Source organism: Mesorhizobium sp. WSM4808 (assembly GCF_055811675.1).
The window spans coordinates 1-54,682 of record NZ_JBVVQX010000018.1 but is presented as its reverse complement, the minus strand read 5'-3'; the positions used below and the strand labels follow the sequence as shown (position 1 = coordinate 54,682).

The 54,682-nt window shown below is 61.8% G+C and carries 55 protein-coding genes and 1 pseudogene (1 of these 56 cut by a window edge); 18 read left to right on the top strand and 38 right to left on the bottom strand.

What is annotated here, in order from left to right:
• Both AC0L2U_RS27350 and AC0L2U_RS27345 read right to left on the bottom strand, forming a co-directional pair.
• Nucleotides 1-1,019 carry the 5' portion of an acetate/propionate family kinase gene (locus tag AC0L2U_RS27350; protein WP_127810344.1) on the bottom strand. It extends 160 nt beyond the left edge of the window, so only the first 1,019 of its 1,179 coding nucleotides appear in the window; it begins with the start codon at nucleotides 1,017-1,019; its stop codon lies off the left edge, out of view.
• Nucleotides 1,016-3,427, bottom strand: a complete 2,412-nt coding sequence (locus tag AC0L2U_RS27345; protein ID WP_473602901.1) for a phosphoketolase family protein — start codon at nucleotides 3,425-3,427, stop codon at nucleotides 1,016-1,018. The genes AC0L2U_RS27350 and AC0L2U_RS27345 overlap by 4 nt, the downstream gene beginning before the upstream one ends.
• 262 nt (nucleotides 3,428-3,689) lie before the next feature.
• On the opposite strand from AC0L2U_RS27345, the gene AC0L2U_RS27340 reads away from it, so the two are divergent.
• From AC0L2U_RS27340 to AC0L2U_RS27325, 4 genes are all read left to right on the top strand, one after another.
• Complete coding sequence (locus AC0L2U_RS27340) at nucleotides 3,690-5,681, top strand: protein-L-isoaspartate(D-aspartate) O-methyltransferase (RefSeq protein WP_127810342.1); 1,992 nt, start codon at nucleotides 3,690-3,692, stop codon at nucleotides 5,679-5,681.
• 101 nt (nucleotides 5,682-5,782) lie between these two features.
• Nucleotides 5,783-5,989 carry a hypothetical protein gene (locus AC0L2U_RS27335; protein WP_013531530.1) on the top strand — a complete coding sequence of 69 codons (207 nt, stop codon included), beginning with the start codon at nucleotides 5,783-5,785 and terminating at the stop codon, nucleotides 5,987-5,989.
• Between the two features lie 46 nt (nucleotides 5,990-6,035).
• Complete coding sequence (locus AC0L2U_RS27330) at nucleotides 6,036-6,506, top strand: YbhB/YbcL family Raf kinase inhibitor-like protein (RefSeq protein WP_127268875.1); 471 nt, start codon at nucleotides 6,036-6,038, stop codon at nucleotides 6,504-6,506.
• Nucleotides 6,507-6,590: 84 nt separating this feature from the next.
• Nucleotides 6,591-6,749: a hypothetical protein gene (locus AC0L2U_RS27325; RefSeq protein ID WP_127268877.1), complete on the top strand. Its 159-nt coding sequence runs from the start codon at nucleotides 6,591-6,593 to the stop codon at nucleotides 6,747-6,749.
• A 111-nt stretch (nucleotides 6,750-6,860) separates the two neighbouring features.
• On the opposite strand, the gene AC0L2U_RS27320 is transcribed toward AC0L2U_RS27325, so the two are convergent.
• Nucleotides 6,861-7,289, bottom strand: a complete 429-nt coding sequence (locus tag AC0L2U_RS27320; protein ID WP_127268879.1) for a hypothetical protein — start codon at nucleotides 7,287-7,289, stop codon at nucleotides 6,861-6,863.
• 191 nt (nucleotides 7,290-7,480) lie between these two features.
• Here AC0L2U_RS27320 and AC0L2U_RS27315 point away from each other — a divergent pair, with 191 nt between their 5' ends.
• Nucleotides 7,481-9,382 (top strand): multicopper oxidase domain-containing protein, encoded by a 1,902-nt coding sequence (locus AC0L2U_RS27315; RefSeq protein WP_127810341.1) that lies wholly within the window; start codon nucleotides 7,481-7,483, stop codon nucleotides 9,380-9,382.
• Nucleotides 9,383-9,438: 56 nt separating this feature from the next.
• On the opposite strand, the gene AC0L2U_RS27310 is transcribed toward AC0L2U_RS27315, so the two are convergent.
• The gene (locus AC0L2U_RS27310) at nucleotides 9,439-9,597 is read right to left on the bottom strand and encodes a hypothetical protein (RefSeq protein WP_081738677.1); all 159 of its coding nucleotides are present in this window, start codon (nucleotides 9,595-9,597) and stop codon (nucleotides 9,439-9,441) included.
• Between the two features lie 150 nt (nucleotides 9,598-9,747).
• Nucleotides 9,748-9,975 carry a hypothetical protein gene (locus AC0L2U_RS27305; protein WP_127322665.1) on the bottom strand — a complete coding sequence of 76 codons (228 nt, stop codon included), beginning with the start codon at nucleotides 9,973-9,975 and terminating at the stop codon, nucleotides 9,748-9,750.
• Between the two features lie 254 nt (nucleotides 9,976-10,229).
• Here AC0L2U_RS27305 and AC0L2U_RS27300 point away from each other — a divergent pair, with 254 nt between their 5' ends.
• The 3 genes from AC0L2U_RS27300 to AC0L2U_RS27290 all read left to right on the top strand — a co-directional run bounded on the left by AC0L2U_RS27300 (nucleotide 10,230) and on the right by AC0L2U_RS27290 (nucleotide 12,475).
• Nucleotides 10,230-10,625, top strand: a complete 396-nt coding sequence (locus AC0L2U_RS27300; RefSeq protein ID WP_127810340.1) for a hypothetical protein — start codon at nucleotides 10,230-10,232, stop codon at nucleotides 10,623-10,625.
• A gap of 52 nt (nucleotides 10,626-10,677) precedes the next feature.
• The gene (locus AC0L2U_RS27295; protein ID WP_127810339.1) at nucleotides 10,678-11,868 is read left to right on the top strand and encodes an NADH-quinone oxidoreductase subunit D; all 1,191 of its coding nucleotides are present in this window, start codon (nucleotides 10,678-10,680) and stop codon (nucleotides 11,866-11,868) included.
• Nucleotides 11,869-12,289: 421 nt separating this feature from the next.
• On the top strand, nucleotides 12,290-12,475 hold the full coding sequence (locus tag AC0L2U_RS27290; protein WP_127271064.1) for a hypothetical protein: 186 nt from the start codon (nucleotides 12,290-12,292) through the stop codon (nucleotides 12,473-12,475).
• A gap of 38 nt (nucleotides 12,476-12,513) precedes the next feature.
• Here AC0L2U_RS27290 and AC0L2U_RS27285 read toward each other — a convergent pair whose 3' ends face one another.
• Together AC0L2U_RS27285 and AC0L2U_RS27280 are read right to left on the bottom strand one after the other, a co-directional pair.
• Entirely contained in the window at nucleotides 12,514-13,263 is a 750-nt protein-coding gene (locus AC0L2U_RS27285; protein WP_127271062.1) for a metallophosphoesterase family protein, read from the bottom strand.
• Nucleotides 13,256-14,065 carry a nucleotidyltransferase family protein gene (locus AC0L2U_RS27280; protein ID WP_023812007.1) on the bottom strand — a complete coding sequence of 270 codons (810 nt, stop codon included), beginning with the start codon at nucleotides 14,063-14,065 and terminating at the stop codon, nucleotides 13,256-13,258. Before AC0L2U_RS27280 ends, AC0L2U_RS27285 begins: the two co-directional genes overlap by 8 nt.
• A 365-nt stretch (nucleotides 14,066-14,430) precedes the next feature.
• On the opposite strand from AC0L2U_RS27280, the gene AC0L2U_RS27275 reads away from it, so the two are divergent.
• Nucleotides 14,431-15,342: an agmatinase gene (locus AC0L2U_RS27275; protein ID WP_127396591.1), complete on the top strand. Its 912-nt coding sequence runs from the start codon at nucleotides 14,431-14,433 to the stop codon at nucleotides 15,340-15,342.
• Between the two features lie 2 nt (nucleotides 15,343-15,344).
• Here the strand turns inward: AC0L2U_RS27275 and AC0L2U_RS27270 are convergent, their stop codons facing one another.
• The 9 genes from AC0L2U_RS27270 to AC0L2U_RS27230 all read right to left on the bottom strand — a co-directional run bounded on the left by AC0L2U_RS27270 (nucleotide 15,345) and on the right by AC0L2U_RS27230 (nucleotide 23,248).
• Entirely contained in the window at nucleotides 15,345-16,001 is a 657-nt protein-coding gene (locus tag AC0L2U_RS27270; protein WP_127810338.1) for an imm11 family protein, read from the bottom strand.
• 64 nt (nucleotides 16,002-16,065) lie between these two features.
• Nucleotides 16,066-16,728 carry a glutathione S-transferase family protein gene (locus tag AC0L2U_RS27265; protein WP_473602899.1) on the bottom strand — a complete coding sequence of 221 codons (663 nt, stop codon included), beginning with the start codon at nucleotides 16,726-16,728 and terminating at the stop codon, nucleotides 16,066-16,068.
• A 40-nt stretch (nucleotides 16,729-16,768) separates the two neighbouring features.
• Nucleotides 16,769-17,641 carry an aldose 1-epimerase family protein gene (locus AC0L2U_RS27260; protein ID WP_128289432.1) on the bottom strand — a complete coding sequence of 291 codons (873 nt, stop codon included), beginning with the start codon at nucleotides 17,639-17,641 and terminating at the stop codon, nucleotides 16,769-16,771.
• A gap of 175 nt (nucleotides 17,642-17,816) precedes the next feature.
• Nucleotides 17,817-18,533 (bottom strand): Bax inhibitor-1/YccA family protein, encoded by a 717-nt coding sequence (locus tag AC0L2U_RS27255; protein WP_127810335.1) that lies wholly within the window; start codon nucleotides 18,531-18,533, stop codon nucleotides 17,817-17,819.
• A gap of 23 nt (nucleotides 18,534-18,556) precedes the next feature.
• Nucleotides 18,557-19,330 carry an anti-sigma factor family protein gene (locus AC0L2U_RS27250; protein WP_127810334.1) on the bottom strand — a complete coding sequence of 258 codons (774 nt, stop codon included), beginning with the start codon at nucleotides 19,328-19,330 and terminating at the stop codon, nucleotides 18,557-18,559.
• Nucleotides 19,327-19,872 carry a sigma-70 family RNA polymerase sigma factor gene (locus tag AC0L2U_RS27245; RefSeq protein WP_127321069.1) on the bottom strand — a complete coding sequence of 182 codons (546 nt, stop codon included), beginning with the start codon at nucleotides 19,870-19,872 and terminating at the stop codon, nucleotides 19,327-19,329. Before AC0L2U_RS27245 ends, AC0L2U_RS27250 begins: the two co-directional genes overlap by 4 nt.
• Before the next feature lie 220 nt (nucleotides 19,873-20,092).
• The gene (locus AC0L2U_RS27240) at nucleotides 20,093-20,626 is read right to left on the bottom strand and encodes a response regulator transcription factor (RefSeq protein WP_127321068.1); all 534 of its coding nucleotides are present in this window, start codon (nucleotides 20,624-20,626) and stop codon (nucleotides 20,093-20,095) included.
• A complete protein-coding gene (locus AC0L2U_RS27235; protein ID WP_473602898.1) occupies nucleotides 20,616-21,896 on the bottom strand; it encodes an ATP-binding protein in 1,281 nt (426 codons plus the stop codon). Before AC0L2U_RS27235 ends, AC0L2U_RS27240 begins: the two co-directional genes overlap by 11 nt.
• Nucleotides 21,897-21,934: 38 nt before the next feature.
• A complete protein-coding gene (locus AC0L2U_RS27230) occupies nucleotides 21,935-23,248 on the bottom strand; it encodes an MFS transporter (protein WP_127268838.1) in 1,314 nt (437 codons plus the stop codon).
• A 164-nt stretch (nucleotides 23,249-23,412) separates the two neighbouring features.
• Here AC0L2U_RS27230 and cyoA point away from each other — a divergent pair, with 164 nt between their 5' ends.
• The 7 genes from cyoA to mazG all read left to right on the top strand — a co-directional run bounded on the left by cyoA (nucleotide 23,413) and on the right by mazG (nucleotide 30,706).
• Entirely contained in the window at nucleotides 23,413-24,582 is a 1,170-nt protein-coding gene (gene cyoA / locus AC0L2U_RS27225; RefSeq protein WP_473602897.1) for a ubiquinol oxidase subunit II, read from the top strand.
• 15 nt (nucleotides 24,583-24,597) lie between these two features.
• Nucleotides 24,598-26,610, top strand: a complete 2,013-nt coding sequence (cyoB, locus tag AC0L2U_RS27220; protein ID WP_127810331.1) for a cytochrome o ubiquinol oxidase subunit I — start codon at nucleotides 24,598-24,600, stop codon at nucleotides 26,608-26,610.
• Between the two features lie 5 nt (nucleotides 26,611-26,615).
• Entirely contained in the window at nucleotides 26,616-27,242 is a 627-nt protein-coding gene (gene cyoC / locus AC0L2U_RS27215) for a cytochrome o ubiquinol oxidase subunit III (protein ID WP_127397268.1), read from the top strand.
• Nucleotides 27,239-27,619 carry a cytochrome o ubiquinol oxidase subunit IV gene (gene cyoD, locus AC0L2U_RS27210; RefSeq protein ID WP_292681732.1) on the top strand — a complete coding sequence of 127 codons (381 nt, stop codon included), beginning with the start codon at nucleotides 27,239-27,241 and terminating at the stop codon, nucleotides 27,617-27,619. Before cyoC ends, cyoD begins: the two co-directional genes overlap by 4 nt.
• Before the next feature lie 96 nt (nucleotides 27,620-27,715).
• Nucleotides 27,716-28,417, top strand: a complete 702-nt coding sequence (locus AC0L2U_RS27205; protein ID WP_127397270.1) for an SURF1 family protein — start codon at nucleotides 27,716-27,718, stop codon at nucleotides 28,415-28,417.
• A gap of 139 nt (nucleotides 28,418-28,556) precedes the next feature.
• Nucleotides 28,557-29,741, top strand: coding sequence for an amino acid aminotransferase (locus AC0L2U_RS27200; protein WP_292695833.1), 1,185 nt, complete (start codon nucleotides 28,557-28,559; stop codon nucleotides 29,739-29,741).
• 140 nt (nucleotides 29,742-29,881) lie between these two features.
• Entirely contained in the window at nucleotides 29,882-30,706 is an 825-nt protein-coding gene (gene mazG, locus AC0L2U_RS27195; RefSeq protein ID WP_292681726.1) for a nucleoside triphosphate pyrophosphohydrolase, read from the top strand.
• Nucleotides 30,707-30,712: 6 nt separating this feature from the next.
• On the opposite strand, the gene hflX is transcribed toward mazG, so the two are convergent.
• The 8 genes from hflX to dusB form a co-directional block, all read right to left on the bottom strand.
• Nucleotides 30,713-32,104 (bottom strand): GTPase HflX, encoded by a 1,392-nt coding sequence (gene hflX / locus AC0L2U_RS27190; protein WP_127272395.1) that lies wholly within the window; start codon nucleotides 32,102-32,104, stop codon nucleotides 30,713-30,715.
• On the bottom strand, nucleotides 32,105-32,350 hold the full coding sequence (gene hfq / locus AC0L2U_RS27185; protein ID WP_006202172.1) for an RNA chaperone Hfq: 246 nt from the start codon (nucleotides 32,348-32,350) through the stop codon (nucleotides 32,105-32,107). It abuts the gene before it with no gap.
• 145 nt (nucleotides 32,351-32,495) lie between these two features.
• Nucleotides 32,496-33,359, bottom strand: coding sequence for a D-amino-acid transaminase (locus AC0L2U_RS27180; RefSeq protein ID WP_473602896.1), 864 nt, complete (start codon nucleotides 33,357-33,359; stop codon nucleotides 32,496-32,498).
• A gap of 100 nt (nucleotides 33,360-33,459) precedes the next feature.
• Entirely contained in the window at nucleotides 33,460-34,821 is a 1,362-nt protein-coding gene (gene ntrX, locus AC0L2U_RS27175; protein WP_023812026.1) for a nitrogen assimilation response regulator NtrX, read from the bottom strand.
• The gene (locus tag AC0L2U_RS27170; protein ID WP_473602895.1) at nucleotides 34,811-37,096 is read right to left on the bottom strand and encodes a sensor histidine kinase NtrY-like; all 2,286 of its coding nucleotides are present in this window, start codon (nucleotides 37,094-37,096) and stop codon (nucleotides 34,811-34,813) included. Before AC0L2U_RS27170 ends, ntrX begins: the two co-directional genes overlap by 11 nt.
• A 129-nt stretch (nucleotides 37,097-37,225) precedes the next feature.
• Nucleotides 37,226-38,686, bottom strand: coding sequence for a nitrogen regulation protein NR(I) (ntrC, locus tag AC0L2U_RS27165; protein ID WP_292630976.1), 1,461 nt, complete (start codon nucleotides 38,684-38,686; stop codon nucleotides 37,226-37,228).
• A complete protein-coding gene (locus AC0L2U_RS27160; RefSeq protein WP_128364429.1) occupies nucleotides 38,683-39,825 on the bottom strand; it encodes a two-component system sensor histidine kinase NtrB in 1,143 nt (380 codons plus the stop codon). The genes ntrC and AC0L2U_RS27160 overlap by 4 nt, the downstream gene beginning before the upstream one ends.
• Nucleotides 39,822-40,850 carry a tRNA dihydrouridine synthase DusB gene (gene dusB / locus AC0L2U_RS27155; protein WP_127810324.1) on the bottom strand — a complete coding sequence of 343 codons (1,029 nt, stop codon included), beginning with the start codon at nucleotides 40,848-40,850 and terminating at the stop codon, nucleotides 39,822-39,824. Before dusB ends, AC0L2U_RS27160 begins: the two co-directional genes overlap by 4 nt.
• A 244-nt stretch (nucleotides 40,851-41,094) precedes the next feature.
• Here dusB and AC0L2U_RS27150 point away from each other — a divergent pair, with 244 nt between their 5' ends.
• Together AC0L2U_RS27150 and AC0L2U_RS27145 are read left to right on the top strand one after the other, a co-directional pair.
• A complete protein-coding gene (locus AC0L2U_RS27150) occupies nucleotides 41,095-42,324 on the top strand; it encodes a bifunctional 2-C-methyl-D-erythritol 4-phosphate cytidylyltransferase/2-C-methyl-D-erythritol 2,4-cyclodiphosphate synthase (protein ID WP_127810323.1) in 1,230 nt (409 codons plus the stop codon).
• Nucleotides 42,321-42,803 carry a CinA family protein gene (locus AC0L2U_RS27145; RefSeq protein WP_128289423.1) on the top strand — a complete coding sequence of 161 codons (483 nt, stop codon included), beginning with the start codon at nucleotides 42,321-42,323 and terminating at the stop codon, nucleotides 42,801-42,803. Before AC0L2U_RS27150 ends, AC0L2U_RS27145 begins: the two co-directional genes overlap by 4 nt.
• Before the next feature lie 104 nt (nucleotides 42,804-42,907).
• Here AC0L2U_RS27145 and AC0L2U_RS27140 read toward each other — a convergent pair whose 3' ends face one another.
• The 14 genes and pseudogenes from AC0L2U_RS27140 to AC0L2U_RS27075 all read right to left on the bottom strand — a co-directional run.
• Nucleotides 42,908-43,366, bottom strand: coding sequence for a type II toxin-antitoxin system RatA family toxin (locus tag AC0L2U_RS27140; protein WP_127810320.1), 459 nt, complete (start codon nucleotides 43,364-43,366; stop codon nucleotides 42,908-42,910).
• Between the two features lie 12 nt (nucleotides 43,367-43,378).
• Nucleotides 43,379-44,344 carry a lipoyl synthase gene (gene lipA, locus AC0L2U_RS27135; RefSeq protein WP_127329039.1) on the bottom strand — a complete coding sequence of 322 codons (966 nt, stop codon included), beginning with the start codon at nucleotides 44,342-44,344 and terminating at the stop codon, nucleotides 43,379-43,381.
• A 137-nt stretch (nucleotides 44,345-44,481) separates the two neighbouring features.
• On the bottom strand, nucleotides 44,482-44,739 hold the full coding sequence (locus AC0L2U_RS27130) for a GlsB/YeaQ/YmgE family stress response membrane protein (protein WP_127397206.1): 258 nt from the start codon (nucleotides 44,737-44,739) through the stop codon (nucleotides 44,482-44,484).
• An 89-nt stretch (nucleotides 44,740-44,828) separates the two neighbouring features.
• Nucleotides 44,829-46,274, bottom strand: a complete 1,446-nt coding sequence (gene lpdA, locus AC0L2U_RS27125) for a dihydrolipoyl dehydrogenase (protein WP_127397207.1) — start codon at nucleotides 46,272-46,274, stop codon at nucleotides 44,829-44,831.
• Between the two features lie 222 nt (nucleotides 46,275-46,496).
• A complete protein-coding gene (locus AC0L2U_RS27120; RefSeq protein WP_127810318.1) occupies nucleotides 46,497-47,132 on the bottom strand; it encodes an SGNH/GDSL hydrolase family protein in 636 nt (211 codons plus the stop codon).
• A complete protein-coding gene (locus AC0L2U_RS27115) occupies nucleotides 47,129-47,545 on the bottom strand; it encodes a hypothetical protein (protein ID WP_127810317.1) in 417 nt (138 codons plus the stop codon). The genes AC0L2U_RS27120 and AC0L2U_RS27115 overlap by 4 nt, the downstream gene beginning before the upstream one ends.
• Before the next feature lie 13 nt (nucleotides 47,546-47,558).
• On the bottom strand, nucleotides 47,559-48,923 hold the full coding sequence (locus tag AC0L2U_RS27110; RefSeq protein WP_473602893.1) for a pyruvate dehydrogenase complex dihydrolipoamide acetyltransferase: 1,365 nt from the start codon (nucleotides 48,921-48,923) through the stop codon (nucleotides 47,559-47,561).
• An 18-nt stretch (nucleotides 48,924-48,941) separates the two neighbouring features.
• Entirely contained in the window at nucleotides 48,942-50,342 is a 1,401-nt protein-coding gene (locus tag AC0L2U_RS27105) for a pyruvate dehydrogenase complex E1 component subunit beta (protein WP_127271464.1), read from the bottom strand.
• Between the two features lie 15 nt (nucleotides 50,343-50,357).
• Nucleotides 50,358-51,395 carry a pyruvate dehydrogenase (acetyl-transferring) E1 component subunit alpha gene (gene pdhA / locus AC0L2U_RS27100; protein ID WP_127272717.1) on the bottom strand — a complete coding sequence of 346 codons (1,038 nt, stop codon included), beginning with the start codon at nucleotides 51,393-51,395 and terminating at the stop codon, nucleotides 50,358-50,360.
• 193 nt (nucleotides 51,396-51,588) lie between these two features.
• Entirely contained in the window at nucleotides 51,589-51,912 is a 324-nt protein-coding gene (locus AC0L2U_RS27095) for an FtsB family cell division protein (protein WP_127270588.1), read from the bottom strand.
• Between the two features lie 161 nt (nucleotides 51,913-52,073).
• Nucleotides 52,074-53,348, bottom strand: coding sequence for a phosphopyruvate hydratase (gene eno / locus AC0L2U_RS27090; protein WP_127273626.1), 1,275 nt, complete (start codon nucleotides 53,346-53,348; stop codon nucleotides 52,074-52,076).
• A 374-nt stretch (nucleotides 53,349-53,722) separates the two neighbouring features.
• Nucleotides 53,723-54,088: a PRC-barrel domain-containing protein gene (locus AC0L2U_RS27085; RefSeq protein ID WP_127270592.1), complete on the bottom strand. Its 366-nt coding sequence runs from the start codon at nucleotides 54,086-54,088 to the stop codon at nucleotides 53,723-53,725.
• An 86-nt stretch (nucleotides 54,089-54,174) separates the two neighbouring features.
• Complete coding sequence (locus tag AC0L2U_RS27080) at nucleotides 54,175-54,378, bottom strand: dodecin family protein (RefSeq protein WP_013531476.1); 204 nt, start codon at nucleotides 54,376-54,378, stop codon at nucleotides 54,175-54,177.
• Between the two features lie 96 nt (nucleotides 54,379-54,474).
• Nucleotides 54,475-54,682: pseudogene (locus AC0L2U_RS27075) on the bottom strand (3-deoxy-8-phosphooctulonate synthase); the annotation flags it as partial.

The following is a 54,682-nucleotide window of genomic DNA, read 5'->3' as shown; positions in this document are numbered from 1 at the left end:
CATATGGCCTTGCGGATGGACGCGGACCGTTCGCCGATGCCGGCGGTGAACACGAGGCATTCAAGACCACCCATCGTGTTTGCAAGCGCTGCTGCTTCCTTCGCCGCGCGGAAGGCAAAAAGCGCCATCGCCTCTTGGGCGCGAGGATCGTTGCTCGCTTCCAGCGTCCTCATGTCGCCCGAAATACCGGATACGCCGAGCAGTCCCGACTTCTCGTAGAGCATCGTCTGCAGCTCCTCAGCCGCGATGCCTCTTTCCAGCAGGAAGTACAACAGCACGCCGGGATCGATGGCGCCGCACCGCGTGCCCATGACGAGGCCATCCAGGGCCGAAAACCCCATCGTCGTATCGATGCTCTTGCCCTGCTGCAAAGCACAAAGGCTGGCACCATTGCCGAGATGGGCGACGATGGTGCGTTTCGCCGCAAGAGTTGGCGATATCCCGCTGAGCCGCCCGGCGATGTATTCATAGGAGAGACCGTGAAACCCGTAGCGGCGCAAGCCTTGCCCTTCATATTGGCGCGGAAGGGCGAAGCGCCGCACCAGCGGATCGATCGTCTGGTGGAAAGCGGTGTCGAAACATCCGACCTGTGGCAGGTCCGGTTGCAAGGCGGCTATTGCACGGACCGGCGCAAGACTGCGAGGCTGATGCAGCGGAACGAGCGGCGTCAACCTGTCGATGGCGTCGATGATGTCCGGGGTCAGACGGACAGGTTCGATGAATTCGCTTCCGCCATGCACGATGCGATGGCCGGCGCAGAGCAGGTTCCTTTCGCCAATTTCGCCCTGCACCCAATTCAGCATCTCGCCTATGGCTGCGTCACGCGGCCCGTCGGTGGCGAGCTGCCGATCGCACTGCACCGTTCCGTCGGCCGCTTTTGCGCGGAGGGTGGGGGTGTCGCCCAGGTCCAACGTGCCGCGCGAAACGAGCTGCAGAGCCTGCAACGAGACAAGATCGTAAAGCGCGAACTTGATGCTGGACGAACCGGCATTCAATGCCAGGATCGATTGGCGCATCATTGGCGCGCCTTTGCCGCGCCTTTGTCGGGCCAGCTCCATTTCTGGATTTCGGGCATATCCTCGCCGTGCTCGCGGACATAAGCCCTGTGCTTCACCAACCGGCCGTGGAGTTCGCCGGCAAGCTCTTCGGCCCTTTCGGCCAGTCCCGGCACGCGTTCGATGGCGGCAAGCGCGAGGTGGTAGCGATCGAGTTCGTTGAGCACCACCATGTCGAACGGCGTCGTCGTGGTGCCCTCCTCGCGGAAGCCATGCACATGCATGTTGTCATGGTTGGCGCGACGGTAGGTCAGGCGATGAATAAGATAGGGATAGCCGTGATAGGCGAAGATTACAGGCCGTGTGTTCGTGAACAACGCATCGAAGTCTCCATCGGCGAGCCCGTGCGGATGCTCGGTGTTGGACTGCAGCGTCATCAGGTCGACGACGTTGACGACGCGGATTTTCAGGTCGGGGATCGCAGAGCGCAGAATGTCGGTCGCGGCCAGCGTTTCCAGGGCCGGCACGTCGCCGGCGCAGGCCATGACCACGTCGGGCTCCTCGCCCTGAGCAACCGTACCGGCCCATTCCCAGATGCCCGCCCCCGCCTTGCAATGCGCTTCGGCTTCTTCAATGGACAGCCATTGCGGTGCCGGCTGCTTGCCGGCGGTAATGACATTGATGCGGTTATAGGTTCTCAGGCAATGATCGGTGATCCACAGCAGGGTGTTGGCATCCGGCGGAAAATAGAGCCTTACCGTATCGGCCTTCTTGTTGGCGACCAGATCGGCAAAGCCCGGATCCTGATGGCTGAAACCATTGTGATCCTGCCGCCAGACATGCGAGGTCAAAAGGTAATTGAGCGAGGCGATCGGCTTGCGCCAGGCAAGCTCGCCGGAGGTCTTCAGCCATTTGGCATGCTGGTTGACCATCGAATCGACAATGTGGATGAAGGCTTCATAGCAGGAGAACAGGCCGTGGCGGCCGGTGAGCAGATAGCCTTCAAGCCAGCCCTGGCAGAGGTGCTCGCTGAGTACCTCCATGACACGTCCGTCACGGGAAAGATGGACGTCGTAGGGTTCAATGCGCTGCATCCAGAGCCGATCGGTAACTTCGAACACCTCGTCGAGGCGGTTGGATGACGTCTCGTCCGGCCCCATCAGGCGAAAATTCCGCGCCTCGGCATTGAGGCGGAACACCTCGCGAAGATAGCTTCCGCAAATCCGCGTCGCTTCAGCGATGACGCCTCCCGGACGAGGCACTTCCAGCGCCAGGCTTTTCCAGTCGGGAAGAACAAGATCGCGCTTCAACAGTCCGCCATTCGCGTACGGGCTTGCGCCCATGCGCTTTGTCCCTGTTGGGGCAAGTGCCGCGAGCTCCGGCAACAGGTGCCCGCTTTCATCGAACAGCTCTCCCGGTTCGTAGCTTCGCATCCAGTTTTCGAGGATCTTGCGGTGGCCCTCATTTCCGCGTGCGTTCGACACCGGCAATTGATGCGAGCGCCAGAAACCCTCAACCTTCTCGCCATCGACCTCCCTGGGACCTGTCCATCCCTTGGGGCTGCGCAGCACGATCATCGGCCATTGCGGGCGTTGACCATGCCATCCCGGAGCCCGTGCCTGTTCCTGAATGGACCGGATGCGATCGAGCACCGTGTCGAGTGTCGCGGCCATCGACTGGTGCATGGCAAGCGGCTCGTGGCCTTCGACGAAGAACGGTTCGTAGCCATGGCCGGCGAAAAGATTTCGCAACTCCTGATCGTCCATGCGGCCGAGGATTGTCGGATTGGCGATCTTGTAGCCGTTGAGATGCAGGATCGGCAGGACGGCGCCATCCGAGGCTGGGTTCAGGAACTTGTTGGAATGCCATGCCGCCGCGAGCGGACCGGTCTCGGCTTCACCGTCACCAACGACGCAGGCAACCACCAGATTCGGGTTGTCGAAGGCCGCACCAAAGGCGTGAACCAACGCATATCCCAATTCACCACCCTCATGGATGGAGCCTGGCGTCTCGGGCGCGGCATGGCTTGGCACGCCGCCGGGGAAGGAAAACTGCCGGAACAGTTTCCTGAGGCCGTCTTCGCCCTGCCCGATATCGGGATATATCTCGCTATAGGTGCCCTCGAGCCAGGTGTTGGCGACCATTGCGGGGCCGCCATGGCCCGGCCCGCAGATAAACAGAGCATCGAGGTCGCGTTCGCGGATAACGCGGTTCAGATGCACGTAGAGAAAGTTCAGCCCCGGCGTCGTGCCCCAATGGCCAAGCAGCCGCGGCTTGACGTGTTCGGCCTTCAACGGTTCGCGCAACAGCGGATTGTCGAGCAGATAGATCTGGCCGACCGAGATGTAATTCGCGGCGCGCCAGTAGCGGTCCATGAGGTCGATCCGTTCGTGGCCGATGGCCTGCGGCGTCGCGGCAGCCTTGTCGTTCATCGACATCTCCAGCTTCGGTTCGCTGGTGATAACTGGGGCATCTTTGCGCTTGAGCAACCCCCGACTGCCGCGTTCGGGTCGGCGTCACGACCCACGCGGCCGAGAGACCGGACGCCATCTCAGCCGGCTTTGCGGCCCTGTCCGCAAATAGGCGGGAACCTTGAAGTACTCCGGCGGTTAGAAACTGGAATCGCGAAGGCCAGGCTCAAGGCAGGTACCGCGAAGGATAGCCTCGAAGCGTTGCACCAAAGGGAGCTAAAAGATGCTCGATCTTCCTCGTGCCCGTGATCGAATGGTCAATATCCATGTCGGCCGGCGTGGCATTCATGACCGTGAGATTCTGCAGGCAATGCGCGAAGTTCCACGCGAGGCCTTCGTCGAACCCGGCTTCGAGGAATTTGCTTACGAAGACACGCCGCTGCCGATCGCCGATGGCCAGACCATATCGCAACCCTACATTGTCGCGTTCATGATCGAGATGGCGGATGTCAAACCGGGTGACCATGTGCTCGAAATTGGCACCGGCTCGGGATACGCGGCCGCGGTGATGAGCCGGATCGTCGAACAGGTCTACACGATAGAGCGTCATCCCGGTTTGGCCGAAACGGCGAAGCGGCGGTTTGAAAAACTCGGCTACCAAAACATCGAGGTTCGGACAGGCGATGGCACCAAGGGCTGGCCGCAGGCGGCGCCGTTCGACGCCATCGTGGTGACAGCCAGTGGTCCCGGCGCACCGCTCGCCCTTCAGGAGCAACTCGATGTCGGCGGCAGGCTCGTCATTCCGGTCGGCGACGACCCGGATTTGCAACGTCTGCTCAAAGTCACCCGGACAGGCGCCGCAACCTATAGCGAGGAGGATTTCGGCGGCGTGCGCTTCGTCCCTCTGATCGGCGAGCAGGGTTGGTCGGAAAACGGCACGGCCACCGACGTTGGTCGTCCGCTTCGACATCCCCATCCGATCAGCCTGCCTGATATGATCGCGGCCGCGGCCGAACCCCTGCCCGATTTCGACGATCCGGCCTTCGGCGCATTGTTCGATCGGTTTGCCGACCGGCGCATTGTTCTGCTTGGCGAGGCAAGCCATGGCACGTCCGAATTCTACAGGGCGCGCGCGGCGATCACCCGCAGGCTCATCGAACGCCACGGCTTCACCATCGTCGCGGTCGAGGCAGACTGGCCCGACGCAGCGGCGATCGACCGCTATGTTCGCCATCGTCGGCCGCGAACCGGCACTGGCGCGCCATTCCAGCGATTTCCGACCTGGATGTGGCGCAACACCGATGTCGCGGCCTTCACCGACTGGATGCGCCGTCACAACGAGAAGCTAGAGCCTTCGGCGCAAGCAGGGTTCCACGGCCTCGACATCTACAATATGAGCGGTTCCATCGGCGCGGTCCTCGACTATCTCGACCGGGTCGATCCCCAGGCAGCCAAGATCGCGCGCGAACGCTATGGCTGCCTGACGCCCTGGCAACACGATCCGTCCACCTACGGCCGCGCGGTGCTCACCGCCGGCTATCAAAAATGCGAGAAAGCGGTGCTGGAACAATGCCGGGACTTGCTCGCCAAACAGCTCGAATATGCAAAAAGGGACGGCACCGACTTTCTCGACGCCAGTCAGAATGCCCGGCTGATCGCGTCCGCCGAACACTATTACCGGATCATGTACTATGGCGGCGCGGAGTCCTGGAACCTGCGCGACACGCACATGTTCGAAACGTTGGAACATTTGCTGCATGCCGGCGGCCCCAACGCCAAGGCCGTGGTGTGGGCGCACAATTCCCATATCGGCGATGCCCGCTTTACCGAGATGGGCGTCGTCAGGGACGAACTGAACATCGGCCAGCTCTGCCGGCAGCGTTTCGGGGATGAGGCAGCGCTGATCGGTATGGGCACGCATTCCGGCACTGTAGCGGCCGCCAGCGACTGGGACGGCAAAATGGAGGTGAAGCAAATCCGCGCGTCGCACGCCGACAGCTACGAACGGCTTTGCCACGATTCCCTTGTGTCGCGGTTCCTGCTCGACCTCGGGCGCGACACAACGCTGCGTGAGCGGCTGCTGGAACGCAGGCTGGAGCGATTCATCGGGGTGATCTACCGGCCGGAAACCGAGCTGGGCAGCCACTATGCGGACGCTTCCCTGCCCCGGCAGTTCGACGCGTTCCTATGGTTCGACAAAACCGCGGCAGTGACGCCGCTTGGCCCGGAGCATGCAAGAACCGGCGTTCCCGACACCTACCCCTTCGGGCTTTAGCCGGCGCGCGGCGAACCAATGAAGAAGCTGAGGCGTGGAACCGGAACGAACTATCCGGTCTGCGATTTCAAAACTGCAATCCCCGTCGAAGGAGTTTTCTCATGACCGGAACCAAACATCCGAAATGGAAGAAACCGAGCGATGCCGACTTGGCGAACAATCCTGGTATCGGGACTTCCAAGGGAACGATCAAGGAAGGCGAAGAGTTCGAGCTTGAAGGCGAGAACACGGTCGAAGGTGACGTCGAAAACGACACGACCGCCGCTGGCGGGATCGATCCAAGACAAAAAATGCGGACCAACAAATAGCTGCCCTGCGCGTCGCTGCGATCAACTTCGCCGGAAGGAGTGAACCATGCCACTTGCCCTTAGCAGTGCCGCCTTTGCCGAAGGCGGACAAATTCCCGAAAGATACACACGAGACGGCAAAAACGTATCGCCGCCGCTGAAATGGTCTGGAGTGCCGGACGAAGCAAAGAGCCTCGTTCTCGTCGTTCAGGATCCTGACGCGCCGAGCGGAACGTTTGGTCATTGGGCGGTGTTCAACATCTCCCCGGACACGAGGGAACTTCCCGAGGCCGAAAGCGGCAAGCCGGGTCCGGGCGCCCTCAGGCAAGCAACGAATGATTTTGGCAACGCCTATTACGACGGCCCTGAACCGCCGGTCGGGCATGGCGTTCACCATTACCATTTCCGGCTGGCCGCGCTCGACACGCCGAGCCTTGCCATTCCAGCCAGCGTGGGCATCGAGCGCATCTGGCGGGAGGCGCAGAAACATTCGCTTGAGCAGGCTGAACTCATCGGAACCTACGAACGCAATTCGTAAGTTAATGACCAGGGGCGACCGAGGTGGCCTGCTGCACGGAACGGTTCTCCTCCTCGCCGGTTGTCTGGGAAAGGAGATGCCGCCATGTTTGGAGATATCATGTGGTTGGTCGTCGTTGCCGGCGGCCCATTGCTGCTGATCGTGCTGATGGCCTATGCCGTTATCGCACGCCGTCGGCGTGGACCCGCCGAACAACGGGAGAGCGACCGGGCGACCAACCGGCTGTACCAGGACAAGCGTTGATCCGCGTCGGCAAGACAATCCGATTGGCAAGACATCCAATCGGCAAGACATCCAATCGGCAAGACAGGGGATCGTATGCCGCACCGAAGCGACGACGATCCCCAACTACGGTCAGCGCATTATCCTTTGCCGCAACCACGCAAAGAACCTGCCGCTGATGGCTGAGCGGACCCGCGTCGCAGCCCAGCGCGCTTTCATGGTTGAGCCGACGTGGCAATCGCAGACGATGTCGTGCAGCTGCCAGTCGTTCAGCTCGAAAAAGCGCCTTGCCTCACCGTATGTGTCGTCCTTTAAACCCGATGCGCGCAGCACTGGATCCTCGAAGGCGACCGAAATTGCCGTTCCCTCGCCCCGCATCAATGAACGTGCTTCAGGGTGCAGATGTTCGGTGCCTGCAAACGCCCCAAGGCATCGCTCGGGATTACGCTCCAGCAGTTCAGCCCAGCGCTCTATGCGCTGATTTCGTGTCATGGCGGAATAAGCAGCCGACGATTCAATCTTGGCGACGGCATGCAGTTGGTCGAGTGTTTGATGTTTCATGGCCAGCTCCTGTTGAGGCAGCGAAGCGCCCACGCCTTCAAGGGAATTACCGCGCGTTAATGCTTCGACAAGAGCGCCAGGCTGGAGAATTCGACACAACCGGATTGGGCCGGCGGGATCATAAACACGCCGGCTGCGTTCATCGACGGGGGCGCTTGTGACAAGCCACTGATCCGCGACGGGATGCATCCATGTTCATCCAGCCAATCGACTATTTCCTTGCCGTCTGGTTCGCTCTTGCCGCCGCCTCGACGCTTTATGTCGGCTTCGATCAATACCGCAACAATCCCGAACCGGTGGTGATGAAATGGGGCTTCATCCTGGTGACCCTCTATATGGGCCCATTGGGGCTGCTGCTTTATGTGCTTGCAGACAAGGAGCCACGTCCAGGCGAGCATGAAGACTTCACCAGGCCGCTGTGGAAACAGGGGGTCGGCTCGACCATCCACTGCGTTGCCGGCGATGCGACCGGCATCATTCTCGCCGCAGTCATCACGGCAACGCTTGGCCTGCCGATGTGGCTCGACCTCATCGTCGAATATCTGGCGGGCTTTGCCTTCGGCCTGTTCATCTTCCAATCGCTGTTCATGAAATCGATGATGGGCGGCACCTACTGGGAGAACGTGCGCAAGAGCTTCCTGCCCGAGTTCATCTCGATGAATTTCATGATGGCCGGCATGGCGCCCGTCATGAGCTTTCTGATGATGGGACGCGACATGCGCGCCATGGAGCCGACCGAGCTTTTGTTCTGGGGCGTGATGTCGATCGGCGTCATCGCCGGCTTCACGCTCGCCTATCCGGCCAATGTCTGGCTGGTCGCGCGCGGGCTGAAGCACGGATTGATGACGCAGCGCCCGCAGGCGAACGAAACGAGCAGTGGAGAGCCGACCGCCCACCAACAGCACGCTACGCATCACCCCAACGCCGGCGACGATCGACGAAGCCGCAACACCTCCCGCAAGTCCAAACGCAGCGGCCATCAGATGGAGACGGACGCTACGACGCCGCAGATTGCGGCCCTCGGTATTGTGTCGGTGTTGGCGTTGGCGATCGGCATGGCCGCGCCGGCGAACTGGCTGAACCTGACGCTTTCGGCGCGTGACGTCGGCGGCGCGATCATGCCGCAAGGCATGATCATGGGTCGCGACACGCCGGCGGAATCCATGCGTGACATGGCTGCAACCGATCCGCGTCGCGTTACCTCGTCCTATGGTCTTGCCGCCAAGGGCGACCAGGAACTGCCATTCCGTCTAGAGAACGGCGTCAAGGTGTTCGAGCTCAGACCATCGGTGGTCCGCTGGCAGATCCTGCCCAACGTCGCGGTCGACGCCTATGCCTACAATGGCCAGATTCCCGGTCCGCGCATCCACATTCGCCAGGGCGATAAGGTTCGCATCGACGTCACCAATGACCTGCCCGAGGAAACCACGGTGCATTGGCACGGCATGATCCTGCCGAACCAGATGGATGGACCTGCCGAGATCACCCAGCCGCCGATCGAGCCTGGACAATCCTATTCCTATGCGTTCACCGCGACCCAGCACGGGACCTACTTCTATCATCCGCATGCCAAGCCGGACCGCACCCAGGCGCTGGGGCTTTATGGGGCGCTGATTATCGATCCCGCCAATCCTGCCGACGAGGTTCCGGCTGACCACGACTATGTCATCGAACTTCAGGAATGGCTGGTGCGCGATGGGCTGACTTATCCGTCGATGCCCATGGAAGGCGGCATGCCGAACTTCTTCACCATCAACGGCAAAGCCTATCCCGCAACCGACACCATTCCTATGAAGGTGGGCGAGACGCTGAAGGTGCGTTTCATCGGCACCAACAACGGCTTCGTCCATCCAATGCATATCCATGGCGGACCCTTCGAGGTCGTCGCCCGTGACGGTGAGACGCTTTCTCCCTCGGCGCGCTTCCTAGCTGATACCATCAATGTCGGACCGGGACAGCGCTATGACGTCGTGTGGAAGGCGCTGCGTCCCGGCAAGTGGCTCATTCACTGCCACATCCCGCATCACACGACGAACAACAATGTCGAGGAGAAGGGCGGCGGCGGGCTGATGGTGGTCATCGAGGTCGGCTAGATCTGCCAACCCCTTGCGAATTTGCCGATGTCATCCGGAGGCCGCGTCGTTGCGCGCTACTTCTTGATAATGGTTCCGTTGCGCAAGTCGAATGCCTCGGTACCGCGAGCCTGGCGGTAGAAATCGTCCTGCAATTCGCCCCACTCGCCGAGAAAGGCGCCGCAATTGCTGCAATGAATTGGCGTCGATTCCTTGGCGTTGTCGGGAATGTCCATTTGGATAGTCCCACAAGCCTTGCAATCGAGTTTGTCGTCCAGCCGTCGTCCCATTTCCAAATGATTGCGCATTTTCGGCCATGAGCCAATTGTCGATTTCGTACCAAATCGCTTCAACCACCGGTGAGTCCTCCAGCCATGGCTCATCGGTCAATCGCGAGAGTCAAAAAGGACGGCCAGCCCCAGTTCCCGTGCCAGCTCGACGATCGTCTCCATCAACTCATCGTCTGTATCCTGCAAATAAGGCGCGTCGCTGCGAGCGGCCTCTATCGCCGCTTTGACCGAAACGATGTCGCCGTATCGCGCACTTCGAAGCTCCTCTGCCAGAAACGCCTTGGCGGTACCGACAGGTCTTATTGCCCATCTGGCGATGCTCATGCGGCTCCCTCCCATGGTCACCTCTGCTTTATTTTGATCCTCTCCAAGGTGCAGATCAATCGATGGTACGATTCCGTACGCAACCGCTCAGCCGGTTGGGAGACAGCCATATGACGTCGTCTGGGCCATTTGTTCGTTCGGCGTTTCCCCAGGGGGGTCGACGCGAAATTGCCCAGTGTGACCAGCCCCGCGGGAACAATCGCTCGGCATGGGGGTTTCTTCAAAATCTCCCTCGAAGGATGCAAGGAGCGACCATGCGCATGTTGACGATAGCTGTCGCACTTTCCGGGGCGGTCATCATTCAGCCCGTCTACGCCCAAACTGTTGGACCGCAGCTTCCCCAGGTGACGCCACCGCTGGGCGAAGTGCAACCGGAGCAGGCGCTGCCAGATCCAGGCTCTGCTGATTTGAATTTCACCGGCGTTGCCATTGTCGCCGTCGAGGATCTGCCTGACGAAATCAAGGCGCAGGCGGATGCCGTGATCAATCAGACCAGCGCCGAAGATTTGCTACGCCTGCAAAACTCAGTCGATGCTTCGCCTCAAGCGACATCGGCCTTGAGGGCGAATGGGCTCAATTCCTCGCAGGTTGTCGCTGCAAACATAGATGGCGATGGCACCCTGACGCTGATCATTCAGACGACGACTTGAGGCGCCGAACCATTCGCATCACGCCTTGCCCCGACAGTCGCGGAGAGCAGCAATGGTCGAAGCCGCCGTTCGCAACTTCACCATCAATTTCGGGCCCCAGCATCCCTCGGCCCACGGTGTTCTTCGGCTGGTGCTCGAACTGGACGGCGAGATCGTCGAGCGTGCCGATCCGCATATTGGCTTACTGCATCGCGGCACCGAAAAACTCATAGAGCACAAGAACTATTTGCAAGCGCTGCCCTATTTCGACCGGCTCGACTATGTCGCGCCGATGAACCAGGAGCATGCGTTCTGCCTCGCTGCCGAAAGACTGCTCGAAATCACCGTTCCAAAGCGTGGACAACTCGTCCGTGTTCTCTTTTGCGAAATCGGCCGGCTTCTGTCGCATCTCCTCAACGTCACGACGCAGGCCATGGATATCGGCGCGCTGACGCCGCCGCTTTGGGGATTTGCGGAGCGGGAAAAGCTGATGGTTTTTTACGAGCGCGCCTCCGGCGCCCGCATGCATGCGAATTATTTCAGAATCGGCGGCGTGCACCAGGATATGCCTCCGAAGCTTCTCGACGACATCTGGGCTTTCTGCGATCCGTTCCTCAAAGTCTGTGACAACCTCGACGAATTGCTCACCGGCAGCCGTATCTTCAAGCAGCGCAATGTCGATGTGGGCGTGATCGGGCTGGAGGATGCCTGGGCCTGGGGATTTTCCGGCGTGATGGTGCGCGGATCGGGCGCCGCATGGGATTTGCGCAAGGCACAGCCATACGAATGTTACCCGGACATGGATTTCGACATTCCCGTCGGAAAGAACGGAGACTGCTATGACCGCTACCTGGTCCGCATGGAGGAGATGCGCCAGTCGGTGCGGATCATGAAGCAATGCCTGGAAAAACTGCGGTCACCCGAAGGCCAGGGGCCGGTCGCGCTTGCAAACCAGAAGATCACGCCGCCGCGGCGCGCCACGATGAAACGCTCGATGGAGGCGACCATCCAGCATTTCAAACTTTATACCGAGGGGCATCGCGTGCCGGCCGGAGAAGTCTACGCCGCGGTTGAAGCGCCAAAGGGAGAATTCGGTGTTTATCTGGTTTCCGACGGGGGCAATGTCCCTTACCGGTGCAAGATACGCGCGCCATCCTTCGCCCATCTGCAGGCGATGGATTTCCTGTCTCGAGGGCACATGATCGCCGACGTTGCCGCCATCATCGGATCGCTCGACATCGTGTTTGGCGAGATTGATCGTTAGCCGTCCGAAGGTGTGCTTTGCCCCGCGATGAAGGTGTGCTTTGCCCCGCGATAAAGAAACTCCCCTTCGTCCTACGCGTGGATGGGAGGCTCTTCATTCTCGTCGGGATTGGGCAGCGGGGTCTCGTCCGGGAGCCTTTCCGGTTCGGGTTCCTCGATCGGCTCGGGCTTCCATGTTGGAGGGGGCACGGGAACATCGCGATTTGGGTCTGGCTGTCTTGGCTGTGGCATCGAACTATCTCCGTTCAGTCGGAACAACTCGTGCGCCGTGGCATGGTTCCTGGCAGAATCCAGCGAGATCGTTACGCCCTCGGGACACGAGTATGTTGGTCCGCCCAGGTGAAGGCGCAAAAGTTGCAGATCGTTCGGAACCGGTCGGATTTTCGAGCCGTTGTCGTCGACAGGGATCAAGGAGAAGCGCGATGAAGGACAAGGAAGGAAATATCGACCATACATTGCCGCAGGTCGCCATCGACGATCAGCAGGTGCGACAACTGGCGGCCACGACCGATTTGCCGTCCAGGCAGGCTCGCGAACTGGTGCGCCGTCACGGCAACGACCCCCGGAAGCTGGAAGAGTTGGCGAAATCGATCAACGCCACCAATTGAGTCAAGGCCAATGGACACCACGGCGCATGCCGCTGGCGTCAGATTTCGAGCAAGGCGTAGGGGCGGCCGCTTGGCTTGGCGACATGCATGGCGACGTTGTAGACCTTGGCTCCGCCAGGTGTTTGACCTTCGTAAGAACCGCGATGTGCATGACCGTGCACGACAGCACTAACCTGGAATCGATCGATCGTCTCCGCCAGGCGTGAAGAGCCCAGAAATGGAAATATCTCCGGCGGTTCTCCCGCGACTGTGTCGGCAATTGGCGCGTAGTGGAGGATCACCAGTGTGCGCTTCGCCCGCACCTGGCGCATCGCATTTTCAAGTCGCATTGCCTCGTTCACGCTTTCCGCGACCATCGTCTTGATCGCCGGTTCACCGAATGAGCCGAGCATGCGTGAGCCGAAGCCGCCTATGAATCCCTTCACGCCGACAAAACCCACCTCCTCGATTTCAACTGCCTGCCCGTCGAGGAGATGAACATGCGCCTGGCGCAGGATCTTCGTGACGTCTTCCACCGCACCAGACTCGTAGTCATGATTGCCGAGCACCGCCACGACCGGGATCGAGCAGTTGCGCAGATCCTCGGCCAGCATCTCCGCTTCACGAGGCTTGCCGAGATTGGTCAGATCTCCCGTGAGAACGAGAATGTCGGCTTCGCTCGATATCTCGCCGAAGAGGTCGCGATACGAGGTTTGCGCATCTTCCCGCACATGGAGATCCCCGACCGCGGCAACTTTGAGCGCGCGTGCGCCCTCCTTGGGCGCGCTGCTCTTGACGGGATCAGCCATCACGGAATTCTCCCACACCACCGACGCCGGCGAAGCCCCATTCCTTGACGTCGATTTCGTAATCGGTTTGCGAAAGCAGCCGCCCACGGCAGATCTTCATCCTTGGAGACGGCAACTGCCGTTGCTTGGCGAGGCGGTCGAGCAATTCATCGAGCAGCCACGCCGGGATATGATCGCGCTCGCTCGGATAGATCCACCTGAAATTGATAAGCTGCATCAACAGAACCTCCCAGTGAACCTCCAGATAAGAAAGCAGCCGGTGCCAATCGATCTGATCGCCCGCCTTGAGAATCGTATGAGCGATATCGGCGCCATCGTGTCGCCCTCTGTCCTGGATAAAGCATTTGGACCAGATGAGTTCGGTCGGGCCGATGATCCGCACCCTGCTGCCCAACAGCTCTGTTTGGCGGGCGTGTTCCAGCCACAGGTCGCCAACAGGCACCGTGCCGTTAGCCGAGCCGAATATGACGTCGAAGAAATGCGTGCCCTTGAACACCTTGCCGAGCCACCGGTCATCCTCGATTTCGACGGCATATCCAAGCTGCTTGAAATGGGCCAGGATCCGCGCGTAGTCGCCTGCCTTGCAGAAGATATCGAGGTCCTTGGTCTGGCGGGTGACACCCGTATAAGCGCTTACCGCGTAGGTCCCGGCGACCAGAAAGGGTATGTCGGTGGCGGTAAGCTCACGGATTGCTTCCGTGTAAAATACCTCCGCCTCGGCATTTTTGAGCGTCGGCGCCGCTTTTGCATCGATCTTGGGAAGCGAGACCAGAACGTTTTCAGGCAATGGACCATTGGTCATGAAACGATGACTCCGAATCCGGCAACCGGCAGTCGCCCGCTGTGGTAACAACGTGAACCTCGCCTGGTTCCGCTATCAGGCGACCAGCCAAGGTTCATTCTCGTCACGTACTGGAAATTTCGGGATCGCGCCTGCCGACGCAAGCCGCCCCAACGTCCTCGCCGGCAGCGCAATGTCGCCTCGAAATCGGCGCATGCCACCGCCAATGCCCCGTTGGCCCAAATTTGAAACACCAGGTGGGTGATCGATCTCGATTGTTTTAGAGTTTATTGGGCTTACCCGATCGGCACAAAGCTGAAGCCGGGGCGCTTGACTTAACCGCACCCGATCGGCGTGCGCTAAGCATCATCAGGATCCATCAAGGCATGACCCCCTCGCCTCCCTTTCTCGGCTTTCCAGACCGTCTCGCAGATGGTCACATGCCCCGCGCGGTGATCTTCGGGGCCGGTCACGGCAGCACTTATCCCGGCAAGGACAGCCGCGGCCACGCCTTGGCGGCGGATGCCATCCGCGCTGCGAGCCAGGACGACGCCACGTTCGTCGGGCACTGGGATTTCGATCTCGGCGGTCCGCTGTTCGACGGCAAGCCGGTGTCTTGCATCGACGCCGGCGATATCTTGACCACCATGCATGACAATGCCGGCAACAGGGTCAGGATCGAGGCAAAAACGTGCGAGATCCTGGCATTGCCGGCCGTGCCGATCCTGATCGGCGGCGACTGTTCCATGACCATTCCCTTCCTCGCCGGCTTTGCGGAGCACGGGCCGGTCTGGGTCCTGCAGATCGACGCCCATATCGACTGGCGCGACGAGGTGTATGGCGAACGCCACGGCTATTCGAGCCCGATGCGCAGGGCGAGCGAGATGCCGCATGTAGCAGGCATGGTGCAAGTCGGCCTGCGCAGCGTCGGCAGCGCACGCATCACCGAGATCGAAGCGGCACGGCGCTATGGCAGCCACTTCGTGACCGCCCGCGAGGTTCACGCTCAGAGCGTCGAAGCCGCGCTCCGGCATATTCCGGAAGGCGCGCGGGTTGTCGTCACCCTCGACTGTGACAGCCTCGATCCAAGCATCATGCCGGGCGTGGCGGCGCGTACACCCGGCGGCCTCACCTACACGCAGGTGATCGACCTGATCGCCAGCCTCGGCAGACGGGCCCGGATCGCAGGGTTCGACCTTGTCGAGTTCTATCCTCCGGCCGATATCGACGGCCTGTCAGCGCTGACCGCCGCGCGCCTTCTCGTCAATGTGGTCGGCACCGTCGTCCGGCAGGTTTGATGTCAAAACCCTGCTCTTCGCCGCAGACCGGCCCAAAAGCGCGTGAGGGAGCTCGCGGTTGAAATGCCCTTTTCCACACCTGAGTACTCGATCCTGCCTTGTCCGGCCGGCTCGTCGCTCCAGACCAAGTTGAAAGCAATGCCCTTGAGCCCAAGTTCCCCGATCCGGCGTACGATCGTCTCCTGCAGATAGATATCGGATATTCGCACCCCATCGGCACGCTCGGGCAGCTTGAATATCTCGGTACCGCCGATTGCGTCCGCTCGAAGGACGAGGCTTTCGATCACCATTATGCCGCCATCGTCAAAGCGAACGATCTTTGAACGTTCCTCATCCAGCGCATCGATCACGGTGGTGACATTGAAGAGCGATATTGGCTCGTCAGCACGAAGCGGCAGGAATTCACCGTACGGTTCGAGGGTTGGCCGAAGCAACTTCAACGCCCTCGCCCGCGGGATGAGCACATGCTCGCCAAGCCATGGAAAATCTGAATATTGCCGGAGCGTACCGTCGTCGTGTTCGCACAGGATCTCCATCCCGGGCGGATGCCATTGTCTCTGCTTCCGGCCGCAGAGCGTCGAAAACAGCTGGTAGTCGTCCGCCTGTCGAGGAAGGACCCATTCCTGTCCTTCGACCACGCTCAGGACATAGATATTCATCCGATCCCCCGCACATCATTGCCTTGGTAGGCTCGGCCTGCTGCGCGGCTCTTCGCGCGCGTTCTCACCGCTGGTCCGCGACAGCCGTTTGCGGCACCGGCGGCAATTCGGGTGCATCCATCCCCTTGAAAGGGTCACGCCAGGGGCCGATGTCTTCAAGCCGACGGTACCAGCGGCTGACAGAGGAATAATCGTCGAGCGGCAATCTGGCGGCATCGTTGAACGGCAGAAAGGTCGCCATTCGAAAATCGGCATAGGAAACCGAATTCCCGACCAGCCACTGCCGCTCGGCAAGCACGGCGTCGAGTATTGCCGCGGCCGTATGGAATTGGTTTAGGCCCTCCTCCACCCGCTTCTGATCGATCGGGCCGATGCCGTACCGCTGTTTGGTCCCACGTTCGAAATGCACCGTGTCGCAAGCGAGTGCGAAGTGCTCCTTGCCCCAGCTCAGCCAGCGGATCATCTCGGGTTCGTCATCGCCGCTGCGCCAGAAATCCGAATGCGCATCGCGCGAGAGCCGGCAGGCTATGGCGTCTGCCTCCCAGAGGCTTTTTCCCTCTTCTTCCGCGAGGATGGGCAGCGAGAGATTGGGATTTAACCGGCGAAATTTCTCCGCTTGCCCCGGAGCGAATGGCGAGGCGAATTCAAATTCGACTTTCGCGTCGAGATGGAGTGCCGCCGCGACCGCCAATCGAGGATTGGGATTGCGGCTGAAATACAGCTTCACTGGGCACTCCCGACATGGCTGGATCTGCCGATCAGGAACGTCATAGCAGCCGTATCTGATAGCTCATCGCGCGCTTTGCGCCCGGCGCGATCAGAATCAGGCCCGGTTTGTCGACAAAATCACCATCGAAATCCACCGGGCTTGCAAGGCCGTGCCAAGGTTCGATGCAAAGGAATGGCGCGCCGCTCGGCTTTGACCAGACGCCCAACTCCCGAACCCCTTGCCAGGACATCTCCAGAGCCGGGCCACGCTCGGCGGCATAACGCACGATGGAGCTGGCGGGCTGGTCCATGATCACCGCGTCCTCGTCGAACAACCGCTCAGAGAGCGGGAGTATGTTGCCTTCGACAGGCGTCGGCTGTGGCGTTTTCAGCAGCAGTCCGTCCTTAAGGCGGCGGATCGGCGCCGGCTCATCATCGGCAAAGATCAGCCGGTAGTCCGTCTTGGCCAAATCCGGCTGCAAGGGCCAATTGAATGCCGGGTGCGCCCCGATCGACGCCGGCAGGAACTCATCGCCGGTGTTGGTGATGTCGAAAGTCACATCAAGCTGCTGGCGGACCAGCGTGTAGGTCACTTCAAGCCGAAAGGCGAACGGATAGCGCGCCCGGGTGTCGGCGTCGTCGGTGAGCACCAGCGTGCAGGATCGCGGTCCCTTCTGCGCCCAGGCAAACGGCTTGTCGCGCGCAAACCCGTGCTGCGTCATTGGATAGGTCCGGCCGCGATGGCGCAGGTGATCGCCCGCCAGCCGCCCCACGATCGGGAACAGCACCGGCGAGTGCCGCCGCCATTCTGGCCCCGCCTGCCACAGGAATTCAAATCCGTGCGCGTCTTGCAGCGCAATCAGTTCGGCGCCCTGCGCGACGATGGTCGCCGAGATACCATCGCCATGAAGCGTTTGGCTGTCCTGTGCCACATTTCCTCGCGGGTCGTTGTTGAAGGCCGGCGCGGCGGGCAGACTAGCAAAAGCTCTTGGGGACTCAAGGTGTAGCCTGGTTCTGCAGGAACGAATTGTGGCCGGAGGATCTCCCTCCGGCCACCTCTCCGCATCAAGAGCAATAACCCTCGCTCTTGCCCACAGCGGATAGTCGTTATTCGCGTTCGCCGGTAAAATTCAGCAGCAGCTGGAAGATGTTGATGAAGTTCAGATAGAGCGAGAAGGCGCCGAAGACGGCAAGTTTCTGGCGCGATTCCGCGTCGAAATTCTCGGCATACTGTTCTTTGATCGTCTGCGTATCCCAGGCGGTCAGGCCGATGAACACGGCGATGCCGATCACCGAGATGGCGAACTGCAGCGCGGTCGAGCCGAGGAAGATGTTGACGATGCTGGCGACCACCACGCCGATCAGGCCCATGATCAGGAATGACGAGAACTGGGTCAGGTCGCGCTTTGTCGTGTAGCCGTAGAGACTGGTGGCTCCGAACATGGTGGCGGCGATGAAGAAGGTGCGCGCGATGCTGGTTCCGGTGAAGACCAGGAACACGGAGGCGAGCGACAGGCCCATGACCGCGCAGAAGGCCCAGAACATCGCCTGGGCACTCGCCGCCGACATGGTCTGCATCTTGAACGAGAACAGCATGACGAAGGCGAGCGGCGCCAGCATCACCACCCATTTCAGCGGGCTGGAGAAGATCGGCACGTAGAGCGCCGGCGTCGATGAGATCATGAAGGCGACGAGGCCGGTGACCACCAGGCCGACGCCCATGTAGTTGTAGACGCGCAGCATATGCTGGCGCAGGCCCTCGTCGAAGATGGCTCCGGTTTGGGCGCCGGCGCCGACGCGATATCCCAGATTGGGGGTGTTCATTTGCGTTCTCCTTTGTGGATCGATCAGTAAAGCGTCTTGGCAAGCGTCTCGGCGGCGCGGTCGAGGTCGTGGACCTCGCTTCGTCCGACCACCGCATAGGCGACATCGCCGATCTGGAAATAGGCCGACGAAATGTCGCCCGAGGGCGCTATCGCCGGCTTGACGACGTCGAAGGTTCCGGGCCGGATCGCAAACAGCGACACCAGCCCCATGTCTTTCGTCTCGACCGCCATCTCGACGCTCGGCCCAAAGCGCGACGGATAGATCTGCACGTCGCGCACCCTCCAATCCGTCGGCAGCGACGGCATGACGATGGCAGTGGCGGCGCGGATTTCGCCGGCGTTGTAATTGGGCGTTTCCGCCTGCGATGGCATGCTCTCGCGCACCAGCGTCGTCCTGTGGGCCTGCACCGCCTCGTCGACATAGGCGGGCGGCTGCGGCGAGGCGACGACCTTGGTCACCGACATCGGCCCGATGATGCCGTTTGCCAGCCAGCCGGCGGCGACGAAGCCGGCGACCGCCGCCGCGCGCTGCAACACGCCGAAGAGCCGGCCGCGGGCAAGCCCCCTCTCCAGCCGCCGCGCGGCATCGGCGGTCGCGGGGCGCGCCATGCCCTTGGAGCCGGCAAGCGCCACGCGCAGTTCATCCCGGGTCCTGAGATCCGACATCACGCGCGCCGCCGCCTCCGGGCGAGCGGACAAGAATGCTTCGACCTCGATGCGGCGGGTGACGTCGACCTGGTCGTCGACATAGGCGTCGAGGTCGACATCGGTCACGGGATCGACAGTTGCGGTCATGACGGGCCTCCAACGATCCTGAGGTGGTTTTTTGCCTTCGCGGGCTCCTCCATCTCGCGCAGTGCCGCGCGCGCCCTGCCGATGCGTGACATCAGCGTGCCGAGCGGCACGCCGCTGGCATCGGCGGCCTGTTGATAGGAGAGGCCTTCGATGGCGACGAGGTGCAGCGCTGAACGCTGTTCTTCCGGCAGGCTGAAGAAAGCCTCGCGCACCTGCGCCAGGCGCACCGAATGTTCCTGTGGTGCCGGCGTGCTGCCGTCGGCCAGGTATCCAGCCTGTTCGACGCGCGACGCTTCGGACTTGCGGGACCGCATCTTGTCGATGAAGGTGTTGTGGACGATCGACAGCAGCCACGCGCGCAGGTTTCCGCCGGAGCGGAACGTGCTGCGCCGCTCATAGGCGCGCACCAGCGCGTCATGGACAAGATCCTCGGCGTCGGTGCTGTCGCGCGTCAGCGAGCGCGCATAGCGACGCAGCGAACCGAGCTGTCCTATGATGTCAAAGCGTGGCACCGGCGGTTTCATGTCCTGTTTACGGAGCATGTAGGGATTTTAATCCCTGCCCTGCCAATTTTTTCCCTTTGAGGACATCGTTCGCCTCTACCCTCGCCTCGCAGCATCGAGGGGCTATCCCTGGAACCGCATGATGAAGCCGAGAATACAAGCTCCCGGAATCGTTGTGCGGGTGATTTCCATCGGTGCATCGATGGCAGGCATGGCGGCAGTGAGCCCAATGTGGCGACTGGAATGCAGTAGATCGTGCCTACTTCACACGCCTCTTCTCCAGCTTCCGCGCCAGAGTCCGGCGGTGCATGCCCAGCCGTCGTGCCGTCTCCGAAATGTTGAAGTCGGCCTCCACTAACGTCTCGTGGATGCGCTCCCATTCGAGGTTCTTTATCGAGGTTGGTCGCTCGGCGAGCGGCACCGAAGCATTGCCTTCGACCTGGCCGAAAGCCGCTTCAATGTCGTCTGTATTGGCGGGTTTGGCGAGATACTGGCAGGCGCCGAGCTTGATCGCCTCGACAGCGGTGGCGATGCTTGCAAAGCCGGTCAACACGACGATCCGCATTTCAGGATCGTGCTCGTGCAGCGCCCTGACGCATTCCAGGCCCGAGCCGCTGGCAAGCTTGAGATCGACGACGGCATATTGGAAGGCAACGGTGCCGATCAGCGCATGCACGCCGTCGACGCTCCGGCAGCTATGTGTTTCGTAATCACGCCGTTCGAAAGACCGGCGCAGTGCGTTGGCAAAGGCGATGTCGTCCTCGACGATCAACAGCGTGCGTTTAGTCGGCATTGTGCCCTCGCGCAGACAGAGCAGCCAGTGGCAGATGCAACGTAACCGAAGCTCCCCCCTCGGTTCTATTTCTTACGGTGACGGTACCCCCCAGCTTGCGGATGACATTGACGACCAGAAACAGGCCGAGCCCACTACCTGGCCGGTTTTTGGTCGACGTGTAGGGCTTGCCGAATTCTGCAAGCATGGCTTCTTCAAATCCCGGTCCCGAGTCGACGACTTCGACGATGAGATCGTCCGCGTGGCGGCTGACGATCAACCCGACCCATAGAGGCGACGCTTCAAGTGCGTTGTCCAGTACATTGAACATCACCTGTTTGAGCGCGGGATCGGAGACGATCTCCTGGTTGGCGCCGAAACGCCTGGTGTATTCGAAACCTTGCGGCAGCCGTGTCGATTTCCATTCGGTCACCAGCTCCGCCAGGAAGGCGTCGACGGAGGTGCGAACCGTGCCTTCGCCGCGCAATTCGCCCGACGACATCAGGATTCCCGAAACGATCTTCTTGCAACGGTCCAACTGGCCCTGCATCTCCCGGATTTCCTGCGCCAAATCCGGATCTGCCTCGAGAGCCGGCATGCGCTGCCAGTCGTTGAGGATGACGGAAAGCGTGGCCAGCGGCGTGCCGAGCTCATGCGCGGCACCGGAGGCGAGCAGGCCCATCCTGACGATGTGAGCCTCCTCCGCCGACTGCTGGCGCAAATCCGCAAGATGGGCGTCGCGGGTGCGAATGTTGTTCTGGACCCTGGTGATGAACAGCACCAGAAGCGTTGCCGCCAGGACGAAACAGATGAACATGCCCTGGATGTGCAGGCTGAACAGCCCGGCACCGTGTGCGGCGGGCAGACTGATCTCACGGTAGAAGGTGGTCAGCGCAATGAAGCACGTGCTTGCAATGAGGACAAGGGCCCAGACCGACCATGTCTCCAGCAGCACCGCGCCTAGGATGACCTGGAGCAGGTAAAGCGAAATGAAGGGATTGGACGCGCCGCCGCTCAGGTAAAGCTGGACCGTCAACGCGGTGACGTCGAGCAGCAGCCCAAGAAACAGCTCGGTGTTGGTGATCGCGTCCTGGCTGCTGTGCCGGCGCAGGCTGGCGACATTGAGAGCGATCAGCAGCAGGATCACCACCGCCATCGGGACCAGCGGCAATCCGATGCCGAGCACGTAGCGGACGAACAGGATCGTCACGATCTGACCACCGACCGCGATCCAGCGCAGTTGAATCAGAAGCAGAAAATTCTGTTTGTTGGTCTTGTCGTGCAGAGTCATTGGGCCGGGAGGTCCCCAGCCCTGGCCAAGCAGGTCACTCAAGCGGGCGTCCGATCCAGGCGCTGGTTGAGCCTCAGCGCAAGCAACGTGCATAGCGCTCCCGACAACAGATAGGCGCCTGATGAGATCAGCCCGAAATGGGCGGACAGGAACAGGGCGACTATGGGGGCGAAGCCCGCCCCGAACAGCCAGGCGAGATCCGAGGTCAGCGCTGCCCCTGTATAGCGGTAGGTCTTTGAAAAGTTCGAGGCGAGTGCTCCTGAAGACTGGCCGAACGACAGGCCGAGCAGGACGAAGCCCAATACCATGAAGACGGACTCTCCGACGAAGCCGCCATCGAGCAGCTGTGGCGCGAAACCGCTGAAAACGGCGATGGCCACCGCCGAGCCTCCTAGCAAGGGCCAGCGCCCAACCCGGTCTGCGACGAAGCCCGAGATCGCGATTGCCGCCAGGCCGAAGAAGGCTCCGATCGTCTCGATGACGAGGAACCGGGCCGGTCCCTCGCGCGTGAACAGGAAAATCCAGGACAGAGGAAACACCGTCACCATGTGGAACAGGGCGAAGCTCGCCAGCGGCGCGAAGGCGCCGAGCACGACAGTGCGCCCTTCGGCGCGCAACGTTTCGCGGACGGAAGTCGGCTCCAGTTCCTGGCCTTCGAACAGTTTGGTGTATTCCGGCGTCACCACGATGCGCAGCCGTGCGAACAGGGCGACGACATTGATGGCGAAGGCGACAAAGAACGGGTAGCGCCAGCCCCAGCTGAAGAAGTCTTCGGCCGACAGGTTGCCGACGAAATATGCAAACAGGGCGCTGGCAACGATGAGCCCGAGTGGTGCGCCCAGCTGCGGGATCATCGCATACCAGCCGCGGCGCTTTTCGGGCGCATTCAACGCCAGCAGCGAGGCAAGTCCGTCCCATGTCCCGCCCAGCGCCAGTCCCTGACCGATCCGGAACATGGCCAGCAGCCAGGCCGAAGCCTGGCCGATCTGGTCGTAACCGGGCACGAAGGCTATCGACACGGTCGAGGTCCCCAGCAGGAACAGCGCGATGGTGAGCTTGGCGCTGCGTCCGTAGGCGCGGTCGAGCGCGGTGAAGATCGCCGTCCCGATCGGCCGCGCGATGAAGGCAAGCGCGAAGATGGCGAAGGAGTAGAGCGTGCCGGTCAACGGGTCGGCATAAGGAAATACGAGCTTCGGAAAAACGATGACGGAAGCGATCGCGTAGACGAAGAAGTCGAAGAATTCCGACGTCCTGCCGATGATGACGCCGACAGCGATTTCGCCGGGCTTCACCTCATGATGCCGCGCGTTGATCCGTCTTGCGTCGGCTTCGATCTTCGAAGTTGGGCTCACAGCATTCTCCGTCGCCCCGCCGCGGTCTTACGATCGCTTGCCATGTGCGCGGGCCAGGTGCTTTGATGACGCCTGCCGCGTCATTGCGGCATTGGACAAATTGTCCAATGCCTTCATTGCCGCGGTACGGTTAGCACTGGGGGGAACAACCGACAGGTCATACATTGAGCCGTCTCCGTACCCTTTTCCTGCTGCCCCTGCTGGCATTGCTCGGCTCCTGCAGCATGGTCGTCATGAACCCTGCCGGCGACGTCGCCGCGCAGCAGCGCGACCTGCTGATGGTGTCCACGGCACTGATGCTGATCGTCATCATACCGGTCATGGCTCTCACCATATTCTTTGCCTGGCGATACCGCCAGTCCAACCGCGAGGCGCGCTACGAGCCGGATTGGGACCACTCGACCCACCTCGAACTCGTCATTTGGGCTGTGCCGCTTCTGATCATCATCTGCCTGGGCGCAGTGACCTGGATGGGCACCCATCTGCTCGACCCCTATCGTCCGATCGGACGTGTCGCGGCCGGCAAGCCGCTGCCGCCGGACGTGCGCCCGCTTGAGGTCGAAGTCGTCGCGCTCGACTGGAAATGGCTGTTCATCTATCCGCAGTACGGCGTGGCCATGGTCAACGAACTGGCTGCGCCGGTCGACCGGCCGATCAGCTTTCGCATCACCTCCGCATCGGTGATGAACTCCTTCTACATTCCAGCACTGGCCGGCCAGATCTATGCAATGCCGGGTATGGAAACCAGGCTGCACGCCGTCATAAACAAGTCCGGCGACTATGAAGGGTTCTCCGCCAATTACAGCGGCGCCGGCTTCTCGGGAATGCGCTTCGCGTTCCACGGCCTGGACGATGCCGGTTTCCAGGCATGGATCGCGAAGGCAAAGGACGGCGGCGGCAAGCTCGACCGAAACGGCTATCTGGAACTCGAACAGCCCAGCGAGAACCAACCCGTGCGCCACTATGCGGCGGTGGATGCCGATCTCTACAAGGCGATCCTCAACATGTGCGTCGAGCCCGGCAAGATGTGCATGAGCGAGATGTCGCAGATCGATGCCAAGGGCGGTCTGGGAATGGCCGGCATCCGCAACACCCTGCCGCTGCTGTATGACAAGTTCGCCCGGCGCGGCTCGATATTCGGCCCTGCCCCATCCTATGTCGCCAGCATATGCACAACCGAAGAAGCACTGGCGGCTTCGAAGGCCGATCAATCCGTCACGCCGATGACCTCGACGCCGATCGTCGGCGCTGGTCTGCAACGGCCACTGCCCCTGTCGATCCGACTGCCGTCACCTTCCGCAACCGGCACGCTTCGGTCGCCCTTCAACTCCTGAGGCGCCACGCAAGACATGTTCGACAATCCTGCTTTTCTCAAGGCGATCTTCGGCCGGCTTACGCTCGAGTCGCTGCCGCTGCACGAACCCATCGTGGTCGCGACCTTCATGGTCGTCGCGCTGGGCGGCGTGGCACTCGTCGGCGCGCTGACCTATTTCAAGCTCTGGGGCTATCTGTGGCGCGAATGGTTCACCAGCGTCGACCACAAGCGCATCGGCGTGATGTACATGGTGCTCGGCATCGTCATGCTGCTGCGCGGCTTCAGTGACGCCATCATGATGCGGCTCCAGCAGGCGATGGCCTTCGGCGGTTCGGAAGGCTATCTCAATTCGCATCACTACGACCAGATCTTCACCGCGCACGGCGTGATCATGATCTTCTTCGTGGCGATGCCGCTGGTGACGGGCCTGATGAATTTCGTCGTCCCGCTGCAGATCGGCGCCCGCGACGTGTCGTTTCCGTTCCTCAACAATTTCAGCTTCTGGATGACGGTCGGCGGCGCGGTCATCGTCATGATGTCGCTGTTCGTCGGCGAATTCGCCCGCACCGGCTGGCTTGCCTATCCGCCGTTGTCGGGGATCGGCTACAGTCCCGATGTCGGTGTCGATTATTATATCTGGGCCCTGCAAGTGGCGGGCGTCGGCACGCTGCTGTCGGGCGTGAACCTGGTCTGCACCATCGTCAAGATGCGCGCGCCTGGCATGACCATGATGAGAATGCCGATCTTCACCTGGACCGCGCTTTGCACCAATGTGCTCATCGTCGCCGCCTTCCCGGTGCTGACGGCGGTGCTGGCCCTGCTGGCTCTCGACCGCTATGTCGGCACCAACTTCTTCACGAACGACTTCGGCGGCAATCCGATGATGTACGTGAACCTGATCTGGATCTGGGGCCACCCCGAGGTCTACATCCTGATCCTGCCGGCCTTCGGCATATTTTCGGAAGTGACCTCGGCCTTCTGCGGCAAGCGGCTCTTCGGCTACACGTCGATGGTCTACGCGACAGTCGTCATCACCATCCTGTCCTATCTGGTCTGGCTGCATCACTTCTTCACCATGGGATCGGGAGCGAGCGTCAACTCGTTCTTCGGCATCACAACGATGATCATTTCGATCCCGACAGGCGCCAAGATATTCAACTGGCTGTTCACCATGTACCGCGGCCGCATCCGCTTCGAACTGCCGATGATGTGGACGGTCGCCTTCATGCTGACCTTCACTGTCGGCGGCATGACCGGCGTGCTGCTCGCGGTTCCGCCAGCCGACTTCGTGCTCCACAACAGCCTGTTCCTGGTCGCGCATTTCCACAACGTCATCATCGGCGGCGTGCTGTTCGGCCTGTTTGCCGGCATCAGCTACTGGTTCCCCAAGGCATTCGGCTTCCGGCTCGATCCGTTCTGGGGAAAGATGTCGTTCTGGTTCTGGGTGGTCGGCTTCTGGTTCGCCTTCATGCCGCTCTACATCCTCGGCTTGATGGGCGTAACGCGCCGGCTGCGCACCTTTGAGGATCCCTCGCTGCAGATCTGGTTCATTATCGCCGCCTTCGGCGCCTTCCTGATCCTGCTTGGTATCCTGTCCTTCCTCATCCAGATCTTCGTCAGCGTGCGGCGGCGCGAGCAGCTTCGCGACGATACCGGTGATCCCTGGGACGGGCGCACCCTCGAATGGGCAACCTCGTCGCCGCCCCCGGCCTACAATTTCGCCTTCACGCCGGTCGTCCACGATCTCGACGCCTGGGCGGACATGAAGAATCGCGGCTACCAGCGTCCGTTGACGGGCTTCCGCGACATCCACATGCCGCGCAACACCGGAGCCGGCGTCGTCCTGGCCGGGTTGAGCGTGGTGCTTGCCGTGGCGCTCATCTGGTACATTTGGTGGCTGGCGATCGTCAGCTTCGTCGCCCTGATCGGCTACGCCATCGCGCATACCTTCAACTACGACCGGGACTTCCACATTCCGTCCAGTGACGTCACCCGCGTCGAGGACGAGCGGACACGCCTGCTCGCAGCCACCAGCCAGGCGGGATAAGCACCATGGCACACGCCGACACGGTGATCGACGACACGGTCTTCCACCTGGAAGACGACCACGGCCATGCCGAGAGCGGCAGCAGCACCATGCTCGGCTTCTGGATCTACCTGATGAGCGACTGCCTCATCTTCGCGATGCTGTTCGCGGTCTACGGCGTGCTCGGTGGCAATTACGCGGCCGGACCCGCGCCGAAGGATCTGTTCGATCTTCCGCTGGTCGCGCTCAACACCACCATGCTGCTCCTGTCCTCCATCACCTACGGCTTCGCGATGCTGGAGATGGCGAAGGGACGGGTGAAGCCCATGCAGGTGTGGCTGGTGATCACTGGCCTGTTCGGCCTCGCCTTTCTCTGCATCGAACTCTACGAATTCGCCCATTTCATCCACGAGGGGGCGACGCCGCAGCGCAGCGGCTTCCTGTCGTCGTTCTTCACGCTGGTCGGAACGCACGGCCTGCACGTCACCTTCGGCCTGGTCTGGCTGGTGGTGCTGATGGTGCAGGTCTCCAGGCACGGGCTGATCGCCGCGAACCAGCGGCGCCTGATGTGCCTGAGCATGTTCTGGCACTTCCTCGACGTCATCTGGATCGGCGTCTTCACCTTCGTTTATCTGATGGGAATGTTGCGATGAGCGTCGGCCACCACACAGACACCAGCGACCAGAGCCACGCGCGTCACGGCGTCGATCACGGCTCGCTGCGCGGCTATCTGACAGGCTTCGGCCTGTCCGTCGTGCTGACCGCCATTCCCTTCTGGCTGGTCATGACCAACCCACTCGGCAATCAGATGGCTTCGGCGATTGCCATCATGGCCTTCGCCGTCGTGCAAATCATCGTCCACATGGTGTTCTTTCTGCATATGAACACCAGGTCGGAGAGCGGCTGGACCATGATGGCCCTGATCTTCACCCTCATCCTGGTGGTGATCGCGCTGACGGGCTCGCTCTGGGTCATGTACCATCTGAACGCCAACATGATGCCCGGCCATGACATGAGTCAGATACCCTGAGAGAGGGACCTGGCTTTGGATGAACAGGCGCGGACGACACCGCATTCGAATACAGGCGACGGCCAAAGGGTTACGCGTTCACCATGGACGCTGTTGGTGCTTTGCCTTTGCGGTGCCATCGGCGTCGCAGGGTTCTCGGCGCTCGGTATCTGGCAGCTGGAGCGCCGCGTCTGGAAGCTCGACCTGATCGAGCGTGTCGACCAGCGTCTCAAGGCCGTACCTGTGGCCGCCCCGGCGCCTTCGGCCTGGCCAGAGATCAACGCCAGGGATGATGAGTATCGCCAGCTTGCCGTCACGGGCCGGTTTCTCGGTGATCGCGAGACCCTGGTCCAGGCGGTCACCGATCGCGGCGGTGGTTTCTGGGTAATGGCGCCGTTCCGAGCGGATGATGGCTTCACGATTCTGGTGAACAGGGGCTTCGTGCCGACGGACAAGCGCGATCCGGCAACCCGCCTCGCAGGCAAGCCCTCGGGCGATCACACCGGAATTCGCGGCCTGCTGCGCCTGACCGAACCGAAGGGCGGCTTCCTGCGTAACAACGATCCGGCCGCCAACCGCTGGTATTCGCGCGATGTGCAGGCGATCGCCTCGACGCAAGGCCTCGGGCAGGTCGCTCCTTATTTCATCGATGCCGATGCCACGCCCAATCCGGGAGGGTGGCCGGTCGGCGGCCTGACGGTCGTTTCGTTCCACAACAACCATCTGGTCTATGCCCTGACATGGTTCGGGCTGGCCTTGATGGTGCTGGGCGCGATCGCCTATCCGTTGCGGCAGGCTGGGAAACACGGCGGGGGCTGACCGCTGGCCGAGGCAAAGCTGAAAGGAGCAGGCAGGGCAGGCTTCCCGGCACCCCGTCTCAGGCTGGAGCACCTAGCTAAAACCGCTGGCGAAACGCGACCGATTTGCGTATCACTCCGCCGCCATTGGAGCCCTAGCGATGTTTGAAGCCCTGCAGCCCGCCCCCGCCGACAAGATCCTCGCCCTGATCGGCCTTTATCGAGCCGATCCGCGTCCAGACAAGGTCGATCTCGGTGTCGGCGTCTACAAGGATCGCGACGGCAAGACGCCGGTCATGCGCGCCGTGCGCGAAGCGGAAAAGCGCCTGCTGCAGGGTCAGGACACCAAGACCTATCTCGGCCTTGCCGGCGATACCGGCTTCAACACGGTAATGGCCAAGCTCGCCTTCGGTCCGGGCGCCGACATGACGCGCATCCGTGCCGCGCAAGCGCCCGGCGGCTCCGGCGCACTGCGGCTGGTGGCGGAACTGCTGAAGCGGACACGCTCGGATGCAACCATCTGGCTGTCGGACCCGACCTGGCCGAACCACATGCCGGTAATGCGCGCCGCCGGCCTGCAGATCCGTGAATATCCCTATTTCGATGCCGCCTCGGGCGCTGTTCGCTTCGACGACATGCTGGCGGCCCTGCGGACCGCAAAGAGCGGCGACGTCGTGCTGCTGCATGGCTGCTGCCACAACCCGACCGGCGCCAATCTGGATGCGGGCCAGTGGGCTGCCGTTTCCGATCTGGTCGTCGAGCGCGAGCTGCTGCCGTTTGTCGACATCGCCTATCAGGGCTTTGGCGATGGCCTCGAGGCCGATGCCCTCGGCTTGCGCCTGTTGGCGGCAAAAGTTCCGGAAATGGTCGTCGCCTCGAGCTGCTCGAAGAATTTTGCTGTCTACCGCGACCGCGTCGGCGCGGCGATGATCCTGGCCAGGGACGGCGCACAGGCGGATGTGGCGATGAGCCAGATGCTGTCGGCGGCGCGCGCCATGTATTCGATGCCGCCGGACCACGGTGCGGCGGCCGTGCGCATCGTGCTCGAAGACGCCACCTTGCGCGCGGATTGGGAGGCGGAGCTTGAAGAGATGCGGCTACGCATGCTCAGGCTACGCGTGCAGTTCGCCGAGGCGCTGCGCCGGCAGTCGAATTCCGACCGTTTCGATTTCGTCGCCAGCCATCGCGGCATGTTCTCCCGCCTTGGGCTCACGGAAGCGCAGGTCGAGCGACTGCGTGCCGAGCACGGCGTCTACATGGTCGGCGACAGCCGCATCAACGTCGCCGGCCTGCCCGAGGACGGCATGGACGAACTCGCCAAGGCGATCGTTTCGGTTCTTGATTGACGCGGCTTGTCTGTGGACAAGGCTTCCGCGCCGGCTGACAGCGTTAGCCGCGCGGCCGGTCGCGGGATAGCATCCGATAGACTGTTTTGACGCAATTCCGGACAGAAAACCGTTTCACACTTTTCCTGGAATAGCTCTAGATGACGCCATCGAAAGACATTTCGCGCCTGATCGAGATCATGGCGGCGCTGCGGGCGCCGAAGACCGGCTGTCCCTGGGACATCGAACAGGATTTCTCGACCATCGCGCCCTACACGATTGAGGAAGCCTATGAGGTGGCGGACGCCATCGCGCGCGGCGACCTTGACGATCTGCGCGACGAGCTCGGCGACCTTCTGCTGCAGGTTGTCTATCACGCGCAGATGGCCGAGGAGGCCGGTGAATTCGCCTTCCCGGATGTGGTGCAAGCCATCACGACGAAGATGATCCGCCGCCATCCGCATGTCTTCGGCGACGAGAAAGCCCGCAACGCCGGCATGGCCAAGGGCATGTGGGAAAAGATCAAGGCCGAAGAGAAGGCGGAGAAACGAAGCGCCCGCCTCGCGCGTGGTCTCGATCCCGAAGACAACGGCAAGGGGTTTCTGGACAGCGTGCCGGTCGCCCTGCCCGCACTGACCCGGGCGCTGAAACTTCAGGAGAAGGCCGCCCGCGTCGGTTTCGACTGGAGCGAGGCGGCGCCCATCCTCGACAAGATCGAGGAAGAGATCGGCGAATTGCGCGAGGCGCTGGCCAAGGGCGACACCGCCTCGATCAAGGATGAGTTCGGCGACATGCTGTTTGCCGTCGTCAACCTAGGCCGTCATCTCAAGCTCGATTCCGAAGCAGCGCTGAGCGGCACCAACGAAAAATTCCGCTCGCGCTTCCACTATGTCGAACAGGCCCTGGAAAAATCCGGTAGCACACTGGAAAAGGCTGATCTGGCCGAGATGGAAGCGCTCTGGAAGGAAGCAAAGACCGCGAAGTAAGTTACATTACCCGTTGTTTTTACGACGCAATCTGCTTTCGATCTCTTCGCGGGCGCTTTGCGTGGCCTTGAGCGAGATGGTGGCGCTGCCGTCATCATTGTCGCTTCGCGAAACGACATCGCCATTGCGGTAAAGCCAGTCGACAAGGCCGAACTGTGCCGGCTCGATCGTCACGGTGAGGTCTTCGAGTTCGCCCGCCATCCGCGTTTCGATGATCGCCTTCAGCGCGTCGATGCCCTCGCCGGTCACCGCCGACACCGCAATCGGCGGCGCCTTGTTGGCGTCGGCGCCGTCTGCAAGCAGCCGGGTCCGGTTGCCTTCGTCGAGCCGGTCGATCTTGTTCCACACTTCTATCACGCGCTTGGCGTCGCCGGCGTCGACACCGAGGTCGGCCAGGATGCGCTCGACATCTTCCGCTTGTGCAGCAGTGTCCGGATCGGAAATGTCGCGCAGATGAAGCACGAGATCGGCCTCGACCACCTCTTCCAGGGTGGCGCGGAAAGCCGCGATCAGATGCGTCGGCAGGTCCGAAATGAAGCCGACCGTATCGGAGAGGATGATCGGCGTGCCATGTGGGAGGCGCACGCGGCGCAGCGTCGGGTCGAGCGTGGCGAACAGCATGTCCTGCGCCAGCACATCCGCCCCGGTCAGCCGGTTGAACAGCGTCGACTTGCCGGCGTTGGTATAGCCGACGATCGCCACCACCGGGAACGGCACCTTCCTTCGCTTGGCGCGGTGCAGGTCGCGCGTGCGCCGCACCGTTTCCAGCTCCTGCTTCAGCTTGATGATCTTTTCCTGCAACTGCCGCCGGTCGGATTCGATCTGTGTTTCGCCGGGCCCCCCGAGGAAGCCGGCGCCGCCGCGCTGGCGCTCCAGATGGGTCCAGCTGCGCACGAGGCGGCCCTTCTGGTAGTTGAGATGGGCGAGTTCGACCTGCAGCGTGCCTTCCTTGGTGCGCGCGCGCTCGCCGAAGATCTCAAGAATCAGCCCGGTACGGTCCAGCACCTTGGCGTTCAGCTCTTTTTCGAGATTGCGCTGCTGCACCGGGGTCAGCGGATGGTCGACGACGACCACTTCCGCATGTCCCTCTTTGACGATTTCCGCGAACTCCGCAACCTTGCCGCTGCCGAGCAGCGTCGCCGGGCGCGGATCGTTGACGGTCACCACCGCAGTGTGGATCAGATCCAGGTTGATGGCGCGGGCAAGGCCGACGGCCTCGTCGTGACGAGCATCAGCCGAACGCATCAGCCGAGGACGGTTGGTCTCGTCGTCGTTGCGCTGGTGGCGGGTAAGGACGGGCACAATGACAACAGCCCGGGTCGGGCCCTTGGCTTCCGTCCCGGGATGATGCGTTGGTTTCCCGCGAACGGTGGCGTCCGCGTCTTTCTCACGTGCCAATCAGGCGCCCTGGCTTTCCTCGCCATCGAACATCTGAACCGGCTGGCTCGGCATGATCGTGGAAATGGCGTGCTTGTAGACGAGCTGGGAGTGACCGTCACGGCGCAGCAGGACACAGAAATTGTCGAACGAAGTGACCACGCCGGTCAGCTTGACGCCGTTGATAAGGAAGATGGTGAGCGGGTTCTTGCTCTTGCGAACTGAATTCAGGAACAGGTCCTGAAGGTTTTGCGATCGTTCCGCCATTGTTCTTGTCTTTCGCCGATCCCCTTCGGTTTGCAAGCCAATGCGCCAAATTAACGGGCGCATGTCAAGCTCGCAAACACCGTCTTGTCGTCAGTAACGACAAGCAGAACGAGATATATTGATGTTCATTCCACCTGTGCGGTTATCAGGCTGGACTTTTTTCCGCAATGTCAAAAAAGGCCTGCCGCAAGGAAAGTGTTATTGAGCCGGGGTGCCCATTGGCGACCGTATCGCCGTCGATAGCCACCACCGGCATGGCGAGTGTCGTTGCGGAGCTGATGAACGCCTCGCGTGCCGCCTTGGCCTCGGCGACGGAAAAGCCGCGCTCGTCGATCTTCAGGCCGAGCTTGGCCGCCACTTCGAACATGGTCGTGCGGGTGATGCCGCGCAGGATGCCGTGCTCGGCCGGCCTGGTGACCAGGACGCCGTCCCGAGTGACGATCCAGGCATTGGACGAGCCGCCTTCTTTTACGTTGCCTTCGGCGTCGACGAACCAGGCTTCCTGCGCACCGGCCTCCTTTGCCTTCTGCTTGGCCAATACATTGGGCAGCAGCCCGACGGTCTTGATGTCGACGCGGTCCCAGCGGTTCTCCGGCACGGTGATGACCGCGATGCCGGTCTCGGCTCGCTTTGCTCCGGCTGCGGGGTCGGCCTTCCTGGCGGTCACCACCAGGGCCGGCTTGGTGTCTGCGGAAGGGAAGACAAAATCGCGGCTGGCGACGCCGCGCGTCACCTGGACATAGACCAGGCCGTTGGCGACATGGTTGCGGTTGACCACCTCGCGCAGGATAAGCGGCAGCACGTGAGAGGTGACTGGCCAGGCGATCGACAATTCGGTCAGCGAGCGGTTCAGCCGCGCCAGATGGCGCGGCATGTCTACGATGAAGCCACGCGCCACCTCGCAGACCTCATAAACACCGTCGGCGAACTGATAGCCGCGATCCTCGATATGCACGGCAGCGTCCGCGTGAGCGACGTAGCGCCCGTTGACATAAGCAATGCGCGGCATGGGCAACCCCTGAAGAAATTATCGGGCTTTTCTTATGCGATTCCGCCGTTGCCGTAACCGGCAAATGCTTGGCCCAGCGCGGCGGCTGGATATGTCGCGCTCACACGCCCAGCGACTTCAGCTTGCGATGCAGAGCGGAGCGTTCCATGCCGATGAACTCGGCGGTCTTCGAGATGTTGCCGCCGAATCGATTGATCTGGGCGATCAGGTAGTCCTTCTCGAACTGCTCACGCGCTTCGCGCAACGGCAGCGCCATGATGTGCTGGTCGGATTGATTCGGCGTGCGCGGCATGACATCGCCGATCTCGGCCGGCAACAGATCGGCGGTGATCGGCGCATCGACGTCGTCGCCGCGCGCAAGGATCATCAGGCGCTCGACATTGTTGCGCAGCTGGCGAACGTTGCCCGGCCAGTTATGCGCCTGCAGCACGGCCAGCGCATCGTCGCCGATGCGGCGCGGCTTGATGCCGGCCTGGCGGGCGATCTGCTTCATGAAATTGTCGACGAGGTAGGGAATATCCTCGCGCCGCTCGGCCAATCCCGGCACGATGACCGGAACCACCGCGAGGCGATGGTAAAGATCCTCGCGGAAACGCCCGTCGGCAATCATCGCTTCGAGGTTCTGCGAGGTCGAGGAGATGATGCGGACATCGACCTTGACCCGCTTGGTTCCCCCTACCCGCTCGAACTGCTGCTCGACCAGCACGCGCAGGATCTTGTTCTGCGTCTCGCGCGGCATGTCGGCCACCTCGTCGATGTAGAGGATACCGCGATGGGCCTCCTCCAGCGCGCCGACCTTGCGCTCGACGCCATTCGATTCGGTACCGAACAGCTCGATTTCCATGCGCTCGGGCGTGATGTTGGCGGCGCTCAGCGTCACGAAAGGTGCGCTCTTGCGCGCCGACAGCGTGTGGATGGCGCGCGCGGCCAGTTCCTTGCCCGAGCCCGACGGTCCGATGATCATCACGCGGCTGTTGGTCGGCGCGACGCGTTCGATGGTCTGGCGCAACTGGCTCATCGCCGACGACATGCCGATCAGATCGAAGGTTTCGCCGCTGCGCAGCTTGAGGTCGGAAACCTCGCGCCGCAATTTCGAAGTCTCGAGCGCACGCTCGGCAATGAGGATCAGCCTGTCGGCCTTGAACGGTTTTTCGATGAAGTCATAGGCGCCGCGACGGATGGCGGAGACCGCCGTTTCGATGTTGCCGTGGCCGGAAATCATCACCACCGGCAAGGTCGGATGCATGGTCTTGATCTCGTCGAGCAGCGCCAGCCCGTCCAGGCGCGAGCCCTGCAGCCAGATATCGAGGAAAATCAGCCGCGGCGCGCGATCAGCTATAGCAGCGAGCGCGCTGTCGGCATCGAATGCCGTGCGGGTTTCGTGACCTTCGTCGCTCAGTATGCCCGCGACGAGTTCACGGATGTCTTCCTCGTCATCGACGATGAGAATATCAGACGCCATTACCGACCTTTTCAGTTTCTCTTTCGTTTTCCGCCCTGCTTTCGCCGCGCGGAGCCGTTGCGGCCGCAGGCGGCAGGATGATGCTGATCATCGCGCCGCGCCCATCGTGGAAGTCCGCTGGAGCATCGTGTAGTTCCAGCCTGCCGCCATGGTCCTCCACGATCTTCTTGACGATAGCGAGGCCAAGTCCGGTGCCCTTCTCGCGTGTGGTCATGTAGGGCTCGAGCAGCCGTTGGCGATTCTCGCGCGGCAGGCCTTTGCCATTGTCGATGACGTCGATTCGAATCGCACCATTCTGGCGCCCGGCTTGAATCCGGATTATGCCGTGCGAACCGTCCTTCTGTTCCAATCCGTCGATGGCCTCGGCGGCGTTCTTGATCACATTGCCGAAAGCCTGCGCCATCAGGCGGCTGTCGAAAGTGCCCTTGAGCGGCTCCGTGCCGAATATCCGCTCGAAGGTGATGTCGGCGCGGCTGACCTCGACCAGGAACGAGGCCTCACGCAGCGATTCGCGCAGATCTATCGCCTTCATCTCAGGCTTTGGCATGCGCGCGAACGCCGAGAATTCGTCCACCATACGGCCGATATCCTCAACCTGACGGATGATGGTGTCGGTGCATTGGTCGAAAACCTCGCGGTCCTCGGTAATCACCTTGCCGTAACGGCGCTTGATGCGTTCGGCCGAGAGCTGGATCGGCGTCAGCGGGTTCTTGATCTCGTGGGCGATACGCCGCGCCACATCCGCCCAGGCCGACGAGCGCTGCGCCTGAACCAGGTCGGTGATGTCGTCGACCGTCACGACATAGGATTTTTCCTCCGAGCCGTCGTCGCCGGCCTCGATGGTGATCTGCACGTTGAAGGTCCGCTCGGCACCGGCGCGGTAAAAGGTCACCTGCTCGCGATAGACGGGTTTGCCGGACTTGCGACCGATCTCGAAGACGCGGCCGACATGCGGCAGCACGGCGGAAAGATTCTGCCCAAGGGCTGCGCTGGCCGAAATCGCCAGCATCGCCTCGGCCGAGCGGTTGACGATGGTGACGATGCCGTAAGGATCGACGCCGATGACGCCGGCGGTAACGCCGGCAAGCACGGCTTCCGAGAAGCGGCGCCGTTCGTCGATCAGGTCCTTGGCCGACAGGATCTCATTGCGCTGCGATTTCAGTTCGAGAAGCATCTTGTTGAAGGTATCGCCGAGCGAGGCGACATCGCCGTCCGAAGGCCTGACGGGAACCGCGACGTCGAGATTGCCGGTCGCCACCTCGTCGGCGGCGCCGATGAGCTGGCGAATAGGCCGCACCAGACGGTCGGCGACCGCAATGCCGGTCCAGATCGCGGACAGGATGATGATGAGCGTCAGCGACAGATAGGGCAGCGCGAAGGCCACCTGCGAGGTACGGCGGTTATCTTCCAGCCCCCGATATTCGTCGGTGTTGGCCCTGACGATCTGCCGTGCCTTGATCACTTCGGGATCGACGAGCCGAATGGTGTAGAGGTAGAGTCCTTCGATCTCCCGCAGCTTGACGATGGCGCCCATGATGTTGCGCGTTTTCGGTTCGATCAGCACCGGCTTGCCGTCGGCAGCGCTGGCCACCGCGCCTTCCGGCGGCTCGGGCATGGCGAACTCCGTATCGGTCTTGGCGCTCATGACGAAAGAGCCGTCCGGCTTGATCAGCGCCGCATGGGCCAGCGAACGGCCCACGGCTTCCTTGTTCATCAAGTCGAGAAAGCCGGTACGATCAAGGCCGTAGAGCGTGCGCGACGCATCGAGATCATAGGCCATGGACAATGTCGTGCCCTGGAGGTTGCGGGCATTTTCCTGGACATAGGCGTCGGCGATCGAGAGGGACGAATTGACGATCGTCTTGGTGCGGATCTCGAACCAGCGGTCAAGGCCGATGTCGAGCGTGATCGAGGCAATGATGGCCACCATGATGGCGGGAATGGCGGCAACCAGGGCGAACATGGCGACAATGCGCACATGCAGCCGCGAAGCGGCCTTACCATGCCGGCGCGCCATCAGGATGCGGTGCACCTCACGCCCGACCAGCGCGATAAGAAACAGGACGAAAGCCGCGTTGAGGGCAATCAACGCCAGCGTCGTCGACTCGTTCGGTGTGATCGGCGTGGCGCCGACGAGGATGGTGAACGAGATCGCAGCCGTCATCAGCGCGCCGACGACCGCGATCACACCCGGCAGCGCAAGCAGCCGGCGCCCGTCACGAGCGCCGGGTTCGCTGAAGAGCGGTTGGTTTGTTGTCGGTGCCTGCGGAGCCATGTCGCCGTCTAGAGCCATGATTGCGTCGGATGTATGCAACGCATTGTGGCGATTATGCAACAAGTGTGACCGAGACGGAAATCTTTCGCGAGCCGATCCCCTGAAAAGAGCGCGGGCTCAGATCAAGGCTCAGCCCTGCCGCGATGATTTGTAGACGTTGACGCCGAGCTCGCGGATCTTCTTGCGCAGCGTGTTGCGGTTCAAGCCCAGCAGTTCCGCAGCCTTGATCTGGTTGCCGCGCGTTGCCGTCATCGAGGCCAGGACGAGCGGAAACTCGACCTCGGACAGGATGCGCTGATAAAGCCCCGCCGGCGGCAATTCGCCGGCAAAGGAAGCGAAATAGCGCTGCAGGAAGTGCTCGACCGCCTGCCCGATCGACAAATCGTCGGGGATCAGATTGCCGCCACCCGGCACCACCGGACGTTCGCCGGTCTTGAGCTCCGCCTCGATGATCTCGGCGGAAATCTCGTCCTGCGAATAGAGCGCGGCGAGCCTGCGAACCAGGTTTTCCAGTTCGCGCACATTGCCCGGCCACGGATAGCGCTTCATCAACTCGATGCCGCCGGAAGAAATGCGCTTGGTCTGCAGGCCTTCCATTTCGCCGAGCTTGAAGAAATGGCGGACGAGGTCCGGCACATCCTCGGAGCGCTCACGCAGCGCCGGCAGCCGGAGCGGCACGACGTTGAGGCGATAGAAAAGATCCTCGCGGAAGAGCCCCTGGTTGATCAGCGTGCGCAGATCCTTGTTGGTGGCAGCGACGATGCGCACGTCGGTCTTGATCGGCGTGCGTCCGCCGACCGTGGTGTACTCGCCCTGCTGCAGCACGCGCAGCAGGCGCGTCTGCGCCTCCATCGGCATGTCGCCGATTTCATCGAGGAACAGCGTGCCGCCTTCGGCCTGCTCGAAGCGGCCGGTCGAGCGGTTCTGCGCGCCGGTGAAGGCACCCTTCTCGTGACCGAACAGTTCCGATTCGATCAGGTCACGCGGGATCGCCGCCATATTGATGGCGACGAAGGGGCCGCCGCGGCGGCGGCCATATTCATGCAGCGCGCGCGCCACCAGCTCCTTGCCGGTGCCGGATTCGCCCGAGATCATCACCGTCAGGTCGGTCTGCATCATGCGCGCCAGCATGCGGTAGATGTCCTGCATGGCCGCCGAGCGGCCGACCAGCGGCATTGCATCGGGCTGCTCTTCCGGCCGCGTATCGATCTTCGGCCGGCGCGGCTCGGAAAGCGCCCGGTTGACGATGTTGAGCAGTTCGGTCAGGTCGAAGGGCTTGGGCAGATATTCGTAAGCGCCGGTTTCGGAGGCGCGGATCGCCGTCATGAATGTGTTCTGGGCGCTCATGACGATAACCGGCAGCTCCGGCCTCGCCTTCTTGATGCGCGGCAGCATGTCGAAGGCGTTTTCGTCCGGCATCACCACATCGGTGATGACCAGATCGCCCTCGCCCGCCGCCACCCAGCGCCAAAGCGTCGAAGCGTTGGAGGTGACGCGCACCTCATGACCGGCGCGTGAAAGCGCCTGGTTGAGGACGGTGCGGATCGCCGCGTCGTCGTCGGCGACGAGAATATTGCCGCGAACGGTCATTTGAGGTCTCCTTCGCCGTCATCATCGGCGCCGTTTGGCGCTTCTTTCCAGGCCGGCATCAGGATGCGGAATGTGGTGCCGCGCGGCGTCGATTCGCATTCGATGATGCCGCCATGCTCGCCGACGATCTTGGCGACCAGGGCAAGACCCAACCCGGAGCCGTTCGGCTTGGTGGTGATGAACGGGTCGAACAGGATCGGCAGGATGTCTTCGGAGACGCCGGAGCCATTGTCGCGCACGCAGAATTCCAGCGGCAGCGACACGCGGTCCTGCGTGCCCGGAACGGAAACACGGATGCCCGGCCGGAAGGCGGTCGACAGCACGATCTCGCCTTGCGGGTCGCTGCCGATCGCCTCGGCAGCGTTCTTGACCAGGTTGAGGAACACCTGGATGAGTTGATCGCGGTTGGCAAACACCGGAGGCAATGAAGGATCATAATCCTCCATTATCTTGATTTTCTTGGCAAAACCATTCTTGGCAATCGCCTTCACATGGTCGAGCACGACATGGATATTGACGGGATAGCGATCGATCGGCCGCTCGTCGGAAAACACCTCCATGCGATCGACCAGCGATACGATGCGGTCCGTCTCGTCGGTGATCAGCCGCGTCAGCGCGCGGTCTTCGTCGGAAGCCGACAGTTCGAGAAGCTGGGCAGCGCCGCGGATGCCGGAGAGCGGGTTCTTGATCTCATGGGCAAGCATTGCCGCCAGACCGGTCACCGAACGTGCGGCACCCCGATGCGTCATCTGCCGGTCGATCTTGTCGGCCATCGACCGTTCCTGGAACATCACCACGACGGAGCCCGGATATTCCGGCACCGGCGCGACGTAGAGATCGACGACCTTTTCGATGCCGAGACGCGGCGACGACACGTCGACCCGATACTCGTTGACCGGAGCCCGACGCTCGCGCACCTGATCGACCAGCGTCAGCAGCGGGCTGCCGAAGGGAATGAGTTTTGACAGCGTGTTGCGGGCGAGCATGTTTGCACTCGAGCGAAAGAAATCTTCCGCGTCGGCGTTGGCATAGGTGATGAAACCTTCCTCGCTGATCATGATCACCGGGCGACGGATGGTGTTGAGCACGATCTGGGCGGCATCCGCCATTTCAGCGCCTTGGTCAGCGGCGGCGTTCATGCGGCGCTCCGCAGGTTCAAGGGTTGCGGATCGCGCGAAAACACATCGCGCAGCAAGGCAATGACGCGCGCGGGCTCGAATGCGGTCAGTATGGCCTTTCGGCTGTCGTCGGCGACGCCGCCGGCATGCCGGTCGAGATACCAGCCAAGGTGTTTGCGCGCCTGGCGCAGGCCGCTTTCGGCGCCGTAGAGCGCCAGCATGTCCTCATAGTGGGCCACGATGTAGTCGGCGACCGCCGTCGAGTCCCGTGGCATGTTTGGCGTCGCCTCGCCGGTCGCTGCGGCCGCAATGCCGCCTGCGATCCAGGGCGCGCCATAATGGGCACGGCCGATCATCACGGCGTCGGCACCCGATTGATCGAGAATGTCGGCCGCTTCCGCCGGCGAAGAGACGTCACCATTGGCGACGACCGGGATGGACACGGCTTCCTTGACGCGGGCGATGGCGCGCCAGTCGGCCTTGCCCTGGTAGAACTGGCAGCGCGTGCGGCCGTGCACGGTCACCATGCTGACACCGGCCTGCTCGGCGCGGCGCGCGAGCATCGGCGCATTGAGCGCGCCTTCGTCCCAGCCAAGCCGCATCTTGACCGTCACCGGCACCTCGACCGCGCCGACAACGGCGTCGATCAGCGACAGTGCGTGGTCGAGATCCAGCATCAATGCCGAACCCGCATAACCGCCGGTAACCTTCTTGGCCGGGCATCCCATGTTGATGTCGATGATGTCGGCGCCCTCACCGGCGGCGATTCTGGCACCTTCGGCCATGTGCATCGCCTCACGGCCTGCCAGCTGAACCATATGGACGGGCAGGCCGGAGTGGCGTATGCGCAGGTTGAAACCGGCCCTGCCCTTGGCGAGCTCGCCGCTGGCAACCATTTCGGATACGACCAGGCCCGCTCCATGCGCGTGGGCACGCTGCCGGAACGGCTCGTCCGTAATCCCCGACATCGGTGCGAGGAACACGCGATTGCGGATTCTCACGCCCCCGACATCGAGCGGCGCGGCCAATTTGGTCAAGTTAACCATGCACAAAAACCAAGCATCTTCATTCGTTGCACATTCTCTAGCCAGAACCGGCGCAATGTGCAACGCGGAATGACGCCACATTAAGGCGCAATTGGGAAAATGCCGGCCTTCGGCTTTGGCCGCGACCAAAGCGCCGCGCGTCCCTGAGGACGCGCAAAAGACGCTTTGGAATTTCATACTTAGCGCACGATCTTTCCGAAAACCGATTACACTTTTCGGGATCGTGCGCTAGGACCAAACAGGCATGACTGACGCAAGTGAAAATCACGTTTCGGGTGCGGATGGCAAGGTCGCGGTGGTGATCGTTGCGGCCGGCCGTGGTGCGCGCGCCGGACAGGCCAACGGACCGAAGCAATATCAACACATTGGCGGCTTTGCCGTCATTGCACACACGCTGGACATTTTTCTGGCCCACCCGCGGACCAGCGAGATCGTCGTCGCCATTCATGCCGATGACCATGAGCTGTTCCGGCAGGCGGCGGGCGCCAATGCCGAGCGCGTCATCGCCATCATGGGCGGGGCGACGAGGCAGGAATCCGTTCGGCTCGGCCTGCTTGCCCTTAGAGGCCAGGCGCCGGCGCAGGTCCTGATCCATGACGCCGTGCGTCCGTTTGTCGATGCGGACCTGATAGATCGCACCATCGCCGCCATCGGCGAGCGCGAGGGCGCGTTGCCCGCTTTGCCCGTCGCCGACACGCTGAAGCGCGAATCGGCCTCCGGCGTGGTTGGCGAAACCGTATCGCGCAGCGGGCTTCACGCGGCGCAAACGCCACAGGGCTTTCCGTTCTGGCCCATTCTTGCCGCGCACGAGAAAGCCCATCATCTGGGAAAAATGGATTTTACCGACGATGCCGCGATCGCCGAATGGGCGCATATTCCGGTCAAGATCGTTCCGGGCTCGCCGGACAATGTCAAACTCACCTGGGCACGGGATATTGCGATGGCGGACCAGCGGCTTTCCGGCGAACGCGTGCGCTTTCCCGACATCCGTACCGGCAATGGCTACGACGTCCACGCCTTCGAACCGGGAGACCATGTCACTTTGTGTGGCGTCGCCATAGCGCACGACAAGAAGCTGTCCGGCCATTCCGACGCCGATGTCGGTCTGCACGCCTTGACCGATGCGCTGCTGGCGACTTGCGGCGCCGGCGACATCGGCACGCATTTTCCGCCATCCGACCCGCAGTGGAAAGGCGCTGCGTCGCGCATATTCGTCGAGCATGCGGCGAAACTGGTCCGCGCGCGCGGCGGCCGCATCGCCAATGCCGACATCACGCTGATCTGCGAAGCGCCGCGCGTCGGCCCGCATCGCGAGGCCATGACCGCAGCCCTTTCGCAGATGCTGGCAATTACGCCGGATCGCATCTCGATCAAGGCCACAACCAATGAGAAGCTCGGCTTTGTCGGGCGTGAGGAAGGCATTGCGGCGATCGCCACCGCCAGCGTGGTGTTTCCCGGCGAGGTGCCGGAATGACCCACAACGAGCTGGCAAATGCCCTGCTGCAAGCCTGCCAGAGACGCGGCATTATGCTAGCAACGGCGGAAAGCTGCACCGGCGGCATGATCATCGCCGCGTTGACTGACATCGCCGGCTCGTCCGCCGTGATCGATCGTGGCTTCATCACCTATTCCAACGAAGCCAAGATGGACATGCTCGGTGTTTCCACCGCCACGCTCGAGGCGCATGGCGCGGTTTCAGGCGAGACTGCAATTGAAATGGCGGCAGGCGCGCTTGCCCGTTCGCGCGCCGGGCTGACCCTGGCGGTCACCGGGATCGCTGGGCCTGGCGGCGGTTCGGCGGAAAAACCGGTCGGCCTGGTCTGGTTCGGGGTTGCGCTGGACGGCCGACCGATTGTCGCCGAGCACCAGCTCTTTGCAGACAAAGGCCGCGATTTCATTCGTCGCGAAACGGTCCGGCAAGCGCTGGAGCTGGGCCTGCTTGCGCTCGGCTAACCTTAGAGCAATTCCAGGAAAAGTGTGAAACGCTTTTCCGTCCGGAATTGCGTAAAAACAAGGAGTTAGAGCGGGTCGCCGTTTCCGTGAAACGGTGAACTGCTCTAGACCCGGGGTGCTGCACCGTAGATGACGTCGGCGCGCTTCTCAAAGGCTTCGGCGAACATGCGGAAGGCGCGATCGAACATGGTCCCCATGACCGCGCCCAGAATACGGCTCTTGAACTCGTAGTCGATGAAGAAGCGGACGGTGCACCCGACGCCGTCCGCTTCGAAACGCCAGACGTTGCTCAAATATTTGAACGGCCCGTCGATGTACTTCACCTCGATGGTGTTCTCGGCGGGCTTCAGCAGCACCTGCGTCGTGAAGGTTTCGCGGATCGCCTTGTAGCCGATGCTCATGTCGGCAAGCAGAACCGTGCGCCCGTCACGCTCCTTGCGCGAGCGAACCGTCAGCGCTTCGCAAAGCGGCAGGAATTGCGGATAGGATTCAACATCGGCGACCAGCGCGAACATCTGCTCGGGTGTATGGGATACGCGTCGGGTGGCTTCGAATTTTGGCATGAAACCAGCGGGTTAAGCTGTTTTCTTGAGAATCGCTTCCCGTGCCGCACGCAGCTTGGCGAAATCGTCGCCGGCGTGATGCGACGAACGCGTCAGCGGGCTGGACGCCACCAGCAGGAAACCCTTGGTCCGGCCGATCGTCTCGAAAGATTTAAACTCCTCCGGAGTGACGAAGCGGATCACCGGATGGTGCTTCTTCGACGGCTGCAGGTACTGGCCGATGGTCATGAAGTCGACATTGGCGGACCGCAGATCGTCCATCAGCTGCAGGATTTCATTCCGTTCTTCGCCCAGCCCCACCATGATGCCGGACTTGGTGAAGATCGACGGATCAAGCTCCTTGACCCGCTGCAACAGCCGGATCGAATGGAAATAGCGGGCGCCCGGACGAACCGTCAGATAGTTCGACGGTACGGTTTCGAGATTGTGGTTGAAGACGTCGGGCTTGGCGGCCACGACGACCTCCAGCGCGCCGTCCTTGCGCAGGAAGTCGGGCGTCAGGATTTCGATCGTCGTCAGCGGCGTTGCCGCCCGGATGGCGCGAATGACTTCGGCGAAATGCTGCGCACCGCCATCGGCGAGATCGTCGCGGTCGACCGAGGTGATGACGACATGGGTAAGGCCCATCTGCTTGACCGCATGCGCGACACGGGCCGGCTCATCCGGGTCAAGCGCGGTTGGAATGCCCGTGGCGACGTTGCAGAAGGCGCAGGCGCGGGTGCAGATCTCGCCCATGATCATGAAGGTGGCGTGCTTCTTTTCCCAGCATTCGCCGATGTTGGGGCAGCCGGCCTCTTCGCAGACCGTCACCAGCTTGTGCGATTTGACGATTTCGCGCGTTTCGGCATAGCCCTTCGACACCGGCGCCTTGACGCGGATCCAGTCGGGCTTGCGCAGCACATCCTGATCAGGCTTGTGCGCCTTTTCCGGATGCCGCAAGCGCGGGGCGTTGGCGATCGTATCGAGGACAGTGACCATCGGGAAACCTGGTTCATTCGCGACGCCAGTCAGGCGTTCGCTGTCATAACGTCATCTAGGACTTTTCAACGCAAAGAAAAAGGCCGCCGCGGCGCATGCCGCAACAGCCTTTTTCGCATGGGGCCTCTTCAGTGATGCTAACGGCGCACAAGACGCCCGGCCCAGATCAGCAGGCAGGCACCGATAAAGCCGGTGATGAGATAGGCAATCCAGCCGACGCCGAACGGGCCAAAATTGAGAGCCTGCAGAATGGCGTTCAGCACGACCGCGCCGACGATGCCCATAACGATGTTCATGAAGATGCCGGTGTCGCTCTTCATGAACATTTCGGCGAGCCAGCCTGCCAGGCCGCCGATGATGATGGCTGCTATCCAGCCGACGCCATTCAGGTGCATATGCCTTCTCCTTGTGTGATGCGTGAAAACGCATCCGCAAACGAAGTACCTTGCCGCCGGGTTCCATCTGTAGCAGCGCTTTCAATCTATCAGGCGTTGAGCGCGCGGCCATAGGCGTCGAGCACGCTTTCCTTCATCATCTCCGACAGCGTCGGGTGCGGGAAGATGGTGTGCATCAGCTCTTCCTCGGTCGTCTCCAGGTTCATCGCCACGACAAAGCCCTGGATCAGTTCGGTCACTTCGGCACCGACCATGTGGGCGCCGAGCAATTGACCGGTCTTCTTGTCGAAGATGGTCTTGATGAAACCCTGATCCTCGCCGAGCGCAATGGCCTTGCCATTGGCGGCGAACTGGAAGCGCCCGACGCGGATGTCCTTGCCCTCGGCCTTGGCCTTGGCTTCCGTCAGGCCAACCGAGGCGACCTGCGGATTGCAGTAGGTGCAGCCCGGAATCTTCAGCTTGTCGGTGGCATGCACGCCAGGAAAATCAGCGATCTTCTCGATGCACACGACCCCCTCATGTTCGGCCTTGTGGGCGAGCATCGGCGGGCCGGCGACATCGCCGATGGCGTAGATGCCCGGCACATTGGTCTTGCCGTAGCCGTCGATGACGATGCAGCCGCGCTCGGTCTTCACGCCTAGCGCCTCAAGCCTGAGGCCCTCGATGTTGCCCTGGACGCCGACGGCCGAGATCATGCGATCGGCGGTGATCTTCTCGACCTTGCCGTCCTTCATCTCGACATGCGCCGTGACCGAATTGGGACCCTTCTCGACCTTGGTCACCTTGGCTTCGAGGATGATCTTCATGCCTTGCTTCTCGAACTGCTTCTGCGCGAATTTCGAGACTTCGGCATCCTCGACCGGCATCACCGCCGGCAGCAGCTCGACCACCGTCACCTCGGCGCCCATGGTCCGGTAGAAGGAGGCGAATTCGATGCCGATGGCGCCTGATCCCATGACCAGCAGCGACTTCGGCATCTCCTTCGGCACCATGGCCTCGAAATAGGTCCAGATCAGCTTTCCGTCCGGCTCGATGCCGGGCAGCGCGCGTGGTCGCGCGCCGGTCGCCAGGATGATGTGCTTGGCGGTGTAGGTGCCCTCGCCCTTGACGCCTTTCGGCACCGGCGGCTGCGGCTCCATCGGCTTCTTGGCCGTCTTGGACACGACGATTTCGCCCGGCTTCGAAAGCTTGGCCTCGCCCCAGATGACGTCGACCTTGTTCTTCTTCATCAGGAAGGCAACGCCGCCATTCAACCGCAGCGAGACCTTTCGCGAGCGATCGACCACGGCCGCTGTATCGACGCTGACTTTGCCGTCGAGCTTCAACCCGTAATCCTTCAGGTGATCCGAATAGTGCATGATCTCGGCCGAACGCAGCAGCGCCTTGGTCGGGATGCAGCCCCAGTTAAGGCAAATGCCGCCGAGATGCTCGCGCTCGACGATCGCCGTCTTGAAGCCGAGTTGCGCGGAACGCACCGCGGTGACATAGCCGCCAGGGCCGGAGCCGATGATGATGACGTCGTAGGATTCAGACATTTTATGGTCCTTATTGAAGCGAGGCTTCACCGAAAGAAGGTTTTGGTATCGACCATGGCTCTTGCTTCAGCATTGGAGGCCTGAAAGCGGGCTCATGCATCAATACCGAAAGGGCATCGGAAACCCAGAGCCCTAGAAGCGCGTAGCCTGCAAGAAGCCGACTTCGGCGGCCTTGCCAATGCACAGCCAACCAGATGCCGATGATCAGAAATGCATCGACTATCATGTCGCTAACATCACACGCACCAGCGGCGCCAGCGCCTTGCCGATGTTTCGCGTGTTTTCGGCGTCGAGATGGACGCCGTCGAGAGGGGTGGTTTGCGCCACGCTGCCGGCGTCGAAGAAGCCACAGCCGGCTTCGTCGGCGAGCGCGGCATATTGCGGTGCCAAAAACTTCGAGGCGTCATCGCCACCGGCGAACATTTCCTTGAAGTCGGCATTTTCGGTGCGGCTGACGACAGGCGGCGAGACGATCAGTATCTGCGGCGCGGGCCAGTCGAACGGATAGTCGTGACCGCGCACGATGTCGATCAGCCGCTGAATGCCCTGCTTGGCCGCGACGGGATTGCCGTGGATCCACGGCTTCATGTCGTTGGCGCCGAGCATGATGGCAATCAGGTCGATCGGCGCATGGGTCGTCAGGACGGTTGGCAGCAGTTTTGCACCGTTGCGGTCCGCACCGGCCAGATGATCGTCGAAGGCCGTGGTGCGGCCGTTGAGGCCATCGGCAATCACTTGCACGCCGGCGCCTAACGCTGCCTGCAGCACGCTCGGCCAGCGGTCTTCCAGCGCATGGCGGCCACCTTCGGCATTGTAGCCCCAGGTTAGCGAGTCGCCGTAGCAAAGAACCGTCTTCATGCGCCCACCTGTGCGTTAATCGAGCCGCGCCTCAACCGCCAGCGCACGAACAGCCAGTGAACCAGCACAGTGGCCAGGTTCGGCAAAACCAGGCCGGCGATGATTGGCAGGTCGCCTCCCCACTGGCGCTTGCCGATCGGTTGAGAGAACGTCCAACCGATCAGGCCGAGCCCGATCAGCACGAACAGGAGAATTGCGCAGAGGGCCAGCCAGTTGATGATCGTCGGTGCGTTCGAAAAAAGCTGCGCGATGAAAAACACGATCGTTGCAACAATGGTGACAAGCACCGACGTCATGAACACCAGAATGTATTCTTCCTGCGCATGGGTTGCGACCGCCAGCTGTTGAGCAACCAGGCCGCCTGCCAATCCTGACAGGAAAAACGCCATGAGGGAGGTGAAGAAGATCCGCACCGCCCTCTCCGTCCTAGACCAGCATGCCCATCGGGTTCTCGATCAGCCGCTTGAAGGCGACCAGCAGTTCAGCCCCAAGCGCGCCGTCGACGGCGCGGTGATCGGTCGACAGCGTCACCGACATCACGGTGGCGATCTTGATCTCGCCATTCTTGACCACCGCCCGCTCCTCGCCGGCGCCGACCGCCAGGATGGTCGCATGCGGCGGGTTGATGACCGCAGCAAAATCCTTGATGCCGAACATGCCGAGGTTGGACACCGCCGTGGTGCCGCCCTGATACTCTTCCGGCTTCAGCTTGCGGCCGCGCGCACGGCTGGCCAGGTCCTTCATCTCGTTGGAGATGGTGGACAGCGTCTTTTCGTCGGCCTTGCGGATAATCGGCGTGATCAGGCCACCGGGGATCGACACGGCAACGCCGACATCGGCATGCTTGTGCTTGACCATGGCGCTTTCGGTCCATGAGGCATTGGCATCCGGCACCGCCTTCAGCGCCATGGCCATCGCCTTGATGACCATATCGTTGACCGACAGCTTGTAGGCCGGAGCGTCGCCCTTGTCAGTCTTCTTCACCGGGGCAGCCGCATTGATCTGCGTGCGCAGCGCCAGCAGCGCATCGAGTTCGCAATCGAGCGTCAGGTAGAAATGCGGGATGGTGGACTTGGCCTCGACCAGGCGCCGCGCAATGGTCTTGCGCATATTGTCATGCGGGACGAGGTCGTAGGAGCCCTGTTCGAACAGTTTCAGGACCTGATCATCCGACATCGCCTTTACCGCAGGCGCAGGAGCGCCAGCAGGAGCCTTGGCGGCAGGCGCCGCCTGGGCACCTCCACCGGCAATCGCCGCGTCGACATCCGACTTCACCACCCGACCATGTGGGCCGGTGCCAGTCACGGCAGACACATCGACACCGGCCTCCTTCGCGATGCGGCGTGCAAGCGGCGACGCGAAGGTGCGCTCGCCAGCCGCATGGCCGTTGGCAACCGGAGCCGCATCTGCCTTGGATGCGGTCGCGACCGGTTCGGCCTTGGGTGTCTCAGCCTTCGGTGCGTCAGCCTTGGGAGCCTCCGCTTTCGGCGTCTCGGCTTTGGCTGGTGCGGCAGTATCGCCGCTTTTCGCGGCAGCGCCCGCATCCTCGCCCTCTCCGGCGAGCACGGCGATCAGCGCATTGACCTTGACGCCTTCGGTGCCGGCGGGAACGACGAGCTTGGCAACCGTGCCCTCATCGACAGCCTCGACTTCCATCGTCGCCTTGTCGGTCTCGATCTCGGCAATCACATCGCCCGGCGAAACCTTGTCGCCTTCCTTGACGAGCCACTTGGACAGATTGCCCTCTTCCATCGTGGGCGACAGGGCCGGCATGGTGATGTTGATTGGCATTTTGTCCTCCCGCCCGGTTCAGCGATACGTGACGGCTTTGACCGCCTCGATGACTTCGCCGACATTCGGCAACGCCAGCTTCTCGAGGTTCGCCGCATAAGGCATTGGCACATCCTTGCCGGCGATGGTGATGACCGGCGCGTCCAGAAAGTCGAAGGCGCGCTGCGACACCTGGTTGGCGATATGGTCGCCGACCGAGTTCTGCGGATAACCTTCCTCCACCACCACCAGGCGGTTGGTCTTCTTGACCGAGGCGATGATGGTGTCGAGATCGAGCGGCCGGATCGTGCGCAAGTCGATGATCTCGGCATCGATGCCAAGGCCACGCAGTTCCGCTTCAGCCTTGACCGCATAGGTCATGCCGATGCCGAAGGAGACGATGGTGACGTCCTTGCCTGATTTATGGATGCGCGCCTTGCCGATCGGCAACACGAAATCGTCCAGCTTCGGCACGTCGAAGGACTGACCGTAGAGGATTTCATTCTCGAGGAAGATGATCGGGTTCGGATCGCGGATCGCTGCCTTCAACAAGCCCTTGGCGTCAGCGGCGGTGTAGGGCATCACCACTTTCAGGCCCGGAATGTGGCTGTACCAGGCGGCATAGCACTGCGAGTGCTGAGCGGCGACGCGTGCGGCGGCACCGTTCGGTCCACGGAACACGATCGGCGCGCCCATCTGGCCGCCGGACATATAGAGCGTCTTGGCGGCCGAGTTGATGATCTGGTCGATCGCCTGCATGGCGAAGTTGAAGGTCATGAACTCGACGATCGGCTTCAGGCCGGCCATCGCCGCACCCACGCCAACGCCGGCAAAGCCATGCTCGGTGATCGGCGTGTCGACGACGCGCCGCGGCCCGAATTCCTGCAGCAGGCCTTGCGTGATCTTGTAGGCGCCCTGGTATTCGGCAACCTCCTCGCCCATGACGAAGACATCGCCGTCGCGGCGCATTTCCTCGGCCATCGCATCGCGCAGCGCTTCGCGCACCGTGGTCGAGACCATTTCCGTGCCGGCCGGAATGTCCGGATCGGCCGCGATTTCCGACTTCGGAGCAGCAGCCACCGGCGCAGCCGGCTTTGCGGCCTCCGCCTTATCCTCTGCCGCCGCCGGAGCCTCTGCCTTTGCAGGCGCTTCCGCCTTGGCCGGCGCCGCGGCCTTGCCGATATCCCCGGCACTTTCGCCGTCCTGTAGCAGCACGGCGATCGGTGTGTTGACCTTGACGCCTTCGGTACCGGCGGCGATCAGGATCTTGCCCAGCGTGCCTTCGTCAACGGCTTCGACTTCCATCGTCGCCTTGTCGGTCTCGATCTCGGCGATGACGTCGCCGGCGACGACTTTGTCGCCCTCGTTCTTCAACCACTTCGAAAGATTGCCCTCTTCCATGGTCGGCGAGAGAGCGGGCATGAGAATTTCGATCGGCATGTCCTTGCCCTCCCGTTACAATACGATATCGGTCCAGAGCTCGGACGGATCCGGCTCCGCGTCGTTCTGGGCAAATTCGGCGGCATCCGCGACAATGTCGCGGACCTCCTTGTCGATGGTCTTGAGCTCGTCCTCGGTCGCCCACTTCTTTTCCATCAGCCGTGCCTTGACCTGCTCGATCGGGTCATGGTCCGAGCGCATCTTCTGCACTTCTTCCTTCGAGCGGTATTTGGCCGGGTCGGACATCGAGTGACCGCGATAGCGGTAGGTCTGCATTTCGAGAATGATCGGCCCGTTGCCGGCGCGGCACCATTCGGTCGCCTGGTCGCCGGCGGCCTTGACGGCGCGGACATCCATGCCGTCGACCTGGATGCCGGGGATCTTGAACGAGGCGCCACGGTGCGAAAAATTGGTTTCCGCCGAGGAGCGCGATACCGAGGTGCCCATCGCATAGCGGTTGTTCTCGATGATGTAGATCACCGGCAGCTTCCACAGCGAGGCCATGTTGAAGCTTTCATACACCTGGCCCTGGTTGGCCGCGCCGTCGCCGAAATAGGTCAGCGAAACATTGTTGTTGTCGCGGTAGCGGTTGGCGAAGGCCAAGCCCGTGCCGAGCGACACCTGCGCGCCGACGATGCCGTGGCCGCCGTAAAAGTGCTTTTCCTTGGAGAACATGTGCATGGAGCCGCCCTTGCCCCGGGACAGGCCGCCCCGACGCCCGGTCAACTCGGCCATGACGCCGCGCGGCGACAGTTCCATCGCCAGCATGTGGCCGTGGTCGCGATAGGCGGTGATCATCTGATCGCCATCGATCAGTGCCATCTTCATGCCGGTGACGACCGCTTCCTGGCCGATATAGAGGTGGCAGAAGCCGCCGATGAAACCCATGCCGTAAAGCTGGCCGGCCTTTTCCTCGAAACGACGGATGAGCAGCATGTGCCGGTAAGCGGCAAGCTCTTCGTCCTTGGTGAATTCGGCAGGCTTGGGGGCCGAAAGCCCCGATTTGCCGTCGGATTTGGATTTGGCAGGCGCTTTTCTGGCGGCGGTGGCCATGCATCACTCCCTGTTGGCGTCTCTTTGTGGACATTAGAGCAGATGAAATCTGCTCTGGGGAGATCAGCTCTTCCCCACCGATTTAAGGGAGGCTAACACGCGTCAAAGCGTTGCGCCATGCTGAATTTGCATAGCTGGCATGCGCCTAAGCGATTAAAATCATTGAAAATATTGATGATTAACTTGAAATCAGTTATTTCGACGAGGTCGGCAACATAATGGTGATTTCGTCAGCCTGGGACAGATTGAGCGCCTTGCGTGCCTGCTCATCGAGCATGTCCTTTTCGAGCGTGCCTTCATGCATCAACCGAACGCGGCGCTCGAGTTCCATGCGGCGCGCCTTGATCACATCGAGCTGGCCTTGCAGCGCCACCGTCTGGGCTTCCAGCTGATATTTCGAATAGATGCCGAATTCGCCGTGATAGGCGTGAAAGCCGAAATAGGCCAGGAACGCCACGCAAAGCGAGGGAATGATCAGTCGGCCGGTGTTTCTCTGCTTGTGCTGACGCGTCCACATGATCCAAATCCTCGCGGCCACGAACTCAGGCGGCTCCCCGTCTTTTCGCCCGATTGTGCTTAACGGACGGTTACGGGTGACCTGTTGGGCGGCGTCGAAACAAAAAAGGGCGGGAATGCTCCCGCCCTTTTGTCCGGTATCGATGAGCCGGTGTTTCTGGATCAGCCCTTGACCACCGACTTGCCGGCATAGCTTGCCTGCTTGCCGAGTTCTTCCTCGATGCGGATCAGCTGGTTGTACTTGGCCATGCGGTCGGAGCGCGACAGCGAGCCTGTCTTGATCTGTCCGCAATTGGTGGCAACCGCGAGATCGGCGATGGTCGAATCCTCGGTTTCGCCCGAGCGGTGCGACATGACGGCAGTGTAGCCGGCCTTGTGCGCGGTCTCTACGGCGTCGAGCGTTTCCGTCAGCGAGCCGATCTGGTTGACCTTGACGAGGATCGAATTGGCAACGCCCATGCGGATGCCGTCGCGCAGCCGCGCCGTATTGGTGACGAACAGGTCGTCGCCGACCAGCTGCGTCTTCTTGCCGATCAGGTCGGTCAGGTACTTCCAGCCTTCCCAGTCGTCCTCGGCCAAGCCGTCCTCGATCGAGATGATCGGATAGTCGGCGGCAAGCTTGGCCAGGTATTTGGCCTGGGCCTTGGGATCGCGCGTCTTCTTCTCGCCCTCATAGACGTAGTTGCCGTCCTTGAAGAACTCGGTCGCGGCGCAATCGAGGCCGAGCGCGATCTCGTCGCCCGGCTTGAAGCCAGCCTGCTCGATCGATTCCATGATGAAATCGAGCGCCACCGGCGCGCTTTTCAGGTTCGGGGCGAAGCCGCCCTCGTCGCCGACATTGGTGTTGTGGCCGGCGTCTTTCAGTTTCTTGCGCAGCGTATGGAAGATTTCCGAACCCCAGCGGACACCTTCGCGCAGCGTCGGCGCGCCGATCGGCAGGATCATGAATTCCTGGAAGTCGATCGGGTTGTCGGCATGCGCGCCGCCATTGATGATGTTCATCATCGGTACCGGCAGGAGATGCGCCTTGGTGCCACCGACATAACGGTACAGCGGCAGGCCGGCGGCATCGGCGGCCGCCTTGGCCACCGCCAGCGACACACCGAGAATGGCGTTGGCGCCAAGCCGGCTCTTGTTGGGCGTGCCGTCAAGCTCGATCATGGTCTGGTCGATATGGATCTGGTTTTCGGCTTCCATGCCGCCGATGGCCTCGAACAGCTCGCCGTTCACCGCTTCGACGGCCCTGAGCACGCCCTTGCCGAGATAGCGGGCGCCACCGTCGCGCAGTTCGACGGCCTCGTGGGCGCCGGTCGAAGCACCCGACGGCACCGCCGCGCGGCCCATCGAGCCGTCTTCGAGAATGACATCGACCTCGACGGTCGGATTTCCACGGCTGTCCAGGATTTCACGCCCGACAATGTCGATGATGGCGGTCATTTGCGATGTCCTCGATTGATCTGAAGAATGCCGCACGTCTTAGCCAAAGTGCTGCAAAAGGCAATCGGCCGGCCGGCAATTATTGCCGCGGCATCAGCCTCTGAACGATTCACGAAGCGCAAATCGCTGTCATCATAAGTCATGCACGGTCGGCTGACTTCCGGTTAAGGTGCAGCGCGCGGGGCGAAACAGGAGGAGTTTCGCCATGTCCCAGTTGAGTGGTATCGTGAGTCTGTTCCTGATCGCGGCGGCATTCCTGACGTCGTGCGACAATCAGCAGTCGCCGCCGAAGGCGATGGCCCCCTTACACGTCAGCGAATAAGCCAGAATACAAAGCGGCCCCGTCTCTCGACGGGGCCGCTTTGTCGTTGCTGTCAATGCCAGTAAGGCGTGACCTTGTAGTAATTGTAAGATTCGTCGCGCGCCGCCTCGCCATCCGCCCCGCTCAATTCGTTGATCGAATAGGCAGGCGCCGCCCTGAGTTGTTCCTTGGAAAACGGCACGACATAGCCACCCTTGTCCTCATCATAGTCGAGGCTCGCCCACGGAATGGCGTGATATTTTTCGCCAATGCCGAGGAAGCCGCCAAAACCGATCACCGCGAACATGATGCCGTTCGTCATCTTGTCGAGCATCACATCCTCGATGCTTCCGATGCTCGTGCCTTCGGTATTGTAGACCGATGTACCGATGACCCGTGAGGCGGCGATGGCTTGGGTGTGACCTGTCTGAGTTGTCATGATTGTGCTCCTCATTGTGGTTTAGAACCATACTTGGACAATGAGGGGCGCGGGCGAAGGTTCCCGACTTTTTCGGCGACGCCCGGTCACTCCGCGAGGATGAAGGTAACCTTCATATTGACGCGATAAGCAACAATCTTGCCGTCTTGGACGACGATCTTCTGGTCCTGGATCCAGGCGCCCTCGACGTTCTTCAGGGTTTTCGAGGCGCGCGCAATTCCCTGTTCGATGGCGTCCTGAAAGCTCTTCTTCGACGACGATGTGATTTCGGTGACGCGGGCGACGGACATGGCTTCCTCCTGCCAAAACGCTCAGTTGCAAGGCAAGCGTATAGCCGGCTCGTGCCTTCCACAAGCGCCGGCGGTCGGCAGGGTATGCGTCCGGCCTTAGAGGCCCTTGGCGATACGGTCGAATGCCATCAGCCGCTCGAGCAAGGCTGGCATGTCCTTTAACGGCAGCATGTTCGGGCCATCCGACGAGGTCGAATTGTCAGGATCCTGGTGGGTCTCGATGAACACGCCGGCAACGCCAACAGCGACGGCCGCGCGCGCCAGCGTCTCGACAAAACGACGTTCACCGCCCGAGGACCCGCCC

Excerpts from the sequence above, each read along its gene's own strand:
- AC0L2U_RS27085 (WP_127270592.1), bottom strand. The coding sequence starts at position 54,088 with ATGACAACTCAGACAGGTCACACCCAAGCCATCGCCGCCTCACGGGTC.
- pdhA (WP_127272717.1), bottom strand. The coding sequence starts at position 51,395 with ATGGCCACCGCCGCCAGAAAAGCGCCTGCCAAATCCAAATCCGACGGC.
- cyoD (WP_292681732.1), top strand. The coding sequence starts at position 27,239 with ATGAGCGTCGGCCACCACACAGACACCAGCGACCAGAGCCACGCGCGT.
- AC0L2U_RS27270 (WP_127810338.1), bottom strand. The coding sequence starts at position 16,001 with ATGAATATCTATGTCCTGAGCGTGGTCGAAGGACAGGAATGGGTCCTT.
- AC0L2U_RS27250 (WP_127810334.1), bottom strand. The coding sequence starts at position 19,330 with ATGACCGCAACTGTCGATCCCGTGACCGATGTCGACCTCGACGCCTAT.
- AC0L2U_RS27150 (WP_127810323.1), top strand. The coding sequence starts at position 41,095 with ATGACTGACGCAAGTGAAAATCACGTTTCGGGTGCGGATGGCAAGGTC.
- AC0L2U_RS27345 (WP_473602901.1), bottom strand. The coding sequence starts at position 3,427 with ATGAACGACAAGGCTGCCGCGACGCCGCAGGCCATCGGCCACGAACGG.
- AC0L2U_RS27300 (WP_127810340.1), top strand. The coding sequence starts at position 10,230 with ATGCGCATGTTGACGATAGCTGTCGCACTTTCCGGGGCGGTCATCATT.
- AC0L2U_RS27130 (WP_127397206.1), bottom strand. The coding sequence starts at position 44,739 with ATGCACCTGAATGGCGTCGGCTGGATAGCAGCCATCATCATCGGCGGC.
- AC0L2U_RS27245 (WP_127321069.1), bottom strand. The coding sequence starts at position 19,872 with ATGCTCCGTAAACAGGACATGAAACCGCCGGTGCCACGCTTTGACATC.
- AC0L2U_RS27290 (WP_127271064.1), top strand. The coding sequence starts at position 12,290 with ATGAAGGACAAGGAAGGAAATATCGACCATACATTGCCGCAGGTCGCC.
- AC0L2U_RS27285 (WP_127271062.1), bottom strand. The coding sequence starts at position 13,263 with ATGGCTGATCCCGTCAAGAGCAGCGCGCCCAAGGAGGGCGCACGCGCG.
- AC0L2U_RS27240 (WP_127321068.1), bottom strand. The coding sequence starts at position 20,626 with ATGCCGACTAAACGCACGCTGTTGATCGTCGAGGACGACATCGCCTTT.
- AC0L2U_RS27110 (WP_473602893.1), bottom strand. The coding sequence starts at position 48,923 with ATGCCAATCAACATCACCATGCCGGCCCTGTCGCCCACGATGGAAGAG.
- ntrC (WP_292630976.1), bottom strand. The coding sequence starts at position 38,686 with ATGACCGTTCGCGGCAATATTCTCGTCGCCGACGACGACGCGGCGATC.
- lipA (WP_127329039.1), bottom strand. The coding sequence starts at position 44,344 with ATGGTCACTGTCCTCGATACGATCGCCAACGCCCCGCGCTTGCGGCAT.
- AC0L2U_RS27335 (WP_013531530.1), top strand. The coding sequence starts at position 5,783 with ATGACCGGAACCAAACATCCGAAATGGAAGAAACCGAGCGATGCCGAC.
- AC0L2U_RS27105 (WP_127271464.1), bottom strand. The coding sequence starts at position 50,342 with ATGCCGATCGAAATTCTCATGCCCGCTCTCTCGCCGACCATGGAAGAG.
- AC0L2U_RS27140 (WP_127810320.1), bottom strand. The coding sequence starts at position 43,366 with ATGCCAAAATTCGAAGCCACCCGACGCGTATCCCATACACCCGAGCAG.
- AC0L2U_RS27310 (WP_081738677.1), bottom strand. The coding sequence starts at position 9,597 with ATGGACATTCCCGACAACGCCAAGGAATCGACGCCAATTCATTGCAGC.
- AC0L2U_RS27235 (WP_473602898.1), bottom strand. The coding sequence starts at position 21,896 with ATGACTCTGCACGACAAGACCAACAAACAGAATTTTCTGCTTCTGATT.
- AC0L2U_RS27160 (WP_128364429.1), bottom strand. The coding sequence starts at position 39,825 with ATGAACGCCGCCGCTGACCAAGGCGCTGAAATGGCGGATGCCGCCCAG.
- cyoC (WP_127397268.1), top strand. The coding sequence starts at position 26,616 with ATGGCACACGCCGACACGGTGATCGACGACACGGTCTTCCACCTGGAA.
- AC0L2U_RS27200 (WP_292695833.1), top strand. The coding sequence starts at position 28,557 with ATGTTTGAAGCCCTGCAGCCCGCCCCCGCCGACAAGATCCTCGCCCTG.
- AC0L2U_RS27275 (WP_127396591.1), top strand. The coding sequence starts at position 14,431 with ATGACCCCCTCGCCTCCCTTTCTCGGCTTTCCAGACCGTCTCGCAGAT.
- AC0L2U_RS27145 (WP_128289423.1), top strand. The coding sequence starts at position 42,321 with ATGACCCACAACGAGCTGGCAAATGCCCTGCTGCAAGCCTGCCAGAGA.
- AC0L2U_RS27255 (WP_127810335.1), bottom strand. The coding sequence starts at position 18,533 with ATGAACACCCCCAATCTGGGATATCGCGTCGGCGCCGGCGCCCAAACC.
- eno (WP_127273626.1), bottom strand. The coding sequence starts at position 53,348 with ATGACCGCCATCATCGACATTGTCGGGCGTGAAATCCTGGACAGCCGT.
- lpdA (WP_127397207.1), bottom strand. The coding sequence starts at position 46,274 with ATGTCTGAATCCTACGACGTCATCATCATCGGCTCCGGCCCTGGCGGC.
- AC0L2U_RS27170 (WP_473602895.1), bottom strand. The coding sequence starts at position 37,096 with ATGGCTCCGCAGGCACCGACAACAAACCAACCGCTCTTCAGCGAACCC.
- AC0L2U_RS27080 (WP_013531476.1), bottom strand. The coding sequence starts at position 54,378 with ATGTCCGTCGCCCGCGTCACCGAAATCACATCGTCGTCGAAGAAGAGC.
- hfq (WP_006202172.1), bottom strand. The coding sequence starts at position 32,350 with ATGGCGGAACGATCGCAAAACCTTCAGGACCTGTTCCTGAATTCAGTT.
- mazG (WP_292681726.1), top strand. The coding sequence starts at position 29,882 with ATGACGCCATCGAAAGACATTTCGCGCCTGATCGAGATCATGGCGGCG.
- AC0L2U_RS27305 (WP_127322665.1), bottom strand. The coding sequence starts at position 9,975 with ATGAGCATCGCCAGATGGGCAATAAGACCTGTCGGTACCGCCAAGGCG.
- ntrX (WP_023812026.1), bottom strand. The coding sequence starts at position 34,821 with ATGGCGTCTGATATTCTCATCGTCGATGACGAGGAAGACATCCGTGAA.
- AC0L2U_RS27295 (WP_127810339.1), top strand. The coding sequence starts at position 10,678 with ATGGTCGAAGCCGCCGTTCGCAACTTCACCATCAATTTCGGGCCCCAG.
- AC0L2U_RS27280 (WP_023812007.1), bottom strand. The coding sequence starts at position 14,065 with ATGACCAATGGTCCATTGCCTGAAAACGTTCTGGTCTCGCTTCCCAAG.
- cyoB (WP_127810331.1), top strand. The coding sequence starts at position 24,598 with ATGTTCGACAATCCTGCTTTTCTCAAGGCGATCTTCGGCCGGCTTACG.
- dusB (WP_127810324.1), bottom strand. The coding sequence starts at position 40,850 with ATGGTTAACTTGACCAAATTGGCCGCGCCGCTCGATGTCGGGGGCGTG.
- AC0L2U_RS27340 (WP_127810342.1), top strand. The coding sequence starts at position 3,690 with ATGCTCGATCTTCCTCGTGCCCGTGATCGAATGGTCAATATCCATGTC.
- AC0L2U_RS27330 (WP_127268875.1), top strand. The coding sequence starts at position 6,036 with ATGCCACTTGCCCTTAGCAGTGCCGCCTTTGCCGAAGGCGGACAAATT.
- AC0L2U_RS27325 (WP_127268877.1), top strand. The coding sequence starts at position 6,591 with ATGTTTGGAGATATCATGTGGTTGGTCGTCGTTGCCGGCGGCCCATTG.
- AC0L2U_RS27315 (WP_127810341.1), top strand. The coding sequence starts at position 7,481 with ATGTTCATCCAGCCAATCGACTATTTCCTTGCCGTCTGGTTCGCTCTT.
- AC0L2U_RS27180 (WP_473602896.1), bottom strand. The coding sequence starts at position 33,359 with ATGCCGCGCATTGCTTATGTCAACGGGCGCTACGTCGCTCACGCGGAC.
- AC0L2U_RS27320 (WP_127268879.1), bottom strand. The coding sequence starts at position 7,289 with ATGAAACATCAAACACTCGACCAACTGCATGCCGTCGCCAAGATTGAA.
- AC0L2U_RS27120 (WP_127810318.1), bottom strand. The coding sequence starts at position 47,132 with ATGAAGACGGTTCTTTGCTACGGCGACTCGCTAACCTGGGGCTACAAT.
- AC0L2U_RS27095 (WP_127270588.1), bottom strand. The coding sequence starts at position 51,912 with ATGTGGACGCGTCAGCACAAGCAGAGAAACACCGGCCGACTGATCATT.